Below are 55,687 nucleotides of genomic sequence, written 5' to 3' on the forward strand. Positions count from 1 at the left end.
ACATCCCGAGGTTGCCGCGCTGGTGCTCGGTTCGGCGGCGGAGGGCGGGCCCGGCCCGCTGGTGACGCATTTTTCGGCGCACGCAGGCTCGCTGCCCTGCCCTCTTTTCGTGATCCCCGGCGGCCTCAGCACCGAGGCGATCGACGCGCTCAGCTAGCGGTCGCGGGCTGCGCGGCGAGGCGTTTCCAGCCGCGCCATTCGAGCACCGCGAACAGCTCCACCGCAATCGCCTGGCCGACGATCGCGACGTGCCCGGTCGCCGTCAGCGAATCGAAGTGGATCAGCCATACGGCAAGGCTGGCGAGCACCCAGCCGACGTTGCCGACCGCGACCGCCAGCAGCAGCGGCCGGACCGGACGGATCGCCAGAAACGCCAGCAGGGCGGCGACGGGCAGGCATATCCAGCCGGCCGCTGCGACAATCGCCGCGGGAAGCCCCAGCAGCCCGGCGACAGCGGCGGTGGCGCCGACACAGAGGGCGAAGAACAGCGCGCAACTCGCCGCATCGAGCACGAGCGCCTTGGTAAGAGAGATAGTCCGCATGAGCCTTACTCCTTCGGTTGGTGGAACCGTGGTCGCAGCGCAAGCGAGGCAAGTCGATTACCCCGCAGGTAATGGTTTTCGTTTTTCGGCAGCGCTAGGCTCCGGTCCATGGAACAGCCCGAACTCGGCGCAATGCTGCGCGAATGGCGGACCCGGCGGAAAGTCAGCCAGCTCGAACTCGCGCTCGCGAGCGAGATCTCGCAGCGCCATCTCAGCTTCATCGAGACCGGGCGCAGCGCGCCCAGCGCGGCGGTGGTCGACCGGCTCGCGCAGGAACTGGCGATGCCCATGCGCGCCCACAACGCCCTGCGCATTGCCGCGGGCTACGCCCCTGCGCACCGGGAGCGTCCGCTGGACGATCCGCAAATGGGGGAGGCGCACGAGATCGTGCAGCGCCTGCTTGCCGGGCACGAGCCCTATCCGGCGGTCGCGGTCGACCGGGCCTGGAACCTCGTCGCGGCAAACGCAGCCCTGCCGGCGCTGCTGGCGGGGGCGGCCGCCGAACTGCTGGAGCCGCCGGTCAACGTCCTGCGCCTGGCGCTTCATCCGCAAGGGATCGCGCCCATGATCGCGAACTTCGCGGAATGGCGCGCGCATCTGCTCGCGCGGCTGGCGGCCCAGATCGAGGCCAGCGGCGATCCGGTTCTCGCCGCGCTTGAGGGGGAGCTGCGCGCCCTGCCCCATCCGCGCACGCCCGGTCCGCCGCCACAGGCAAACGGACAGGCGATTGCGGTCCCGCTGGTGCTGGACCTGCCGCAAGGGCGCCTCTCGCTGATATCGACCACCACCGTGTTCGGCAGCCCGGTCGACCTCACCCTGTCCGAACTGGCGATCGAGGCCTTCTTTCCCGCGGACGGGGAATCGCGCGCCATTCTCGCCGAGCTGGGCCAGTAGCGAAGCTCAGCGCTTCTGCTTGCCGCGCCCCTGGTGGCGGATATTGGCCGGCCGGCCGCGCTTGCCCTGCCCCGTGCGGCCCTGCCGGCTGCGCTTTTCCGGGCGTTCGCCGCGCGGTTCGATCCGGCCTTCCTTGTCGGGCAGCTCGAACTTGAGCGCGCCCGTCAGCGCGTTCGCTTCGCCCAGCCGCAGCTTCAGCCGGTCGCCGGGCGCATAGCGCGTTCCGCTGTCCGAACCGACCAGCGCCTGAGCGGCCTCGTCGTATCCGAAATATTCGTCTCCCAGAGTGGAGATCGGCACCAGCCCGTCACCCCCCAGCCCTTCGATCGTCGCGAAGAAACCGAACGGCTGCACCCCGGTGATGCGTGTATCGAACGTCTCGCCCACGCGGCCCGACAGCCAGGCGGCGACATAGCGGTCGATCGTGTCCCGCTCCGCTTCCATGGCGCGGCGCTCGGCCTGGCTGATGGCGTCGGACACTTTGGCCAGATCCTCCCGATCGCGGTCGGAGAGGCCGCTGCCGGGCGGCAGGTCGCCCGCCGGCCGGGGCTGTTCGAGGCCGAATGCGTCGACCAGCGCGCGATGGACGAGCAAGTCGGCATAGCGCCGGATCGGCGAGGTAAAGTGCGCGTAGGAGCCGAGCGCCAACCCGAAGTGCCCTGCATTCTGCGGGCCGTAATAGGCCTGCGTCTGCGTGCGCAGCACCGCCTCCATCACCTGGGCCTTCTCGCTCTCGTCGGTCACGTCCTTGAGCATGCGGTTGAACAGGCCGGGCGTGATGACCTGCCCCAGCGCCATCGAGCGGCCGAACGTGGCGAGATATTCCTTGAGCGCGACCAGCTTTTCGCGGCTCGGTGGTTCGTGGACGCGATAGACCACGGGGGCGGTCTTGCTTTCCAGCGCTTTGGCCGCCGCGACATTGGCGGCGATCATGAAATCCTCGACCACGCGATGGGCGTCCAGCCGTTCGCGCACCGCGATCTCGGCGATCTTGCCTTCGTCGTCGAGCCGCACCTGGCGCTCGGGCAATTCCAGCTCCAGCGGATCGCGCCGGTTGCGCGCGTCGAACAACAGTTTCCAGGCGCTCCAGAGGTGCTGCAGGTGTTCGGGGGCATCGCCGGCGTCGATCGCTGCCTGCGCGTCCTCGTAAGCGACATTGTGGGCGATACGCACGATCGCGCGGGTAAAGCGCCACTTCGTCACTTTGCCTTCGGACGAAATGCGCAAGTGGCAGGCCATGGCGGCGCGATCTTCGTCCTGCCGCAGCGAGCATACGTCCGCGCTGAGCACTTCGGGCAGCATCGGGACCACGCGGTCGGGGAAATAGACCGAGTTGCCCCGCTTGCGCGCCTCGCGGTCCAGCTCGCCGCCCGGGCGAACGTAGAAGCTGACGTCGGCAATCGCGACGAGCGCGCGATAGCCGCCCTCCCCGTCTGGCTCGGCCCAGATCGCGTCGTCGTGGTCGCGGGCGTCGGCCGGGTCGATCGCAACAATGGGCAGGTGGCGCAAGTCCTCGCGCTTGTCCTCGCTCAACGGCAGCTTGGCCGCGCGCTTCGCCTCCGCGATCGCACCGTCCGGGAAGACGTGCGGGATGCCGTGCTTGGCGATGGCGATCAGCGAGAAGCTTTTCGGCGCAAGCGGGTCGCCCAGAACTTCGACCACTTTCACACCGGCGCGGGGGCTGCGCCCGGCCGGCTCGGCCAGCACGAGCTGCCCCTCCTCCGCCCCGCCGAGATCGGAGATGGGGGAGGAGTTGCGCACCCGCTTGTCCACCGGCGCGAGCCAGCCCTTGCCGCTGCGGTCGATCTCGACCACGCCCATCAGCCCGTCGGTGCGGGCGGGCAGCTTCTTCATGACGTGGGCTTTCCACCCCCGGCCGGCCTCCTCGGTGCGAGCGAGGATGCGATCGCCGACCTTCAGCGCTGGATGGCGGCCCTTGCCCTTCTTGCCTTCGATCACCCGCAGCCGGGGCGGCGGGGTCGCATCGTCGGGCTGCCAGCTATCCGGAATGGCGAAGGGTTCGCCGTCCTCGATGTCCATCACCCGCAGCACGGTGACTTTCGGAACCCCGCCCATGCGGTGATAGGCGGTCTTCTTCCCGTCGATCAGGCCTTCTTCGGCCATGTCCTTGAGACGCTTCTTGAGCGCGATCTTCTCCTGCCCCTTGAGGCCGAAGGCCTTGGCGATCTCGCGCTTGCCGACGACCTTGTCGGACGTCTGGATGAATTCGAGGATCTGCTCGCGCGTGGGCAGGCCGTGTGTCTTGGGTTGCATCCCTGCCATATGGGGGCGCGACTAGTCGCTGTCATCCTCTGCGACAGGAATGGGGGCGAAAGCGCCGGCCGGAACGGCGCTGGCGACAGGGCTCATCGAACCGTCGGCGCCCCGCGCGCTGACCCCGAAGATCCAGTCGTCGCCGCGCACACCCTCCAGCCGGGCGCTGGTGGCCACGACGTTCGCGATCAGCGGCTCCTCCCGCCAATAGGGTTCGTCGGTGCGGCGATGCCATATCGTGTAACCGGTGGCACCGGGGACTTCGTCCCACGCAAGCGCGGTGAATGTCTGAACCGCCGCTTCCGCGCTCGGCGCGGGCGGCTGCGGCGCGCGCGCCAGCCTGTCGAGGGCGCGAACGTTCAGCTGGGTCACTCGGGCGAGGTAGGGGAAATCCATTTCGTCCACGGTATCGCCGTAGACCACGCCGTCTTCGGTGCGCAGATCCTGGTGCTGATGCTCGTAATCCTCGACCGCGACCGAGAAGCGGACCGCAGGATAACCTTTCTCGAGGAAAGGTATCTGGTCGCCGCCGCGCCCCATCCGGTCGGTCCGCCAGATCTGGCGGACATCGAGCCCTTCCGGCGTTTCCTCCGCCAGATTGTCGAGCCAGCGCGAAAGGTTGCGCCCCGGGCTGTCGTTCTCCCCACCGTTGCGACGCTGATCGGCGCGGATGGCGGGAGTGAGATCGGCACGCGGCCCTTCGGAGAAGACGCGGACGTGGCGGTCGTCGCAATATCCATCCGATCCGCAGCTGCCGCCGACGATATCGTTGTTGAGCACGGCCTTGACCGTCCACCCCTGTTCCTGTGCATAATCCGCCAGCAGCCGGCCGCCATAGAGGCCCTGCTCCTCGCCCGACAGCAGAGCATAGACGATGGTGGTGGGATAGCGGCGTTGCGAAAGCACGCGCGCCGCTTCGATGACGAGCGCGGTTCCCGAAGCATCGTCGTTCGCGCCCGGCGCATCGCTGGTGAAATCCATCACGTCGCTGACGCGGCTGTCGATATGCCCCTGAACGATCACGACTTCGTTCGGCCGCTCGGTGCCGCGCTGGATCGCCACCGCGTTGCGAAGGCGCGTCGGATGCGGAATCCGGTTCCCCTGCACCACGCGCTCCGGCGCGACCACGTTCAGACAGCCGCCGCACCGCGCCGAAATCCGCTCGAACTCGGCCAGCCCCCAGTCGACCGCGGCACCTATGCCGCGTTCGGGATCGTCCTGGGCCGACAGTGTGTGCCGTGTGCCGAAGCTCACCAGCTTTTCGACATCGGCGCGCAGGCGTTCTTCCGACACGTTGTCGGCGGGGTGGTCCTGCGCGCTCAGCGGCGCGGCGAGAAGGAGGATGGCGAACGGAAGGAGCTTTTGCATGGCACGCAATTTCGCGGCCAATCGGAATTATTGCAAGGGGAAGCGCGAGCGGCGCGGAGCGGTCTAGTAGGCCTTGCCGATCAGCACCCGCTCCACCGCGGGTTCGCCGGTAAAGATGCAGGCTCCTTCGGCTCCCGCAGCGCCGATCGGTACGTTGCGAACCGTCAGTTTGAGCGCCTTCAGATCCGCAACGACTTTGTCCAGGGCCGCACCGGTCGGTTTCGACCACTGGACCTCGACCCAGCCGGGATAGCGGCCGTTCGACGCGAAAAACGCCTTGAGCGCATCGAAAGTCTCCACGCCGCGCGCCACGTTCGCTTCGCGCCGCTCGCGCGCTTCGGCGAACAGCGCCTGCTGAATCTCCTCCAGCATGGCGGGGATCGCCCGCGCCGCCTCGTCGCGCGCCGGGGACTGGAAGGCGGGTTTGCCGTTCTCGCCCCATAGCCTGTCGCGGCGCAGCAGGCTGACGACGCCGCCCTCCATATCGCGCGCCCCGACCTCGACGATCACCGGCGCCCCCTTGCGCACCCAGTCCCAGCGCTTGGCCGCGGCCTTGCCCGGCTTGTCGTCGAGCAATACGCGCACGGGTTCGCCCAGCGCCGACTGCGAAGCGAGCGCGAATCGCAGTCCCTCGCAATATTCGATCAGCGCCGCATCGCCATCGTCGTCGCGCAGCATCGGCAGGATCACGACCTGCCAGGGTGCGATCCGGGGCGGAACGCGCAGCCCGTCGTCGTCGCCGTGAGTCATGATCACGCCGCCGACGAGCCGGGTCGATACGCCCCAGCTGGTCGTGTGGCACAGTTCCTGGGCGCCTTCGCGGTTCTGGTAACGGATACCGGCCGCTTGCGCGAAATTGGTGCCGAGATAGTGGCTCGTGCCCGCCTGCAGCGCCTTGCCGTCCTGCATCATCGCCTCGATCGACCATGTTTCGACCGCGCCCGGGAAGCGCTCGTGCTCGGGCTTTTCGCCCGCCACCACGGGCATGGCCAGATCGTCCTCGGCATGGGCGCGATAGACTTCGAGCATGCGCAGCGTATGTTCTTTCGCGTCGTCGGCGTTTTCGTGCGCGGTATGCCCTTCCTGCCAGAGGAACTCGCTCGTGCGCAGGAACATGCGCGTGCGCATTTCCCAGCGCACGACATTGGCCCACTGGTTCAGCTTCAGCGGAAGGTCGCGCCACGACTGCACCCATCGGGCCATTGCGTCGCCGATGATCGTTTCGGAGGTCGGCCGGACGACCAGCGGTTCTTCCAGCTTCGCCTCGGGGTCGGGAACCAGGCCGCCCTCGCCGTCCGCGATCAGGCGGTGATGGGTGACCACCGCCATTTCCTTGGCGAAGCCTTCAACGTGTTCGGCCTCCCGCTCGAAATTGGAAAGCGGGATGAAAATCGGGAAATAGCAGTTGTCGTGGCCGGTCGCCTTGATTCTCGCGTCGAGCAGCCGCTGGATGCGCTCCCATATGCCGTAGCCCCAAGGCTTGATCACCATGCACCCGCGCACGCCCGATTCCTCGGCCATGTCGGCGGCGGAGATCACTTCCTGATACCACTGTGCGAAATCGTCTGCGCGCCGGGTGTTCAGCGCATGGCGAATCTTGGACACGTCGTTTCCCGTTGTTTTCTGACTGGCAGGCAGAGCGGCCCGTTCGCGCTACTTGCCCAGCTCGTCCAGCTTTTTCTGCATCGCCGCCATCTGTTCGCGAAGGGCGGCGATCTCCGAATCCTGTTTGGGGGATGCGGGCGTATCGTCCGGCTCGGCGGTGCCGGGCATGAAAGCCTCCGTCGCCGCGCGCATCATGGCCATGTTGGTCTCCGCGATCTTGGCGAACGGGCTGTTGCCCATGCCATCGCGAAACGCCTCCTGCAGCTTGGCCTGGTTCTTGCGGAAATTCGCCATGCTGGCTTCGAGATAGCCCGGCATCATCGCCTGCATCGAATTGCCGTACATCGAAATCAGGTCGCGTAAAAAGCTGACCGGCAGCATCTGTTCGCCGCTCGATTCCTCTTCCATGATGATCTGGGTCAGGATCGAATGGGTGATGTCGTCCCCCGACTTCGCATCGACCACCTTGAACTGCACGTCTTCCCGCGTCATCCGCGCAAGATCGTCCAGCGTGATGTAGCTTGAGGTTCCGGTGTTGTAGAGGCGCCGGTTCGCGTACTTCTTGATGATGATCGGGTCGTCGGGATTGCCCTGGGATCTGGCCATGGAAAAGGTCCTGAAAATGCTGCGCCGATGCTGCATTAGCAGGTGCAGCATGTGCGGCGCAACATAGCCCTGTCTATCGGCGAAAGCGACGGCCGAGAGTGGTGAGCAACTCGTATTGCGACATCCCGCAGGAGCGGGCGATTTCGGGCAGGGAGAACGGCACGTCGAGCCAGTCCCCTTCCCCGACCTGCGGTGCGGCGGTGAGATCGACCACCACCATGTCCATCGAAACCTTGCCCAGAAGCGGCAGTGCCGCTTCGCCGAAGCGCAGCGCGCTCGCCGGGCCGCGGCAACGAAGAAAGCCGTCCGCATATCCCAGCGAAACGGTCGCGGCGCGCATTGCCCTCGGGGCGATGAACGTCGCGTTGTACCCGACGCTGTCGCCGGGCGAGAGGTCTCGCACCTGGATCACTGCGGCCTGAGGAAAGGCGACCTGCCGGATATCGTCTGTCAGTTCGTTTCGGGGAACGCCGCCATAGAGCGAGAGGCCGGGCCGCGTGAGTTGGAATGCGTAGTCCCGGCCGAGGGCGATTCCCGCGCTGTTCGCCAAGCTGCGACGCTGCGCCGGCACGACCGCACACACGTCGCGGAAACGCTCCAACTGCAAGGCGTTCAAGGGACTGTCCTCGTCCGCCGAGGCGAGATGCGACATCAGGATGTCCACTTCCAGCGCCGCGATCGCGCTGTCGCCGAGATCCTGCGGCGCGACGCCGAGACGGTTGATGCCCGTATCCACCATAAGGTCGCAGCGTCCCCCGCCGCCGTCGAGCCACCGCCGCGCCTGTTCGATGCTGTTGATCACCGGCTTGATGCCAAGCCCTCTTGCATAGTCCGCGTCTTCGGAGCGGATCGGCCCATGCAGGACCGAGATGCGCGCAGGATCGACATAGTGCACGATATCGGGTGCCTCGCTCCAGTGAGCGATAAAGAAGTCGCACGCACCCGCCTGCTGCAAGGTCTTCGCGACCGTGCCCGCCCCGAGGCCGTACCCGTCGGCCTTGACCGCGGCCCCCGCGCTCGCGTCGCCCGAAAGCGCGTCGAGCGCGCGCCAGTTCGCCGTGAGGGCAGCCCTATCGAGTTTCAGCCGCAAGCTGGGCGGCGGGAGATCAGGCATCGGCTTCGAAATCTTTCGGCGGTCCCCCGGGCAGGCCCCACCAGGCGACGACCACGCCGAACGCGACCACTGCCCAAGTGTACCACAGCCCTGCGTAGACATCGCCCGTTCGCGCGACGATTATCCCCGCGATCAGCGGCAGGAAACCGCCGAGATAGCCGGCCCCGATATGATAGGGGATCGACATCGAGGAATAGCGGATCTGCGGCGGAAACATCTCGGCCAGCAGCGCGGCCACCGAGCCGTATGTCAGCGCCGACAATCCGCCGAGCACGAGAAGGAGCGCAAGAATGCCGGCGATATTGACCAGCGGCGGGGATTGCCGCGCAAAATCGAAACCGTGCCGTTCCAGCGCAGCGATTATGCCGTCCCGCCGCGCGGCGCTGTCGTCGAACCATTCGGGCGCGATGGCAATCGGATCGCCCGCAACGGTCAGCGACAGCGTGGCCGCCGGCTCCACCGAATAACGCACGCCGCTGGCAGTCAACGTCTCCAGCACTTTGCCGCAGTCGGTCTGCTCGCGGTCGAACAGCTCGGCGAAGGGATCGGTCGTGCATTGCGGGCCAGAGACGACGACGGGGTTCTCCCGCGCAGCCTCCGCCAGGCCGGGGTTGGCAAGCTGGCCCATGCCCCAGAATGTCGGAAACAGCAGGACCAGGGCCAGCAGTGCACCGATCACGATCGGTTTCTTGCGCCCCACGCGGTCGGACCAGCGCCCGACAACGATATAGAACGACATCGCGATCAGCCCGGCTGCGAACAGGATCAGTTCGACCAGTTGCTCTTCCATCCGCATCGGTCCGCGCAGGAACGACAGGCCGGAGAAGAAGGCGGTGTACCAGATCGTCGTCAGAACGCCTGTGATCCCGAACAGCGCGACGAAAATCCGCTTCTTGTTGCCGGGATAGCTGAAGCTTTCGGCGAATGGATTCGCAGCGGTTCTTCCTTCGGCCTTCATCGCCTGAAACACCGGGCTTTCGTTCAGTTTCAGCCGCATCCAGAGCGAGATGCCGAGCAGGACGATCGAAAGCAGGAACGGCACGCGCCAGCCCCACTCGACAAAATCGTCTTCCGGAATGATGAAACGGCACGCAAGGACCACTGCAATCGACAGCACAAAGCCACCGACAACACTGGCCTGGATGAAACTGGTGTAGAAACCGCGCTTCTCGGGCGGGGCATGTTCGGCCACGTAGATCGCCGCGCCGCCATATTCTCCGCCCAGCGCAAGACCCTGAAGGATGCGGAAACCGATCACGATGATCGGTGCCGCGAGGCCGATGCTCGCCGCACTGGGAATCATCCCGACGCCTGCCGTCGCGATCCCCATCAGGGTCACGGTAATCAGGAACGTGTACTTGCGCCCCCAGCGATCGCCGAGAAAGCCGAACAGGATCGCGCCGAGCGGACGAAAACCGAAGCCGACCGCGAACCCGGCCCAGACCAGCAGGAGCTGGAGCGTCTCGTTCCCGCTCGGAAAGAACGCCGCGCCGATCAGCCCGGCAAGCGTTCCGTAGATGAAGAAATCGTACCATTCGAACACCGTGCCCGCCGACGATGCGGCGATGACCAGACGGATTTCTTTCTCGGTCGGCTCCCTGAGCGCCGGTGCTGCGCTTTCGATCATGTGGACGTCCCTCTCCCCAAAAGGCTGCCCCGCCTTATTCCGCCGCGCTCGCGTTGGAAAGTGCGGCGCGCGCCGCTCTCCACGGCAGCAGGATCGCTTCGTGCCGTCCGGGGTGTTCGCGCGCCGCGGCGATGGCATCGATTCCCGGCCAGTCCGCGTCCGGTCCGCCGGCGAGCCAGTCCGCAATCGCGTGCTCGGCGGCAACGACGTCCCCATGGTCCCGGCCCGCCGCACCGGCAGCGAAGACTGCGGCGGCGGCCTGACCGACGGCGCAGGCCGATACCTGCATCCCGATCCGTTCGATCGCACCATCGGCGTCGCACGCTAGACCCATAGCGAGCCTGCTGCCGCAAGTACGCGACACCGCCTCCCCCTGGCGCGGCAGGGTATCGTCCAGCGGGTAATTCGCCAGATCGACCGCGAGGTTCAGAAGCGCAGGCGTATAGAGCCGGCCGGCACCGTTTTCGCTCATTGCGATGTCGCGGCGCCGTTGCGCAGGGCCTGCCGCCGTTCGTGGACGATTTCGACCAGAGCGTCGCTACCCGCATTGACGAGGCGATATGTCCTGGCGCCGCTTATCCAGTCGGGGCGTCCCGCCGCGCCCCAGATCGTATCGTACCCCAGGACCAGCAGGGAAAAGGCCAGGACCACGATGATCGCGCCCTTGATCGCACCGAACCCGAACCCGAGCACGCGGTCTATCGGGCCGAGGAGCGAATTGCGCGAAACCCGGCCAGCACGGCCGGCGATCAGCTTCATCGCGGCATAGGGTATGAGCAGCAGGAGCGTGAACGCGAGGACCGCAGCGCCGGTCTCGCTGCCGACATAAGGCTCGATCGCCTGATAGAGCGGCGTGTGCAGCGCACGGATCGCGAAGAGCGCGAGGATCCACGCGGCAAGCGACAGGATTTCCTGCACGAAGCCGCGCATGAAACCGCCGACCGCGGCCACGCCGACGATGATCAGCACGATGATGTCGAAGACGGTCATGGAACGCGCAAAATTAGGTGTTCGCCACGATGCGGTCAACGAGATTGGCGAGCTGGCCGATTTCGCGATAGTCCAGCGATCCGCGTTGCCCGGCTTTCGCGGTGTCGTCGGCGGGTCCGAACCCGCGATCGAATCCCAGCTTGGCCGCTTCGCGCAGCCGCAACGAACAGTGCGCGACGGGCCGGATCTCGCCGGCCAGCGAGACTTCCCCGAACCATACGCTTTTGCCAGGCAGCGGCCGATCGGCAAGCGCCGAAACGAGCGCGGCGGCGACGGCCAGATCGGCCGCGGGATCGGTCAGGCGATAGCCGCCCGCCACATTGAGATAGACTTCGGCCGAGCTGAAGTTGAGCCCGCAGCGCGCCTCCAGCACGGCGAGGAGCATGGCGAGCCGGCCATTGTCCCAACCGACCACCGCACGTCGCGGCGTGGCGCCGCTTTGCAACCGCACGATCAGGGCCTGGACTTCGACCAGCACGGGTCGCGTGCCTTCCAGCGCGGGGAAAACCGCGCTGCCCGCGAGCGGCTCGTCCCGGCCGGAAAGGAACAGCATCGAGGGGTTGGAAACTTCCTCCAGCCCCCGCCCGGCCATCGCAAAAACCCCGATCTCGTCGACCGGGCCGAAGCGGTTCTTGAGGCTGCGCAGGATACGATACTGATGGCTCCGCTCCCCCTCGAAGCTCATCACCACGTCGACCATGTGTTCGAGCACGCGCGGACCGGCGATATTGCCGTCTTTCGTTACGTGGCCGACCAGGACAAGAGCGACGCCGTTTTCCTTGGCGTAGCGGATCAGCTCGAATGCGCAGCCGCGCACCTGGCTGACAGTGCCGGGCGCGCCTTCGATCGTGTCGGAATACATCGTCTGGATCGAATCGATCACCAGCAGGGTGGGCGGGGCCATGGTGTGCAGAGTGGTCAGAATATCGCGCACCGAAGTCGCAGCGGCGAGGCGTATCGGTGCATCAGCCAGACCCAGGCGCGCGGCGCGCAGCCGCACTTGCCCCGCGGCCTCTTCTCCGCTGACATAAACCGTGTCCCCTCCTCCGCCGGCGATTTTCGCTGCGGCCTGGAGCAGCAGGGTTGATTTGCCGATCCCGGGATCGCCGCCCATCAGGATTGCCGATCCGGGGACCAGCCCGCCGCCCAGCGCGCGGTCGAACTCGGCGAGGCCGGTCGAGCGTCGCGACAACACTTCGCCGGGGGTGTCGAGCGGTTCGAAGACCACGGCGCGGCCCCCGCTCGACAAGTCGTGCTTCTGCGAAAACACGGTGGCCGGCGCGTCTTCCGCGAGCGTGTTCCATTCCGCACAATCGGGGCACTGCCCCTGCCAGCGGTGCGACACCGACCCACAGGCCTGACAGACGTAGCGCTTCTTCGATTTTGCCATGCGAAGGCGATAAACGGAACATTTAAGGAACGCAATTGCCAAGCACGCAAATGCCCGGCACAAGGCGCGCGATGCGGCAGAAGGAACTGAGGATAGCCCTCGTCTGCTACGGCGGGGTAAGCCTCGCCGTTTACATGCACGGCGTGACCAAGGAGCTGTGGAAGCTCGCCAGCGCGAGCCGCGCCTTTCATGCCGGCGAAGCACCGGCCGAAGGCGTTCAGGGCGTCTATCGCGAGCTGCTGGAGACGATTGGCGAGGATCATGCGCTCAAGCTGCGCGTTCTGCCCGACATTCTCGCAGGCGCCAGCGCGGGCGGGATCAACGCGGTGTTCCTGGCCCAGGCGATCCATTCCGGCCGGTCGCTGGAGCCGCTGACCGAACTCTGGCTGTCGACCGCCGACGTCGAACGGCTGGTCGATCCCGATGCCGAGCCTGTCTGGCGCTTTGCCAAGTACTGGGCGCAGCCGATAGCCTGGTGGCTGCTCAAGCGTCCGGGGAACGCGGTGTCGGAAAGCGTCGCGCCCGAAACCCAGGCCGAAGTGCGGCGCAAGGTGTCGCAGTTCATTCGCGGCAGATGGTTCGAACCACCCTTTTCCGGCATCGGCTTTTCGCGCCTGCTGTTCGACGCCTTCGCGGCGATGGCGCAGGGGCCGTGCGGCAAGCCGTTGCTGCCGGCCAATCACCCGATCGACCTGATGGTCACCGCAACCGATTTTCGCGGACATCTGGAGCTGCTGCGGCTCAACAGCCCGCCGGTCGTGGAGGAAAGCGAACACCGCCTTCCCATCGCTTTCGCTGCGCCAACGCCGGCCCGTGGCGGGCACGACTTGGCCGATCCGCTCGAACTCACATTCGCAGCCCGCGCCACCGCGAGTTTCCCCGGTGCCTTCCCCCCGTTGCGGCTGGACGAGATCGATCGGCTGGCGCGCGAACGCGAAGTCGAATGGAGCGGGCGGCAGCGCTTTCTCGAACGAGTCATGCCGGTCAATACGCGGCAGGGCTCGGTCGAGGGCATTTCGCTGATCGACGGCTCGGTGCTGGTCAACAAGCCGTTCGAGGGCGCGATAGAGGCACTGCGCGGCCGCCCGGCCCAGCGCGAGGTCGACCGGCGGTTCGTCTACATCGACCCCCGCCCCGATCGCACGCAAGCCCTTCGCGACCGCGACGACGAACCGGTCGGGTTCTTCGGCGTCATCCTGGGTTCGCTTTCGACGATCCCGCGCGAACAGCCGATACGCGACAATCTGGAAATTCTGGAACGGCAATCGCACGAGGCGGAGCGGCGCCAGGCGATGATTGCCGCCCTGCGGCCCGATGTCGAGGCGGCGGTCGAAAAGCTGTTCGGCATGACGCTGTTTCTCGACCGGCCCACGCCGAAGCGGCTCCATGCCTGGCGGGCCAAGGCGCAGCAGGCGGCCGCCGAACGGGCCGGCTATGCGTTCCAGTCGTATGCCCAGGCCAAGTTCACCGGGATCGTGGAGGATCTGGCGGAACTCGTGTTCGACGCCGCACCGGAACTGGAGGTTCCCGATGCCCGGCCGATCGCGCTGCATCTGCGCAGCGCCCTCGCCACGCAGGGGCTCGATCGCCTCTCGTCGCCTTCGGGAGGCGCCAGTTCGGAGGCGATCGCTTTCTTCCGGGCTCACGACGTCGGCTTCCGCGTCCGCCGCCTGCGGCTGCTCGCCCGGCGACTATCGCGCGAGTGGGATGCGGATCCCGACATTCCCAGCGCGGCCGTGGAAGAAGCGCGCGAGGCGATCTACGCCATCCTCGCGCTCTATTTCGATCGGGAGAATGTCGGCAACCTCGGGCCGGACTTCGCGTCGATCGCGGCCAGGGTCATGACCGATCCCGTCGCTGTGATCGACGCACTTGCCGAACGGCGGTTGTTGCCGGAATTCGATGAAACCGCGGAACGGATGCTGGCCGAGGCGCTGGAACGGATGCCCAAGAACCTGCGGCGCCTGATGTTGCTGACTTACCTGGGCTTTCCGTTCTACGACGCGGCGACGCTGCCGCTCGTGCGCGAAGATGCGCTGATGGAATTCGACCCGATCAAAGTGGACCGGATCAGCCCCGACGATGCCCGCTCGATTCGCGAAGGCGGCACGCGCGCGACGCTCCGCGGGATCGAGTTCTACAATTTCGGCGCTTTCTTCAGCCGGGCCTACCGCGAAAACGATTACCTGTGGGGGCGCCTCCACGGGGCCGAGCGAATGATCGACCTGGTGTGCTCGACAATCGACGGCAGTTCGAAGCTCGATCCTGCGGCCTTCAAGCGCAGGATATTCCTCGCCATCCTGGACGAAGAGAGCGCGCGCCTGCGTGCGGACCCCGGCCTGCTGGAACGGATCAGGAGCGAAGTGCTGAGCAATTAGAGGCGTTTTCATCGGGCCGGTGCCGGCCGGTGCCGCTTCAGCCTTGCCAAGAAAAAGCGATTCTAGGCCCCGAAAGCACTTTTCAGCTTTTCGAAGAATCCGCGGCATTCCGGGCATTCGTCGCCGGTCTCGGTTTCGCGGAACTGCTCGAGGATCGCCTTCTGCTCCTTGCTGAGCCTGGTCGGCGTTTCGACCACGATTTCGACCACCAGATCGCCGCGGCCGCGGCCCTGGAGCACGGGCATCCCGGCACCGCGCACACGCAACTGCCGGCCCGATTGAATGCCGGCGGGGATATCGACCACGTTGGTCTTGCCGGCGAGATCGGGGATTTCGACCTTGCCGCCGAGAGCGGCGGTCGTGAAACTGACCGGCACCCGGCTGAGCAACGTGGTGCCTTCGCGCTGGAAGACGACGTGGGGGCGCACGTGAACGAAGATATACAGGTCGCCCGGCGGCGCGCCGCGCGGCCCGGCCTCCCCCTTGCCCGACAGCCGAATGCGCGTGCCGGTGTCGACGCCGGGGGGAATTTCCACGTCGATCGTCTGCGGACGGTCGATCCGCCCTTCGCCGCCGCAATCGCGGCACGGGCTGACCAGGACTTCGCCGCGGCCGTGGCAATTGGGACAGGGCCGTTCGACCACGAAGAAACCCTGCTTCGCGCGCACTTTGCCGTAACCGTTGCACAAGTTGCAGCCGCGTGTGCTGGTCCCCGGCGCGGCGCCGGTGCCGTGGCAGGTGTCGCAATTCTGCGACACCTCGATCTCGATCTGGCTCGTCTTGCCGTGAAACGCGTCTTCGAGCCCGATTTCCATGTCGTAACGCAGATCGGCGCCGCGGCGCGCCTGCTGCCGCCCGGCGGCACCGCCGAACGCGCTGCCGAAGATGGTTTCGAAAATGTCGCCGAGATCGGCGAAGTCCGCGCCCGGATGGCCGCCGCCGCTCATGCCCTGCTGGAAGGCCGCATGGCCATAGCGATCGTAGGCCGCCCGCTTCTGCGGGTCCTTGAGACAATCGTAGGCGGCGCTGATCGCCTTGAACTTGGCCTCGTTCTCCTTGCACCCGGCATTGCGGTCCGGGTGATACTTCATCGCCAGCTTGCGATAGGCGGACTTGATCGTCGCACTATCCGCGTCGCGGCTGACCCCGAGCAGTTCGTAGAAATCGATTTCGGTTGCCGACATGGTGTCCCCGTCCCGTGAATAACTAGGCGCCGCCGGGGCGGTGCGCTCCGGCGGCGGCCTGTTCGTTCATCGGACGTCTCAGCCCTTGTTGTCTTCGTCGACTTCGGAGAACTCGGCGTCGACGACATCTTCGTCGCCATCGCCGGTGGCGGAACCGTCCTCCGGTGTCTCGGTCGAGGCAGAAGCCTGTTCCTTGCTGTAGATTTCCTGACCCATCTTCATCGCAAGCTCGGTCAGGGTCTGCGCCTTGCTGCTGATCGCGTCGATGTCGTCGCCTTCCAGCGCAGTCTTGGTTTCGGCCAGCGCGGTTTCGACCTGACCTTTCAGGTCGGCGCCGATCTTGTCGCCGTGCTCGTCGAGCTGCTTCTGCGTCGTGTGGACCAGGCTGTCGGCCTGATTGCGAGTCTCGGCCCCTTCGCGGCGCTTCTTGTCCTCTTCGGCAAACTTCTCGGCATCCTGCACCATCTGCTCGATGTCGCTTTCGCTGAGACCGCCGGAGGCCTGGATGCGGATCTGCTGTTCCTTGCCGGTGCCCTTGTCTTTCGCGGAAACGTTGACGATGCCATTGGCGTCGATATCGAAGGTCACCTCGATCTGCGGCACTCCGCGTGGTGCCGGCGGAATGCCGACCAGATCGAACTGGCCGAGCAGCTTATTGTCCGCGGCCATCTCGCGTTCGCCCTGGAAGACGCGGATGGTTACGGCATTCTGGTTGTCTTCCGCAGTCGAATAGGTCTGCGTCTTCTTGGTCGGGATCGTCGTGTTGCGGTCGATCATCCGGGTGAACACGCCGCCCAGCGTCTCAATGCCGAGCGAAAGCGGGGTCACGTCGAGCAGCAGCACATCCTTGACGTCGCCCTGCAGCACGCCGGCCTGGATCGCCGCGCCCATCGCAACCACTTCGTCGGGATTGACGCCGGTGTGCGGTTTCTTGCCGAAGAATTCCTCGACCACTTCGCGCACCTTGGGCATGCGGGTCATGCCGCCGACCAGGATAACCTCGTCGACGCCGCCCTTCTCGACCCCGGCATCGGCCAGCGCCTTCTTGCAAGGATCGAGCGTGCGCTTGATCAGGTCGCCGACGAGCTGCTCCAGCTTGCTGCGAGTGATCGTTTCGACCAGGTGCAGCGGCGTGCTCGAGCCGCCTTCCATGCGCGCGGTGATGAAGGGCAGGTTCACTTCGGTCTGCTGGCTGGATGACAGCTCGATCTTGGCCTTTTCCGCGGCTTCCTTCAGCCGCTGAAGCGCAAGCTTGTCCTTGCGCAGGTCCATGTTTTCCTTCTTCTCGAACTGGTCGGCCAGATATTCGACAAGTGCGCTGTCGAAATCTTCGCCACCCAGAAAAGTGTCGCCGTTGGTCGACTTCACTTCGAACACGCCGTCGCCGATCTCGAGGATCGAGACGTCGAACGTGCCGCCGCCGAGGTCGTAGACGGCGATGGTCTTGCCATCCTCCTTGTCGAGACCATAGGCGAGCGCGGCCGCAGTCGGCTCGTTGATGATGCGCAGCACTTCAAGACCCGCGATCTGGCCGGCGTCCTTGGTCGCCTGGCGCTGCGCATCGTTGAAATAGGCGGGAACGGTGATCACCGCCTGCGAGACGGTTTCGCCGAGATAGCTTTCGGCGGTTTCCTTCATCTTCTGGAGGATGAAGGCGGAAACCTGGCTGGGCGAGTAGTTCTCGCCGCCGGCCTCGACCCAGGCGTCGCCGTTCTTACCCTTGACGATGTCGTAGGGGACGAGTTCCATGTCCTTCTTGGTCATCGGATCGTCGAACCGGCGGCCGATCAGTCGCTTGATCGCAAACAGCGTATTGTCGGGATTGGTGACCGCCTGACGCTTGGCCGGCTGGCCGATCAGCCGTTCGTTATCCTTGGTAAAGGCAACGATCGAAGGCGTCGTGCGCGCGCCTTCCGAATTCTCGATGACTTTGGGTTTGTCCCCGTCCATCACGGCAACGCAGCTGTTCGTCGTGCCGAGGTCGATACCGATTACTTTCGCCATGGTTTCCCTATTCCACTTTCTACGCGTTGGACGCCGCGCAATGCGCTTCCCGAAGTCCGGCAAAGCAACTCGGCGGCTCGATTACGAGGGCGATATAGGTGCGGTTTTGGTTGGCACAAGGGAGCGGCGCGGCTAGCTTCCCGATATGTTCCGAGGGGAGAAACTGCCGTGAAATCATCCGTTCTTGCCGCCGCGCTCCTGTCAGCCGCCACGCTGGGCCTCGCCGCTTGCGGCGACAGGGCGGCCGAACAACCCGCCGAAGCGCCCGAAGGCGTGCCGGGCCTGACGATCACGAATGCGCGCATGGTGCTGGCCCCGGTGGAGGGCAATCCCGCCGCGGTCTACTTCGATCTCGCTTACGACGGCGACCGCAACGTGGCGCTCAACCGCGCGCATGTGGAAGGCGCTGCAAGCGCTTCGCTTCACGAATACGGCGAGTGGAACCGCCAGGTTCAGATGCAGGAAATGCTGCCTCTCGTCCTGACCAAAGGCGACAGGGTATCGTTCGAGCCGGGCGGCAAGCATGTCATGGCGACCGACGTCTCGCCCGAACTCCAGCCGGGCGGCACGACCGAAGTGACGCTGACCGTGTCGGGCGGCGACAAGACCACGTTCGAAGCGGAAATCCGCGGCCCCGGGGAAGAGCGCTGAACGAAGCGAAGGCCGTTTCCGTTGCCGTTCCGGCGTGTCCGGCCGGCGGCGAACGGCCGCTGACCCCGGGCGAGATCGCCCTCGCCCGCAGCGTCTTCGGCGATGCGATCGATTACGATCGTGTGACGATCCGCCGCCGCAAATTCTTTCCCTTCCAACCGCGCCGGATAACCATGGCGCCGCGCGGGCACCTCCACTTTCACCCGAAGGGAGAGGCCTACTGCGACGATTTCTCGCAGGTCTCGGTTATCCGACAGGGGCTCTTCATTCACGAGATGGTGCATGTCTGGCAGGCCCAGACGCGGGGCAGCTGGTGGCTGGTGTTTCGCCGAATGCCCTGGGCGCGTTACGACTACAGCCTCAAGCCCGGATGGCCGCTCCACCGCTACGGGATCGAGCAACAGGCGGAGATCGTGAAACACGCCTTCTGGCTGCGCAACGGCGTGGCGGTTGCGGGGGTGTCGGACGCGGCTGCATACGATCTGCTGGTGCGCTTTCCGGGTGCCTCTTGAGAGAAACGGTTTCAACCGATACCATTTGACCCATGACCGGGCGGCCCAACCCGCGCCCGGCATGCAGGTTCAAACATGGAGCTAAAGGACTATGGGATGTCGCGCGAGCGCGGCTTCCTTTCGCATTACGAGATCGATTCGATCACCCTTCCCAGCCAGTTCGATCCCGTGGTCGAAGCCGCCGGAAAGCTTTCCGGCCTGCTGACCACCGGTCGTATCCGTCACTGGCTCGACGCGCTTCCCGATCCCGGACTGGAAGACTGGGCGAAAGAGGCTGCCGAGGAGGACGTACGCACCGCGATGGTGCATTATTCGTTCCTGGTGCAGGCCTATGTCTGGGGCGAACCGGAACCGCCCGCCGCCCTGCCGGCGAACCTTTCCCGCCCGATGGTCGCGATCGCCGACCGGCTGGGTCAGGCGCCGCTCCTGCCCTATTCCGCCTATGTCCTCGACAACTGGTACCGGATCGACAAGTCGGGGCCGGTCGACCTCGACAATATCGCCATGTACCAGAACTTCTACGGCGGGGCAGACGAGAACTGGTTCGTTCTGGTCCATGTCGCGATCGAGGCTGAAGCCGGCGTGCTGCTCGACAATGCGGCCAGGCTGGTCACCGTGTCGCAACAGCGCGACGAGGCCGAGGCGATCCGTCTTTTGGCCGAAATGGATGCCGCCTGGGAGCGGATATACGGCCATTTTAGCCGTATGCCCGAGCGCTGCGATCCCTATATCTATTTCCACCGCGTCCGGCCTTACATCCACGGCTGGGCCAACAATCCGGCGTTGAATGGCGGGCTCGTCTACCGCGGGATCGACAGGTTCGGCGACACGCCGCAGGCCTTCCGCGGCCAGACCGGCTCGCAGTCCAGCATCGTGCCGTCGATGGATGCGCTTTTCCAGGTCGGACACTCGGACGATCCGCTCAAGAGCTTTCTCGATGAGCTGCATCACTACCGCCCCGTCCCGCACCGCCGCTTCATCGAAGATCTGGCGGCGCAGTCGACGCTGCGCGATTTCGTGAGCGGGTCGGACAATCGGGCGTTGAAGGATGCGTTCAACGCCTGCCTCGAACAATCGGCGCGTTTCCGCACCCGCCATCTCGAATATGCGGCCAGCTACATCAACAAGCAGGCCGGCTCGATCGCGGGCAACGACCCCGATGTCGGCACCGGCGGGACGCCGTTCATGCGCTATCTGAAAAAGCACCGCGACGAGAACCGCGCGCAGACCGTCTGAGATCGGCGCGCGCTCTCAAGGCATTCCCGGCAATGCAAGGGGCCGCCCCGTGGAGGAGCGGCCCCATTTTTTGTTCAAGCGGGTCGCGGCGGATCAGCGAAAATAATCGCGATACCGGTCGTTATCGCGACAATCGTCGTCGAGATAGCGGCCGTTGCGTTCGTACCAGCCATCGCACCGGTTGTTCTTGTCCTTGAAATAGCCGGCAATGCCGCCGACGGCGGCACCGGCGATGGCATAGGTTTCGAGATCCTCTCCGGTAATCGCGGCGGCGGCGGCCCCTGCGGCCGCGCCCAGCCCGGCCCCTTCGACCGCATAGTTCTCTGCACAGCCGGCAAGGCCGAGCGAAGAGGCGAACAATGCCGGGGCGAGAAGAATTCTGGCTTTCATGGATAATCTCCGTTGCATCCCTGTCGGATTGCTACGGGCGCGCCCGTCCAAAGTTCCATCGGCGGGTCGGGGGATGCGACGAAGCGAGCGTTGCCGGAGCCGCTCAGTTGTAAGCGACCCCGGGCAGGCCCTGCCCGCCGTCGGCGATGAAGGCATCGATCCGCTCTTCGAGCACGGGCAGGGGAACCGACCCGAGCGACAGCACGACATCGTGAAACTTTCGGATGTCGAACCGGTTGCCCAGCGCCTCCTCGGCTTTCGCGCGCACCCGGCGCATGGTCATCTCGCCCAGCTTGTACGCCAGCGCCTGCCCCGGCCAGCTGATATAGCGATCGACTTCGGTTTCGACCTCGTGCTGCGAAAGCGCGGTGTGACGGGACAGATAGTCGATCGCCCGCTCGCGGCTCCAGCCATAGTGGTGAATGCCGGTGTCGATCACCAGCCTCGCGGCCCGCCACATCTCGTAACTCAACTTGCCGAAACGCTCGTAGGGCGTGCGGTAGATGCCCATTTCCTCGCCCAGGTACTCGACATAGAGGCCCCACCCTTCGCCGAAGCCGGAGAAATAGGTCTGCCGCCGGAAGCGCGGCGCGTCTTCCTGCTCCAGCGCCACGCCGGCCTGGAAGCTGTGGCCGGGGATGCATTCGTGCAGCGTCAACGCCGGAATGTTGTAAAGCGGGCGCGAGGGCAGGTCGTAAGTGTTCATCATGCAGGCATCGAGGCCGCCGCGCCCGGCGGTATAGAACGGCGCGATCGCATCCGGCACCGGGCGGATGGTGAAGCGATGACGCGGCAGAAAGCCGAAGTAGTCGGCGATCACCCCGTCGACGCGCTTCGCGACATAGGCCGATACCCCCATCAGTTCGTCGGGGGTGCGCGCGACGAACTGCGGGTCGCTTCGCAGGAAGGCGATGAACGCGTCCAACGAGCCTTCGAACCCGGCTTCGGCCCGGACTTTCTCCATTTCCGCAGTGATTCGGGCGACTTCGGCCAGGCCGATCTCGTGGATCTGCTCGGCCGTCAGGTCGAGCGTCGTATACTGCTCGATCTGCTGCTGATAATAAGCCGCTCCATCGGGCATTTCCCCGGCAGCGAGCGTTGTGCGCGTGCCGGGCAGATATTCCTCGCGGAAAAACGCAAGAAGCTCGGCATAGGCCGGAGCGACGGCTTCGGCGATTGCCGCGCGGCCTTCCGCCTTCAGTCGCTCGGCTTCGTCGCTCGGGATGCGCGCAGGCATTTCGGCAAAGGCGGTCCAGAACGGGCTTTCTTCGGGTTCGTCGACCACGCTCGACGCGATCGAGGCGTCGCGCCCCGCCAGCGTTACGCGCGGAACGCTGAAACCGCGCGCCAGGCCGGCACGGGCATTGGCGATATGCTCGCCGAAATAGCGGGGAATATCGCGCATCCGGGCGATATAGCGTTCGTACTCCTCGACCGTGGCGAACCCGCTGCGCGGGGCGAGATAGCTCCAGAAGCTGGAATCGCTGTCGAACGGCATTTCCCATTCGCGGAACCGGGCATCGCCGATTTCGTGTTCGAGCAAAGTGCGAAAGACGGCGGCGTCGATCTGCGACTGCGTGTCGAGGGCCGCCTTGTCCAGGCTCTCGAGCCGGGAAAGAAACTCCCGCGCTTTCGCCGCGCGCGCAAGATGCGCCTCGGGCGTAACCGACCACAGCCGGTCGCCGGGCGCGGTGCTGCCGTTGCCCTGTTCGATCTGCCGATATTCGGCCAGGCGATAGCTGTAATACTCGTCGGTCAGGGCAGCGAGGCGGTCGTCGGCGCTTTCCTGCGCCGCAACCGGTGCGGCGACCGCGCAGGCGACAACCGCTACTGCCTGAAACACCGTTCTCATTCGCCCCTCCCCGTCGATCTCGTGCCTATTTCGCGACGCTGACCATCGCCGGGCGCAGCAGGCGATCCTTGATCATGTAACCCGACTGCAGTTCCTGCACGATCGTGCCCGGTTCCTGCCCTTCCTCGGCCGGGACTTCCATCATGGCCTGGTGGACATTGGGGTCGAGCGGCATTCCCGTGGCGGCGATGCGGGTAATGCCGTGCTGCGCGAACACTTTCTCGATCTCGCGCATCGTCGCCTCGATCCCTTCGACGAACCGCTTGGCCTGTTCGTCCTCGCGCAGGGCGGCAGGCACGTGGTCGAGCGCGCGGGCGAGGTTGTCCGCGACCGACAGAATATCGCGCGCGAAACCGGTCGCGGCGTAGCTGCGCGCATCCTGCACGTCCTTTTCGAGACGGCGGCGCACGTTCTGCGTCTCCGCCCGGGCATAGAGGACATCCTGCTTCGCGGCGTCCAGATCGGCACGCAGCGCGGCGAGCGCATCGTTCAGGTCGCCCTCGCCTCCGCCCTCGGCGCCGCTGTTTTCGTCGCCACCGTTCTTGTTGCCGGCCTCGTCCAGAAATTCCTCGGGAACGCCTTCCAGTTCCTTGTCGACGGCTTCGTCGCGGGGCTGCTCGCTATCCTTGCGAGTATCGTTGTCGCTCATGATTTCTCGTATCTATCCGATGAGTTTGCCCAGGGATCGGGCGGTGAAGTCCACCATGGGGACGACTCGGGCGTAATTCAACCGAGTGGGGCCGATCACCCCCAGCACGCCGACGACCCTCCCCTCCCGGTCGCGATAGGGCGACGCGACGACGGACGAGCCGCTGAGAGCGAAGAGGCGGTTTTCGCTGCCTATGAAGATGCGCATGGCTTCCGCCTGGCGCGCGCTTTCAAGCAGTTCGGCAACCGACTGCTTGTTTTCCAGATCGTCGAGCAGCGATCGCACGCGCTCGAGATCGGACAGGGCGGCATCGTCGAGCAGGTTCGCCTGTCCCCGCACGATCAGCACGGGCCGTTGCGCGGCGTCTTCGCTCCACACGGCCAGCCCGCGTTCCACCAGGCTGCTGCTGGCCTCGTCGAGCTGCGAGCGGCCCGACGCGATTTCGGCGCGCATCGCGGCCACCGCCTCGGGCAGGGTTCGTCCGGCAAGGCGGGCGGTGATATAATTGCTCGCCTGCTCCAGCATTTGCGGGGAGACCCCCTCGCTCTGTTCGATCACCCTGTTTTCGATCGCGCCGTCTTCGCCGACCAGCACGGCCAGCACGCGCCCCTGGCCCAGGTTGACGAGGCTCAGTTGCGCCAGGCGCGGTTCGAGCCGCGGAACCATGACCATGCCGGCGGCGCCCGAAATGTCGGACAGGATGGCGCTCGTCTGTTCGAGCGCCTGCTCGATCGGGCCGGGTTCGGCCAGTCGCCGTTCGATCTCCTTGCGCTCGGCCCGGGTCGGTTCGGCGATCTGCATCATGCCGTCCACGAACAGGCGCAGGCCGGTTTCCGTGGGCATCCGGCCGGCGCTGGTATGCGGCGCGGCCAGCAGACCGAGCGCTTCGAGATCGGCCAGCACCGAGCGGATGGAGGCGGGCGAGAGATTGAGCCCGTGGTCGCCGGCCAGCGTCTTCGATCCGACCGGTTGCCCGCTGTCGAGGTACCCCTCCACCACCAGGCGGAAAATCGCCCGGGCGCGCTCGGACAGTTCGGTCACAGGTGGTGATGCCATTGCTTCGACTTAGCCACAATCGCGGAAGTTTCAATTTTCCTTCGGCTCTATCGTTCCGGCAAGGCCGGATAGCCTTGTCGAACCACCCGCGGGGCTTTAGCGCCGGGGGCAATCGGCTTTGCCGCCATTTTTTGGAGATTTTCATGCGACCTTCCGGCCGTGCGCCAGACGAAATGCGCGCCATTACCATCGAAACCGGATATACCCGCCATGCCGAAGGCTCGTGCCTCATCGGCTTCGGCGATACCCGGGTCCTGTGCACCGCGAGCATCGAAGAGCGGATTCCGCCATGGCTTCGGGGCAAGGGCGAAGGCTGGGTGACCGGCGAATACGCGATGCTGCCGCGCGCGACGCACACCCGCGGACAGCGCGAGGCGGCACGGGGCAAGCAGAGCGGCAGAACGCAGGAAATCCAGCGCCTCATCGGTCGCAGCCTGCGGGCCGTGGTCGATCTGAAGAAGCTCGGCGAACGGCAGATCACCCTCGATTGCGACGTGATCCAGGCCGATGGCGGAACGCGCACGGCCGCGATTTCGGGCGCCTGGGTGGCATTGCGAATTGCGATAGACGGCTTGATAGAAGGCGGAGAGCTCGCCGAAGATCCGATTGCGGCGCAAGTTGCCGCGGTCAGCTGCGGAATCCATCAGGGCACGCCGGTGCTCGACCTGGATTATGACGAAGACAGCACGGCCGACGCCGACGCGAACTTCGTGCTCATTTCGGGCGGAAAGATCGCGGAAGTCCAGGCAACCGCCGAAGGCGCGACTTACGACGAGGAAGGCCTGCTGCGCCTGCTGCGCCTCGCCCGGATGGGCTGCGACCGCATTTTTGCCGCACAGCTGGACGCGGTGAAAAAATGACCCGCCGCCTCGGTTCCGGCTCGCTCGTGATCGCGACCCACAATCCGGGCAAGTTGAAGGAGATCGGCGCCCTGCTGGAGCCTTACGGCCTGAAGTGCATCAGCGCCGGCTCGCTGGGGTTGCCGGAGCCCGCCGAAACCGGGTACTCGTTCGTCGAAAACGCGCTTATCAAGGCGCGCGCCGCGGCGGAAGCCTCGGGCATCGTCGCTCTCGCCGACGACAGCGGCCTTGCGGTCGACGCACTCGGCGGCAGGCCGGGCGTCTATACCGCCGATTGGGCCGAACGGCAGTGGTTCGAAGGCGATCCCGGGCGCGACTGGTACATGGCAATGGGCAAAGTCGAAGGCATGCTCGCCGCGCAAGGGCCGGAAACTTCGCGCGATGCCGCCTTTCATTGCGTGCTGGCGATCGCCTGGCCCGATGGCGAGCACGCGGTCTACGAAGGCAGCATCGCCGGCAGCCTGACCTGGCCGCCGCGCGGAACGCTGGGTTTCGGATACGACCCCGTTTTCATCCCCCAGGGACATCGGCAGACTTTCGCGGAGATCGACCCGGCCGTGAAATATCGGATCGGCCACCGGGCCGACGCCTTTGCCAAGCTGGTTGCCGATCAGTTCGGCTGATCCCGTCCCGCGCCTTCGCAGGCGAGCGGCGGCATGCTAGAGGAAAGACGTGGCACGCGCGCTCTACATCCACTGGCCATTCTGCCTGAAGAAGTGCCCCTATTGCGACTTCAACAGCCATGTGCGCGACGAAGTCGATCATGCCGCATGGCAGCGCGCGCTGATCGCCGACATGCGGCACGAAGCCGCGCTGGCGGGTGGGGAGCGGCTCGAATCGATTTTCTTCGGCGGCGGGACCCCGTCGCTGATGCCTCCCGCGCTGGTCGGCGACCTCCTGGCGGAAGCGGAGCGGCTGTGGGGTTTTTCCGGGACCGTGGAGATCACGCTGGAAGCCAACCCCTCCTCGGTCGAGGCAGCGGCGTTCGGCGATCTGGCAAGCGCAGGCGTCAATCGCGTTTCGCTCGGCCTGCAGGCGCTCGACGATTCCGCATTGCGGTTTCTCGGCCGGCTGCACGATGTTGCCGAAGGGCTCGATGCGCTCGCCATCGCGCAGCGACACTTCGCGCGCGTCAGCTTCGATCTGATCTATGCCCGCCCCGGCCAGGGGGCTGCCGAGTGGGAGTGCGAGCTGAGCCGCGCGCTGGGCTTCGGCACCGGGCATCTTTCGCTCTACCAGCTGACGATCGAACCCAACACCCGCTTCGCAACCGATGTCAGGCTGGGCCGTTTCGATCCGCTCGACGACGACCCGGCGGCGGAACTGTTCGAAACGACCCGCGCCCTTACCGCCGGAGCCGGCTTGCCGGCTTACGAGATCAGCAACCATGCGCGACCGGGCGAGCAGAGCCGGCACAATCTCGCTTACTGGCGTTATCGGGACTATTGCGGGATCGGGCCGGGCGCACATGGCCGGCGCGGCGGCCTGGCCACGATGCGGCACCGGAAGCCCGAAAACTGGCTCGCCGCCGTCGGTGAGCAGGGCCATGGATTGCGCGAGGAAACGCCGCTGTCCCCCGCCACCGCCGCTTCGGAAGCCCTGCTGATGGGGCTACGGCTGGCGGAAGGCGTATCGCTGCCGGAGATAGCCCGGCGTTTCGGGATCGAGCCCGCGCGTCTGATCGATCCTGACCGCCGCGAGATGCTCGCAAGGCTCGGTTTCGTGCACGAGGATGGCGGGCGGCTCGCAGTCACGCCGCGCGGAATGCCGGTGCTCGACGCGATACTGGGCGAACTGGTCCACCCGGAACTGGTGACCGCATGAGCGGCGCGGATCTGCTTGCCGAATGGCGCGATCATCTGGCGCGCGACCGCCGCCGATCGCCGCATACGGTGCGGGCCTATCTGGCCGCAGCGCAGCGGTTGATCGCCGCGACCGGCTGTAGCGACTGGCAGTCGGCCGCCGCGATCGACGCGCAGGGCCTGCGTGCCCAGCTCGCCGGCCGTCGTGCGGAGGGGATCGGAAACGCCTCTGCTGCGCGCGAGCTTTCCGCGCTGAAAGCGTTCGTCGCCTATGCGCGCGCGCGCGCCGGGCATGTGGATGCCGCGCCCCCTCGCGTGCGGGGGCCGCGGATTCGCAAGGGACTGCCCCGCCCGATCACGCCCGACGAAGTGGCCAATCTCGCCGATCTCGTCGCCGCCGACGCCGCGGAGCCGTGGATCGGCGCGCGCGACCGTGCGGTGCTGCTGCTGCTCTATGGTGCCGGGCTGCGCATTGCGGAGGCACTCTCGCTCACCGGCGGCGATGTCCCCCTGGGCGAGACGCTTGCGGTTACCGGCAAAGGCGGCAAGCAGCGAGTCGTGCCGATCCTGCCGGTCGTCGCTGCGGCGGTTGCCGACTATGTGCGGCAATGCCCCTGGCCCGTGGGCAAGAGAGATCCGATCTTCCGCGGTGCCAAGGGCGGCGTGCTGAACCAGGGCATGGTGCAAAAGGCGGTCGCCCGCGCGCGCGTGGCGCTCGGGTTGCCGGCGACGGCCACGCCCCACGCCTTGCGCCACTCGTTCGCCACGCATTTGCTCGGCGCCGGTGCCGATCTGCGTTCGCTGCAGGAGCTTCTCGGCCACGTCAGCCTGGGTTCGACGCAAATCTACACGAAAGTCGACGCGGTCACGCTGCTCGACACGTATCGCGCCGCCCATCCGCGCGAGCGGGTCGGGCCCGAGGCGGACTGAGCGCCCCCGATCAGTCCCCCTCACGCTCCGATCGCGGCGTCCAGGTCGACACTCGCCAGAGGTAGCCCGCCACGGTCAGGGCAACGATCCCGATCACGATCCAGCCGAAGGCGTGTTCGTATTCTTCGAGGTAGCGCGCCAGCGCCGCGCCCCCGAGCACGAGCAGCGCGTTCCAGAGGCCGGCACCGACGAACGTGAAGGCGAGGAAACGCCAGACGCTCATATGCGCGAGCCCGGCGGGGAGCGAGATCATCGTGCGGAAGACCGGGGTGCAGCGCAAAGCCAGGACCACCCATTGGCCGTGCCGGCGAAAGAACCGCGAAGCGCCTTCGATATGTTCCCAGTCCAGCGTCAGCCAGCGTCCCCAGCGGTCGATGAACGGACGCATGCGGCGATAGCCCCATCTGTTGCCGAGCCAGAACCAGGCATAGTTGCCCGCGGTCGAGCCGACCGTGCCGGCCAGCATAAGCGGCCAGAATGCCATGTCTCCGCGCGCGACCAGCACGCCGCCGACGCCCATGATCACTTCCGAGGGGATGGGCGGAAATACGTTCTCGATCGCCATCAGCACGGCAATGCCGAGATAGCCGCCCCGCGCGATCGCCTCGATGATGAAATCCTGCACGGTTTTGTCGGCCGGCGGCTTAGAGCGCGGCGTGGCGCGCTTCGATCGCGTCCCAGATGCGGGCGCCGCTGTCGCTGCCGTTGAACGCATCGATGGCGACGATCCCTGTGGGACTGGTCACGTTGATCTCGGTCAGCCACTTGCCCCCGATCACGTCGATCCCCACGAAAACGAAACCCCTGCGCTTAAGCTCCGGCCCCATGGCCGCGCAGATCTCCTCTTCGCGCGCGGTAAGGTCGGCCGCCTCGGCCCGGCCGCCTTGCGCGAGGTTGGAGCGGAATTCGCCTTCGCCGGGGAAGCGGTTGATGGCCCCGGCGAATTCGCCGTCGATCAGGACGATCCGCTTGTCGCCTTCGGCGACTTCGGGCAGAAACGGCTGAACCATGTGCGGCTCGGGCCAGGTCTGGTTGAACACTTCCGACAGGGCGGAAAGGTTCGTGCCATCCGCGTCGATCCGAAAGATCGCTTTGCCGCCGTTGCCATGCAGCGGCTTGACGACGACTGCCCCGTGCTTGCGGTGAAACGCGCGAATGTCCGCCAGTTGCCGGGCGATCAGAGTCGGCGGCATGAAGCGCGCATAATCGAGCACGAACATCTTTTCCGGCGCGTTCACGACCTCGCGCGGATCGTTGACGACCAGCGTCTCGCCCTTCAGCCGGTCGAGCAGCAGGGCGGCGCTGATATAGCCGAGGTGGAACGGTGGGTCCTGACGCATCAGCACAACGTCGATCTCGCTGCCGAGGTCGATCTTGCGCAAGTCGCCTTCCCAGCGGAAATGGTCGCCTTCGACACGCCGGACCGAAACCTCGCGCGCCCAGGCGGTGACCCGGTTTTCCTCCCACGCCAGGGTCGACACGTCGTAGTGCCACAGGCGGTGCCCGCGGGCCTGGGCCGAGAGCATCAGCGCGAACGAGGAATCGCCCGCGATCCTGACGGTTTCGATCGGGTCCATCTGAACGGCGACGCGTAGGGTCATGTCTTTCCTTCCGTTCGCCCCCGCGATGCCGAGGGACGGATTCTCGGGTGCCCGGGCGATGCCATCAGGGCTGCCAGGCGTTGACGATGTGGCGAGGGAAACTGCCCGGCGCAAGCAGGATCACATCGATGCGGATGTCTTCGCCATCGTTCGCATATTCGTGCGCCACCGCTTCTGCCGCCGCGGCGACCCGGCCCAGTCGATATTCGTCGATCGCATGGTCCAGCTCCGCCGAGGACTTGCGCCACTTCACCTCGACGAAAGCGATCACGTTCCCTCGCCGGCAGATCAGATCGATTTCTCCCAGAGATGTCCTGCGCCGGCGATCGAGAACGCGCCAACCCTGCATCTGCAGCCATAGTGCAGCGCGCCCTTCCCCCGCCCGGCCCTGCCGTTCGGCGCGTTGCCGCTTCATACCCCGCGAAGTTCCAGTGCGCGGGCATAGAGCGCCCTGCGATCGCGCCCCGTGGCCTTCGCGACTTGTGCCGCGGCCTGCGAAGGCTTGGCCGATCGGAGGGCGTCCGCCAGGAGCGCGTCGATGTCTTGATCCCCCACCGGGGCGGCCGCCCCCGGGCCGATCATCAGCACGATTTCCCCCTTCGCCGGACAGGCCGAATAATGCGCGGCAAGATCTTCGGCACGGCCGGTGCGGCACTCTTCGTGCAGCTTGGTCAGCTCGCGGGCGACCGAGACCTCGCGGTCGGGCAGCATCTCGGCTATCGTTTCGAGCGACTTCACCAGACGCGGCGCGGTCTCGTAGAATATCGCGGTCGCGCTCATCTGGGCAGCGTCGTTCAGCGCTTCCCGGCGGGCCTTGTCCTTGTTCGGCAGGAATCCGGCAAAAAGGAACCGGTCGTTCGGCAGGCCCGAAAGGGTCAGGCCCGCGATCGCCGCGCAAGCGCCGGGCAGCGCGGTGATCGCAAGGCCCGCGGTCCGCGCATCCCGCACGAGGCGGTATCCCGGGTCGGACACGAGCGGCGTGCCCGCATCGCTGGCGAGCGCAACGGCCTTTTCCTGCATCGCGGCGAGAATGCGGGCGCGGTCGGCCTCGCTCGCATGATCGTCATAGCGCCACAGCGGCTTCGACAGGCCCAGGTGCTTCATCAGCTTGCCGGTAACCCGCGTATCCTCGCACGCCACCGCATCGCAACGTGCCAGCGTCTCGGCTGCCCGCAAGGTTATGTCGCCGAGATTGCCAATCGGAGTTGCGACTATATAGAGACCGGGTCGGAGGGGTTCGTGGGCCACTTCCGCACCATTGAACACGACGACGGGGAGCCGCAAGCATGAAGCGTTGGAAACTGGATCGGCGGATGCTGGTTGTCGCGGGGGCGAGCGCCTTCCTGGCGGGATGTCAGATCATCCCCAAGGGCCCGACCACGGCCCCGCCGCCCGAACCGGTGCCGACCCCCGATCCCGGGCCGTCCGGCCTTCCCACCGACGATACGCGCCATCGCGTGGCTCTGCTCGTTCCCATGTCGGGCGACAACGGCGCGGTCGGGCAATCGATCGCCAATGCCACCACAATGGCTCTGCTCGACACGAATGCCGACAACCTGCGGATCACGACCTACGACACTTCGTCGGGCGCGCGCAACGCGGCGCGGCGGGCCATCGCCGATGGCAACCGCCTGATCCTCGGCCCGCTGCTGGGCGACAACGTCCCGCAGGTCCTGGCCGAGGCGCGGCCTGCCGACGTGCCCCTGATTTCCTTCTCCAACGACATATCCGTCGCCGGGCCGGACGCGTTCATCATGGGACATATCCCGGACCAGTCGATCGCGCGCAGCGTCGGCTTTGCGCGCGAGCGGGGCTCTTCCCGGTTTGCAGCGATCGTGCCCGACGGCGAATATGGCCGGCGCGCCGAACTCGCGTTTTCCAATGCCGTGCGCGGCGCGGGCGGCCAACTCGTCGCGACGGAGCGCTATACCCGCGGCAACACCTCGATCGTCAGCGCGGCCCAGCGGCTGAAGCAGGCGGGCGGATACGATACCGTGCTGATCGCCGACGGCGCACGTCTCGCCACCCAAGCCGCCGGCGAACTGCGCCCGCGCGGCGCCGGCGACACGCAGATTATCGGCACCGAACTCTGGAGCGGCGAAAGCGCGGTCACCCGCGCCTCGGCATTGCGCGGCGCGCTGTTCTCCGCCGTTTCGGACGCCCGATTCAAGCGATTTTCCGACAGCTACCGCAACCGTTTCGGATCGCAGCCCTATCGCATTTCCACGCTGGGTTACGACGGCGTCCTGCTCGCGCTTCGGGTGGCGCAGGACTGGCGGGTCGGCCGCCCGTTCCCGGTCTCGCAGCTGCGCGACGATAGCGGCTTTCTCGGCCTCGACGGGCCGTTCCGGTTTCGGCGCAACGGCGTGATCGAACGGGCGATGGAAGTGCGCGAAGTGCGCGACGGGCAGGTGGTCATCGTCTCGCCCGCACCGCGCGGATTCTGACCCCGTGGGCCTGATGCGACCCGATCGCCGGCCAGAGATGGTCGGATAACCGCGCGTCGCCACTTGAGCGCAGCCCGGCCTGTCGCCAATAGGCGTATTATGTCCGAAGATCTGTTTGCCAATACGCCCACCTCCAGCGGCGATTACGACGCTTCCTCGATCGAGGTTCTCGAAGGGCTGGAGCCCGTGCGCCGCCGCCCGGGCATGTATATCGGCGGGACCGACGATCGCGCGCTGCATCACCTCGCTGCCGAAGTGCTCGACAATGCGATGGACGAAGCCGTTGCCGGCCACGCCTCGCGGATCGAGGTTTCGCTGGAGGAAGGCAACCGGCTGACGATCGCCGACAACGGCCGCGGCATTCCGGTCGCCGAACACCCCAAATTCCCCGGCAAGTCCACGCTCGAGGTGATCCTCTCCACCCTGCATTCGGGCGGCAAGTTTTCGGGCAAGGCCTATGCCACCAGCGGCGGCCTTCACGGCGTGGGCGTGTCGGTGGTCAATGCGCTGTCCAGCCACACCCGGGTGGAGGTCGCACGGGATCGGCAGCTCTACGCCCAGGAGTTTGCGCGCGGCGCGGCGCTGGGCGAGTTGCAGGAACTCGGCCCCACCCCCAACCGCCGCGGCACGACCGTCGCGTTCACCCCCGACAGCGAGATTTTCGGCGAACGGCAGTTCAGCCCGAAGCGGCTGTTCAAGCTGGCCCGATCGAAGGCGTACTTGTTCGCCGGGGTGGAGATCCGCTGGAAGTGCGCTGCTGCGCTGACCAGCGAGGACGTGCCGGCCGAAGCGGTCTTCAAGTTCCCCGGCGGCCTTGCCGACCACCTGACCGAACAAGTGGGCGATCGCGAGTGCGTCACCAGTCAGCCATTCGCCGGAACGCAGGATTTTCCCGATGGCCAGGGCCGCGTCGAATGGGCGATCGCCTGGCCGCTGTGGTCGGACGGCTCGACCAGCTGGTACTGCAATACCGTTCCGACACCCGACGGGGGCACGCACGAACAGGGTCTGCGGGCGGCACTGACGAAGGGCTTGCGCGCGTTCGGCGAACTGGTGGGGCAGAAGAAGGCGAAAGATATCTCTGCCGACGATGTGATGACCGGCGCGGAGACCATGCTCAGCGTCTTCATCCGCGATCCCCAGTTCCAGAGCCAGACCAAGGACCGCCTGACTTCGCCCGAAGCCGCACGACTGGTCGAAAACGCGGTGCGCGATCATTTTGACCACTTCCTGTCTGACAACATGGAGCGCGGCAAGGCGCTGCTCGGCGCGGTGATGGAACGCATGGACGAACGGCTCCGGCGCAAGCAGGAACGCGAGGTCAAGCGCAAGACGGCGACCAATGCGAAGAAGCTGCGCCTGCCGGGCAAGCTGACCGATTGCAGCGGGGAGACGGGCGGCGAGACCGAGCTTTTCATCGTGGAGGGCGACAGCGCCGGCGGCAGCGCCAAGCAGGCGCGCGACCGCAAGACCCAGGCGATTCTCCCGATCCGTGGCAAGATCCTCAACGTCGCTTCCGCCAGCGCGGACAAGATCCGCGCGAACAGCGAAATCGCCGATCTCGCCCTCGCCCTCGGCTGCGGCACGCGCAAGGATTGCGACGTGGAGAGCCTGCGTTACGACCGCATCGTGATCATGACCGACGCCGATGTCGACGGCGCGCATATTGCGACCTTGTTGATGACGTTCTTCTTCCAGGAAATGCCCGAGGTCGTGCGCCGCGGGCACCTGTTTCTAGCCCAGCCCCCGCTCTATCGCCTGACCGCCGGCAAGGAGAGCGCCTATGCCCGCGACGACGCCCATCGCGCGGAGCTGGAAGCCACGCTGTTCAAGGGGAAGAAGGTGGAAGTCGGTCGGTTCAAGGGGCTCGGCGAAATGAACCCTCAGCAGTTGCGCGAAACGACGATGAACCCCGAAACGCGCAGCCTGATCCGTATTACCCTGCCGGCCGAGCACGAGCAGCGCCACGCGGTGAAGGAGCTGGTCGACCAGCTGATGGGGCGGAACCCGGAACACCGGTTCAACTTCATCCAGAACCGCGCCGGCGAATTCGATCGCGAAATGATCGACGCCTGAGCGCCCGCCGGCGGGCCTATTCGACGCGGCGGGTGTGGATGTGCAGATGCCCCGTCAACGTGCGATGGACAGGGCACTTGTCGGCAATGTCCATGATCCTGGTGCGTTGTTCGTCGGTCAGCTCGCCGTCGAGTTCTATCCGGCGGTTGAGCGCCTGGATCCGGCCCTCCTCCCCCTCGACAACATGTGCGCAGTCTTCCTGATGATTGCGATCGTGCGTCAGGTGGATCGTGGCCCCCTCCAGCGGCCATTCGCGCCGTTCGGCATACATTCGCATGGTCATCGCGGTGCATGTGCCGAGAGCCGCCAGCAGGAGGTCGTAAGGCGTCGGTCCGCTGTCGTCCCCGCCATAGCTCGCCGGTTCGTCGGCAACGAAGCGGTGGCTCGCGGTGTGAACCTCCGTGCCGAATTTCCCATGCCCGGTTTTCACCACGATGCCATCGTCGGGCATCGGCCAGTCGTCCCGAATCGGGAGATAGCGGCTGCTCCAGCCCGCGATGACCGTTGCCGCGAAATTCGCATCGCGTTCGTCGAGCAGGAGATGGTCGGCCCCCTCGAGGCTCACGAAACTCTTGGGATGGCGCGCGGCCTGGAACAGGACGCCTGCATTCTCGATGCCCACCAGGTCGTCGGTCGGCGAATGCAGCAGCAGCAGCGGCACGCGCAATTTTCCGACTTCTGCGACCAGGTCGATGTTCTCCACCCGCTCCAGAAATTCGCGGCTCAGTTCGAAGGAACGGCCTCCGATCGAGACCGAGCCGGAACCGCGTTCGCGAATCGCGGACAGGTCGCCTTCGATGCGTTCCAGCACGTGCGGCACGTTCGAAGGCGCGCCGATGGTCGCAATTGCCGCAACCCGGTCGAAACCGAGGCCGCCGGCTGCGGCCAGCACCGCCGCCCCGCCCAGGCTGTGCCCGACCAGCAATATCCTGTTGCCGAAACGGTCGGCCAGATAGCGGGCGGCCGCGATCAAATCGGCAACGTCGGTGGCGAAGCCGGCGCGCCCGAACTCCCCGCCGCTGCCGCCGAGACCGGTGAAATCGAAACGCAGGCACGCGATTCCCTCCCGCGCCAATGCCCGGGCGGTCGCGACCGCCGCCTTGCTCTGGCGCGTGCACGTAAAGCAGTGCGCGAATAGGGCGGCACCGCGCACAAGGCCCGTCGGCAGTTCGAGAGATCCGGCCAGTTCGTGTCCGGCTTCGGTCGCGACGCTGATATTTTCGGTGGGCATCGATGCTCCCCAGGTTGACGCGTGAATCGTTTCGCGCCCGGCTTACCCGCTGCCGCGCCGGATACGAAATTTCGGCGACGGGGAGAAAACGAAACCGGACGATGTGCCCGACCCCCTATCAGGGAATCGGTTCGTTTCAGCGACAGCGCTCTCGACGCGCTTGCCCGAAGCGTCCACGATTGCAGCGCAACAAGGGGAACCACGCCATGATCCGACCGATCGCCGCTTCGCTTGCCCTGGGCCTTGCCGTTCCGTCCGCTCCGCTTGCCGCGCAGGTGCCGCCAGCAGAAAGCGCGGTGCCCGCGCCGCTCGAGGCGGCTGCCGAAGGCGTGGTGGCCGTCCTCCGCGAGGAGCGACCGGCGCGCGAGGTGTTCGCTCCGTCGTTTCTCGCGGCAGTGTCCGAAACGCAACTGAGGGCCATGATGCAGCAGATGACCCGGCAGTTCGGCGCGCTTCACGGATTGGAGAACGTCGCGAGTACCGGCACCGGCGCCGGCGTGATCGCGCTCCGATTCGACCGGGCGATCGCGCGCGGGCCCGTGCGGCTCGACCCGGACGGGCGAGTCACGGGGTTGTTGCTGAACCAGTTCGATCCGATCGACGACGGAGCGGACAAGATCGTGGCCGATCTCGCCGCGCTGCCTGGCAGGATCAGCGTCTATTACGCCCTGCTGGACGACCAGGTCGATCCGATCCTGGCGATCGACGCCGATGCGCAATATGCGATCGGATCGACCTTCAAGCTCTATGTCCTGTCGGCCCTGGCTCGCCAGGTGGTCAGGGGCGAGCGTTCGTGGGACGAAGTCGTGCGCCTCGACAGACGCTCCTTGCCGAGCGGAATATCGCAGGACTGGCCCGAGGGGTCCCCCGTGACGCTGCAGACGCTCGCCACCCTCATGATATCTCTCAGCGATAACACGGCGACAGATCAGCTTATCGCAGTCGTCGGCCGCGACGCCATTGCCGAGGAACTGCGAGCCAGCGGCCACTCGGCGCCCGACATTACCCTGCCGTTTCTTACCACGCTCGAACTGTTCGGCCTCAAAGGCGATCTTCAGCACGGGCTTGCCTATGCCGCGGCGGGCGAGGACGAGCAGGCCCGGCTGATCGATGCATTCTCGACCGAAATCGCCGGCGATCCCGAACGGATAATCAAGCCGACATTCACCCGGCCGACGGCGATCGACACACTCGAATGGTTTGCCAGCGGGCGCGATCTGGCTTCGCTCATGCGGCGCATTGTCGCGCTCGACGATCCCACCGCGCGCCGAATCATGGCGATCGATCCGGCCTTGCCCGAAGGGCGCCGTCAAGACTGGCGCTACGTCGGGTACAAGGGCGGGTCGGAGCCGGGTGTCCTCAACCTGACCTGGCTTCTGCAGGATCAAGAGGGCGAATGGCGTATCCTGACCTTGAGCTGGAACAATCCCGATGCCCCGCTCGACGCGGGCGCGCTGGAACCGATCGCCCAGCGCATACTCGCTTTACCTTAGGGCCAGAGCGACCCCAGAGAGATCAAGATATATAGAACTCTTTATATCTTTCTTGACAATACGAGCGATCGGGGCTTTGTAGGGCCGGTCGAGGTTCCTCGTGCAGGGCGATGCGATTCGCACTTTCGCGAGGCTAAGACGGGAAGCCGGTGACGTCCCGCGGGGATGAAGTCCGGCGCTGCCCCCGCAACTGTAGGCGGAGAGCGGTGCCCCAATTCGACCACTGGTTCCGCCGGGCGGAACCGGGAAGGTTCGGGGCCATCGCGACGACCCGCGAGCCAGGAGACCTGCCTGCGACGCGATAACGTTCTTCGGACGGGGGTTCTTCCGGCGGACGCGCGATAGAAAGGTGCCCTGTATCGGGCCTCCACCTTGCCGCGCGCACGCCCGACCGATCTCCGCCCGCGATGCGAGGTGATACGATCGATGCCGAATATGCCCCATCCGGCCTTCGTTTGCCGCCCGATCCGAATGTGCATGCGCGCCGGGTCTGTCTGACGCGGCGCGCTGCCCCTCACCGCAAACCGACTGATCGAAGAACCAGCAACGGCCGGGCGAAAGCGCGCGGCCGGAGGAGACGACTCATGCCCGTTACCACCGCCAATCTCGGCTTCCCCCGCATCGGTCCGCGCCGCGAACTGAAGAAGGCGCTCGAAGCCTTTTGGGCCGGAAGCATCGACGAAAGCGCGCTGCGCGAAACCGCACGCTCGCTGCGCGCCGCCAACTGGGCGCGGCAGAGCGCGGCCGGAATCGCCGTGCTGCCGAGCAACGATTTCTCGCTCTACGACCAGGTGCTCGACACCAGCGTGATGCTCGGTGCCATTCCGCAGGCCTACCGCGACCTGGGAGCGCCCGATTCGCTCGAGGTCTATTTCGCAATGGCGCGCGGAACGCGATCGGACGCCGAGCGCGAAGACGATGCGGCCTGTAGCCACCGGCAGGAAAGCGACGGCCTGCCGGCGCAGGAAATGACCAAGTGGTTCGACACCAACTATCACTACATGGTCCCCGAGGTAGAGCCGGGCCAGGCGTTCTCGCTCTGCGCGGCCAAGCCGCTGGGCGAATTTGCGGAAGCACTGGCGCTTGGCCATCGCTCGCGCCCCGTGGTGATCGGCCCGGTGACCTGGCTGTTGCTGGCAAAATCGCGCACACCCGGGTTTGCTCCGCTCACGCTGCTCCCCGCCCTGCTGCCGGTCTATCGCGAACTGCTGGCACAGCTGCGCGCCGCCGGCGCCGAATGGGTGCAGATCGACGAGCCGGCACTGGTGACGGATCTGGACGAGACCGCGCGCGAGGCGTTTCGTACCGCCTATGCCGACCTGGGCAGTGCAGCAGGTCCGCAGATCATGCTCACGACCTATTTCGGCGGTCTGGAGGAAAATCTCGACCTTGCCCTGTCGCTTCCCGTCGCCGGTCTGCACCTCGACCTGGTCCGCGCGCCCGATCAGCTGGAGCCTGCCTTGACGCACGCGAGAGAGGATCTCGTGCTTTCCCTGGGCGTGATTGACGGGCGCAACGTGTGGAAGGCCGATCTCGGCGCTCTGATCGATCGGCTCGCCCCCGTTGTGAAGGCCCGCCGCGCAATCCAGATCGCTCCATCCTGCTCGCTGCTTCACGCGCCGATCGATCTCGCGCTCGAAACCGAACTCGACCCGCAGATCGCCGACTGGCTCGCATTCGGCGTGCAGAAGCTGGAGGAACTGGCGCTGCTGGGCCTCGGGCTGGAACGCGGGCGCTACGTCGTTGCCGACGAGCTGTCGGCCAATGCCGATGCGATCGCGGCCCGGCGCGGCTCCCCGCTGACCAACGATCGCGCGGTGCGCGAGCGGGTCGCGGGGATCACGCCCGCGTCGGCGCGCCGCGATATGCCCTTCGCGCGGCGGATCGAACGCCAGCGCGAACATCTCCGCCTTCCGCCGTTGCCGACCACCACCATCGGATCGTTTCCCCAGACCGGCGCCGTGCGTAAAGCCCGTGCCGATCATCGCAAGGGCACGCTCGACCGTGCGGGCTACGAAGCGTTCCTGCGCGAAGAAACCGGGCGGGCGATCCGCTGGCAGGAGGATATCGGCCTCGACGTGCTCGTCCACGGAGAGTTCGAGCGCAACGACATGGTCCAGTATTTCGGCGAACAGCTATCCGGCTTCGCGTTCACCCGCGCCGGATGGGTGCAGAGCTACGGCTCGCGCTGCGTGCGTCCACCGATCCTCTATGGCGATGTCTCGCGCCCGCGCGCGATGACGGTGGACTGGTGGCGCCATGCCCAGAGCCTGACCGAACGCCCCGTGAAAGGGATGCTGACCGGCCCGATCACGATCCTGCAATGGTCGTTCGTGCGCGACGATCAGCCGCGTGCCGAAACCTGCCGCCAGATCGCGCTGGCGATCCGCGACGAAGCGAACGACCTCGAAGCCGCGGGCGCGCGGATCATCCAGATCGACGAAGCTGCCCTGCGCGAAGGGCTGCCGCTCCGCCGCGCGGGCTGGGACGAGTATCTGGACTGGGCGGTCGAATGCTTCCGCCTGGCGGCATCCGGCGTCGCGCCGGAAACGCAGATCCATACCCACATGTGCTATTCGGAATTCAACGATATCATCGCCGCGATCGGGGCGATGGATGCCGATGTCATCTCGATCGAAACCGCCCGGTCGAAGATGGAATTGCTCGATGCCTTCGCCAGCTACCGCTATCCGGCGGAGATCGGACCGGGGGTCTACGATATCCATTCGCCCCGTGTTCCGCCGGCAGACGAGATAGAGGCCCTGCTGCGCAAGGCCTCTGCCGCAATCGATCCGCGGCAGCTGTGGGTCAATCCCGATTGCGGCCTGAAAACCCGCAAGTGGGAAGACGTGCGCCCTGCCCTGACCAACATGGTCGCGGCGGCCCGGTCGGTTCGCGGCACGCTCGCCTGACCGGCCTGGCGTGGCGGCCGGGGCGAGCGCCTTTGCCCCGGCCGCGCCCGTCGTTGCCGTTCGTCCTGCGAGCGGGCGGGTCTCAACCGACGCCCGTCACCAGGTGCCGCATCATGCGCCGCGCAGCCGCCCAGACGGCATTGCGACCACCTTCCCCGATCATGTCGCGGACGAACGCGTCGAACCGGGCGCGTTCGCCGCGCGCCGCCGCAGTCGCCAGATCGACCAGCAGCATTTCGTCGTAGCTGAAGGCGGGCTGGCACGGGGGGTTGAGAACGATCTTCTCCGGCCATGCCCGCCCCGCCTCGTCCATGAATACATGGAAGCTCTGCACCGCGCACAGCGTGCCGAGATGCCGGGCAAGCCCGCGGTGCGAATAGTCGTTCACATTTCGCGCCAGGTGGGTGTAGCGCATCGCGCAGACCAGCCGCGCCTGGACCGGCGGCACGGTCCGCAGGTCCGGCGTGCTGGTGAGCTGGGCAAGATCAAAAGCCACGAAACGCCTCCTTCGATGAAACGCGCTCGAACGGGCACCGGGCCGCCACGCCCGGGGCCGCGCCCGGCAAGGCGGTGCCTTCCTCGATCGCGAAGGCGCGGCGCACGACCATCGCCGCCCAGCAGATCGCACCGGGAAGGCCGTGCGGCACCTGAACGACGGCGACAGCAGGCCGCAGCGCGGGCGCGATCGAGACCACCCCCAGCAGCGCGCGCTCGTCGGGCGAGAGGCGCTGGCTGCAACAACGTTCCGCGTGCAGCGGCCGCCCCAGGTGCGCTTCGATCAATTCGAACAGGCTGGCGCAGGCCGGCACGGCCTCGTCGGGCAGATCGAGCGGCGCGACGATTTCCTGCATTCGGGCGAAGTCGCCCGCGCCCGCTCCCGCTGCACGGCAGGCCGACCAGGCCCTGAACAATCGCACCAATATGCCTTGCGCAAATTTCTCTCTTCCCGTTGCCATGTTTCCTCTCCCCGGCGAATGCGACGACTGCGAAAGGGCGGCGCTAGCCGACGAAAGCACGCTCGATAACGAACTGGCCCGGCCGCGAATTGCTGCCTTCGACGAAGCCGCGCGCTTCCAGGTCGACCGCATGATCCCTGATCATGGCCATGCTGCCGCACAGCATGATGCGATCGCCCTGCGGGTCGAAGCACCGGGGGCCGCTCACGCGTTCGAACAGCGTCCCCCGTTCGATCAGGCGCGCGATCCGGCCCTGCGTTCCGAAAGGCTCGCGCGTGACGGTGGGCAGGTAATGGAACTGCAGCAGCGCCTCGTCCTGGACGAGGGGATCGCCCGCCAGCTGCCCTTCCAGCAGGTCGCGCCAAGCAAGGTCGGCGACCTGGCGCACGCAATGGACCAGCACGATCTCGGCAAAGCGGGCGTAAACCTCGGGATCCCTGACCAGGCTCATGAACGGCGCGATCCCGGTTCCGGTCGACAGCAGGAACAGGCGGCGGCCGGGCAGGAGCGCGTCGGTCACCAGCGTGCCGGTTGCCTTCCTGCCCAGATAGACCGGGTCGCCCGCGCGGATATGGCGCAGGCGCGAGGTCAGCGGCCCATCCTCGATTTTGACCGACAGGAATTCCAGCTCGTCGGCATAGGCCGGGCTGGCGATCGAATAGGCGCGCAGCAAGGGCCGTCCATCGCCGGGCAGGCCGACCATCGCGAATTCTCCCGATCGGAAGCGGAAGCCCGGCGGCCGGGTAATGGCGAAGCAGAACAGCCGATCGGTCAGATGGCGAACGCGCGTCACCGTTTCCACCGCAAGCGCTGCCGAAGGACTGAAGGCTGCGCGATCTATGGCCTGATGTGTCAAGAACAGGTTCCCGTGATGGAGAGTCGTTAATTGCGAGTGATTGTCATTAGCGACTCTGGAGCAGAAACGTCAACAGCGGACCGACATTGCCCGGCCCCGTTTCTCCCCAGCCCGTTTCTGCGCGGTGCCGAAACGCGTGGACAAGTTTGCCCCGCCCCCGGACGCAGCGCGTCTCGGGATCGGCAGGGACCGGCAGATGGGCGGTTCGGTCAGGCCAGCTTCGGGGGCAGCGCAAAAAGACCCGCATACTGCAGCGCAAGCGCATGATCGCCCTCGATCACAAGGCCCGCATCGCGCTCCAGATCGTCCCAGGGTATATCGGCGTAGAGTCCGCCGGCCACGACCGAGGCCGTGGGCGCGCGGAATACCGTATCGGCGTCGGCCGGGTCGGCACGGCGAATTGGCAGCGCGCCCTCCGCCGGTTCTGCGACGAACCCTTCTTCTCCGATGACAAACCCGATCCTGCCCCGGATCGCCCCGACCCGTTCCTTGTCCACCATCGTGCGCATGGAAAGCATCAGGGAGACGGGTGAAAGCGGCAGAGTGGGATCGTGCGCGCTCGATTGCGCCGCCCATCGCCCCGCTTCCTGGATCAGCGGCTCGGCGGCATAGCCCCATGGGGTCAGTTCATAGACCTGCATCTTTCCCGGAGGGGGAAGCTGCCGCTTGGTCAGAACACCCGCTTCCTCCAGCGAAGCGAGCCGTTCGGTCAGAACTTTGGCGCTGATCCCGGGCAAGCTCGCGCGGATGTCGGAGAAACGAAGCGCGCCCAGCATGAGTTCGCGCACGATCAGCAGCGACCAGCGCTCCCCCACCAGCTCCATGGCAAAGGCCGTTCCGCAAGCGTCGCGATACCATTTGCCGTGGAGGGATAGATCCATTTTGATTTCTTTTTGTAACTTCATGGTTGCCTTTTGTAACTGAGTCGTTCAGAAAATGCAAGGTCGATTCGCTGCGAACAGAGGAGAGCGCCCGATGCCACGAATGATCTTTGTGAACCTGCCCGTTGCCGACCTCGACCGGTCGAAGGCATTCTACGAAGCCGTGGGATTCACCAACAATCCGCAATTCTCCGACGAGAATGCGGCGTGCATGGTCTGGTCCGAGGCGATCCATGTCATGCTGCTGAAACACGATTTCTGGAAAACCTTCACCAGCAAGGCGATCCCCGATGCAAAGGCCAGCGCGCAGGTCATGCTCGCGCTCAGCCATGACAGCGTGGCCGATGTCGATGCCATAGTGGAACGTGCGGGCGAAGCGGGCGGCTCGCTCGACCCGACACCAAGGCAGGACCTCGGGTTCATGTACGGGCGCAGCTTCGAAGACCCCGACGGTCATATCTGGGAGAACGCCTTTATGGACATGTCCGCGGTCCCCGACGGCGAAACGCCCGCTCCCGACAGTGGCGACAACGGCGCCCTCCAGAGAACCTGATCGATGACCGGCAGCCCTTCCCTGCCCTCCCACCTTCGGGTCCGCTTGATTGAGGGTCGAGGTGCTCGGCTCCGTCTTGTCAACTGATGCGGCAAAGGATTGATTATCATGCCCCTCGATAAACACGCTTCGATTACCATCACGGCTTACGACTGGGTGCCGGACTTCGCACGCGGCCTGGTCCGCGACCTGCGGGTGCGCTGGGCGCTGGAGGAGGTCGGACTGGACTACCGCGTCGAATACCTGCCGCAGGGAACGCAGAAGATGCCGCCGCATCGCCGGCGCCAGCCGTTCGGCCAGGTTCCGACATACGAAGAAGGCGATCTGACACTGTTCGAATCCGGTGCGATCGTGCTTCATATCGCCGATCGCGCACCGGGCCTGTTGCCCGGCGGGCCCGACGCCCGGGCGAGAGCCACGCAGTGGGTGATCGCGGCGCTCAACACCATCGAACCGCATCTGAGCGACTGGGCCTTGGCGACGATTTTCGAAGCCGGAGAACCGTGGTCCCTGCCCCGCAAGCCGGCGATCCGCGAGCGGATCGACGAACGCCTGGGCGAGCTGTCGGCGCGCCTGGGAACGAACGATTGGCTGGAAGGCGATTTCTGCGTCGGCGATCTGGTGATGGTCGCGACGCTCCAACAGGTCGACGACGAACTCGCCGACCTGTTCGACCGCTATCCCAATCTCGCCGACTATCGCGCGCGCGGCGAGGCGCGCCCTGCCTATCGCCGCGCGCTTCAGGATCATCTCGCAGGATTTACGGGCAGCCCTCCTCCGGGCTGGGCCGAGGATCAGGAAAAGGAAGCTCTATCATGACCTATATCGAAGGATTCGTGGCCGCCGTCCCGACCGCCAACGAAGCTACCTATACCGAGCACGCCCGCGAGGCGTCGGGCCTGTTCAAGGAGTTCGGCGTTGCCCGGATGGTGGAAACCTGGGGCGACGACGTCCCGCACGGCGAAGTCACGGACTTCTACCGGGCAGTCGAGGCGAAAGACGACGAGACGGTCGTGTTCTCGTGGTTCGAATATCCCGACAAGGCCGCCCGCGATGCCGCCAACGAGAAAATCGTCAACGACGACCGGATGAAGGCGTTCGGCGAAACGATGCCCTTCGACGGCAAGCGCATGATTTTCGCCGGATTCGACACCATCGTGGACGAAGGCGATCGCGGAACGCCGGGCTATGTCGACGGGATCGTCCTGCCGGTTCATCCCGACAAGAAGGACGCCTATCGCGAAATGGCGCAGACCATGGCGCACAAGTTCGTCGAAGCAGGTGCCGTGCGCGTGATGGAAGCCTGGGGCGACGATGTGCCAGCCGGGGAAACGACCGATTTCCGCCGCGCCGCAAAGGCGCAGGATGGGGAGACCGTGGTATTCTCCTACATCGGATGGCCCGACAAGCCGACCCGCGACAAGGCCTGGGAAAAGATCATGGAAGATCCCGAAATGCACCCCGATGGCGACATGCCTTTCGATGGAAAGCGCATGTTCTGGGGCGGTTTCCGTCCGATCCTCGACCTCTGAGGCCCGAACGGCTCCGGCCATCTGCTCCATAATTTCGGAGAGAGAACAATGTACGTGAACGGATTCATCCTGGCGGTGCCTGCCGACAAGAAGGACGCCTACAGGGACGTCGCCGAGAAATTCTGGGAAGTCGTCAAGGACTATGGCGCGAAATCGCAGGTCGAATGCTGGGAGGTCGATGTGCCCGATGGCGAGACCACCGATTTCCGCCGGGCGGTCAAGTGCGAGGAAGGCGAGAAAGTCGTCTTCTCCTGGGTGACCTGGGAGGACAAGGAAACCGCCGATGCCAGCCACGACAAGATGATGGCGGACGAGCGGATGAAGACTCTCTTCGGCAACCCCGACGGCAGCGACATGCCCTTCGACGGCAAGCGCATGGTCTATGGCGGGTTCGAACCGCTCGTGTGGAAGGAGGCCTGAGCATGACGGAAGATCGCGGAGCCTTCGTCTGGTACGAATTGATGACCACCGATCGCGCAGCGGCGGCGGCCTTCTACCGATCGGTGATCGGATGGACATTCGGCGATACGAGTTCCTCGCCGCCCGGCGGGCCCGACTATCGTATGATCCAGCGCACCGACGGCGGCCTCACGGGCGGCGTCCTGACACTGACCGACGCCATGTGCGAAGGCGGCGCCAGGCCCGGCTGGCTGGGCTACATCCATCACCCCGATGTCGACGGCGCCGTGGCACGGATCGTCGACGCGGGCGGTGCCGCGCATATCGCGCCCCACGACATGGAAGGCGTGGGCCGGATTGCGCTGGTCGAGGACCCTCAGGGGGCGCCGATCTATATCATGAATCCCACCCCTCCCCCGGATCGACCGGACGCGAAAAGCGATGCGTTCGACCACGAGAAGGCGCAGCACGTTCGCTGGAACGAACTGCAGACGACGGACTGCGATGCCGCAATCGCGCTCTACACCGAACTGTTCGGGTGGGAGCAGAAGGACAGCATGCCGATGGGCGAACTGGGCGAGTATCGCTTCATCCATCGCGGCGAAACGATGATCGGTGCGATCATGCCCAAAACGCCAGCAGTGCCGCAATCCGTCTGGTCCTATTACGTCGGCGTGGACGACATCGACCGGGCGGCACGGGCCGTGATCGACGGCGGCGGCCGTCTTCTCGACGAGATTATGGAGATCCCCGGCGGCGAATTCGCTGTCCAGTGCATGGACCCGCAGGGCGCCACCATCGGGCTGGTCGGCCCGCGCAGGAATTGAGGAGCAAGGCAATGAACAAGAACACGATCTGTCTCTGGTTCGACCGGGATGCGGAGGAAGCGGCGCGCTTCTATGCCGCGACCTTCCCCGACAGCGAAGTGACGGCGGTGCGCACCGCGCCCACCGATTTCCCGGGCGGGAAGAAAGGCGACGCGCTGACGGTGGAATTCACCGTCTGCGGCATTCCCTGCCTCGGCCTCAACGGCGGCCCGTCATTCCCGCAGACCGAGGCTTTCTCGTTCCAGATCGCGACCGACGACCAGGAGGAAACCGACCGGTACTGGAATGCGATCGTCGGCAATGGGGGCGAGGAATCGGCCTGTGGCTGGTGCCGCGACAAGTGGGGCCTCAACTGGCAGATCACGCCGCGCACCCTGACCGAAGCGATGGCCGCCGGTGGCGACGAAGCCGCACGGGCCTTCGAGGCCATGATGCAGATGCGCAAGATCGACGTTGCCGCGATCGACGCCGCCCGGCGCGGAGGCTGACCATGGGCCGCAGAATAATCGGCGGCGCGTTCATCTCGCTCGACGGCGTGATACAGGCGCCGGGCGGGCCGGAGGAGGATACCACCGGCGGCTTCGCATACGGGGGCTGGCTGGCCAATCTGTTCGAAGAGGCTGTCGCCAACCAGGTCGATACCCTGCTGTCGATGCCGTTCGACCTGTTGCTGGGCCGGCGTACCTACGACATTTTCGCGGGACACTGGCCTCACCAGCCGCAGGACGACCCGATCGCGGCCATGTTCGCCCAGGCGCGGAAGTACGTGCTTACCGGATCGGATCGGCAGCTCGAATGGCAGGGCAGCCATCGCCTGGTCGACCTCGACGCGCTCGCCGCGCTGAAGCGCCAGGAAGGGCCCGATCTCGTCATCCAGGGCAGTTCGACGCTCTATCCGCAACTGCTCGAACGCAAGCTGCTCGACCGGCTGGTGCTGATGACTGCGCCGGTGACGCTGGGCGCAGGCAAGCGGCTGTTCGGCGATGGGACGCCTGCCCGCACGTTCCGGCTGATCGAGCAACGCATTGGCGCGAACGGCAGCGTCCTGTCGACGTACGAACCCAACGGCGCTCTCGAAACCGGGACGTTCGCCAGCCAGGAGCCGAGCGAGCCGGAGATGGAGCGGCGGCGCAAGATGCAGGAAGGGACCTGGTGATGCTTGCACTCTACGGCCATCCGTTCTCGGCTTACACCTGGAAAGCGCTGATCCCGCTCTACGCCAACGGGACGCCGTTCGAACTCAGGGAAGTCGGCCCCGATCATCCCGCGCATGCCGAATTCGTGCAGGCCGCGCATCCCGGCGGGAAGTTTCCCGTGCTGATCGATGGCGACACCACGGTGATCGAAGCGACCGCGATCGTCGAGCATCTGGCGCTGCATCATCCCGGCCCCGCGCCGCTGATCCCTGCCGATCCCGCGCAGGCCACGGTCGTTCGCATGCTCGACCGGGTGTTCGACAATTACGTGATGGGCAGCCTGATGCGGGCCGTAAACGCCTATCTCGCCGACCGCGACAATCCCGATCCCGACGACGTGCGCCTGGGCAAGTCCGGGCTACGGCGAGCCTACGAATGGCTGGAAGCCTGGCTGGGTGCGAACAGTCTGCCCGCCCATGTCTCGCTGGTGACCTGTGCCGCGGCGCCGTCGCTATTCTATGCCGACTGGGTGGAGCCGATTCCCGCCGAGTGCCCGCGCCTCGCCGCCTTCCGGGCGGAGCTTCTCGCCCTGCCGCCCGTCGTGCGGTGCGTCGACGATGCACGCCCCTATCGGCACTTGTTTCCGCCGGGCGCGCCGGACCGGGATTGAGTTGACGGACCGCCTTCGTTCACTTAATGTTCCATCGAACATTCGGGGAGATTCGCGGTGGCCGAGTATACGTTCTTCTTCAATCCGATGAGCCGGGCCCAGATTGCGCGATGGGCACTGCACGAGGCGGCTGTCGATTACGAACCCGTGTTGGTTTCGTTCGACGACAAGCCGGCTGCATTGCTCGAAGCCAATCCGCTGGGCAAATTGCCCACGATCGTCCATCACCATGAAGGGCGTGATCATATCGTGACCGAGGCAGCGGCGATCTGCCACTACCTGGCCGAGATGTCGGCGCCCGAACTGCTGCCCCAGCCGCATGAGAAGGCCGATTATTTTCGTTGGCTGTTCTATGCCGCGGGGCCACTGGAACAGGCGGTGACGGCGCATATGCTCGGCTGGGAAGTGCCCCCCGAAAGGGAGATAAGCGCCGGGTTCGGCAATTACGAACGCGCGCTCGATGCAATCGAAGGATGGCTGGCCAGGCACGATTATGTGTGTGGCGAGCGCTTCACGATGGCCGATGTCTATGTGGGCAGCGCGATCGACTGGGGCCTCCAGTTCGGGTTCATCCCGCAGCGCGAGGCGTTCGAAACCTACGCGGCCCGCTTCCGCAAGCGGCCAGCCTATCAGGAAGGCAAGGCGATCGACGGCAAGCTGATGGCGGAAATGCAGGCGGAAGGCGGTGACGCATGAGCTATGCCAGCACATGCCATTGCGGCGCGATCGGGGCGACGATTTCCGGCGACTTGCCGGCAGAGGCGATGACCTGCAATTGCTCGATCTGCCGGCGCAAGGGCACCGTTCTGCACTTCGTCCCGGCAGGCGAAGCGACGCTCGAGGCGCCGGCCGACAAGCTGGGCGACTACACTTTCAACAAGAACGCCATTCATCACCATTTCTGCCTGGTCTGCGGCTGCACGCCCTTCACCACCGGGACCGACCCGCAAGGGAACGAGATGGTCGCGGTCAATCTGCGCTGTGTGCCCGAATGCGATCTCGACCGATTGAAACTCACGGCCATAGACGGCGCCTCGTTCTAACCGAAAACCGCGCTCTTCCGCAGCAACTGGTAGGCTTCGACCACCCGACCGAGGCGCGCCTCGTGCCGGCGATCCCCGCCATTGCGGTCGGGGTGGTAACGGCGCACCAGTTCCGAATAGCGCCGGCGCAGGCGCCGCAGATCCGTGTCGAGGCCCAGCCCCATCGTTTCCAGCGCCCTGGCCTCCTCCGCGCTGAAGCGGCTGTCCATCGCCATGCGCGCCTCGCGCTCGGCGCGGCTTCGGATACCGCTTGCGCGCGCGGAAATGGCATCGAGCGGATCGTCGAAGTCCGCCCAGCGCGGCATTCCGTCGACTCCGCCGGGCGGCCGGAAAGCATGGCTTTCGGTCCGCCAGCCGGCACCGGGCGCCTGTACGGCGAGGATCTCTTCCGCGCTCATCCCCTCGAACCAGTCGTACCCCGCGTTGAACTCGCGCACGTGGTCGAGGCAGAACCAGCGCCACTCCCCAGGCCCGTCGAACGAATTGCCGCGCGTGCCGGGCGCGCGAAATTCGCCCCGCTCGCTGCATCCCGGCCTTTCGCACGCGCGCCCGCTGCCCTCGCACCGCCCATGGAACTTCGTCTGCTTCACGCCATTAGGATGGGCATGGACAAGCGCAATGGGAACCCCCAAACCGGGCAGATGACCACTCCGTTGCAAACCGAGATCGAATCGCGCCTCGCCGAGGCATTCTCCCCCGTCCGGCTGGAGGTCATCAACGACAGCGCCAGTCACCGCGGCCATGCGGGCGACGACGGCAGCGGCGAATCGCATTTCACGCTGGTGATCGAAAGCGCCGCTTTCGCCGGGAAGAGCCGGCTTGAACGCCAGCGGATGGTGAACCGGGCGCTGGGCGACATCCCGGGCGACCGGGTCCACGCCCTCGCCATTCGCGCCTTCGCGCCGGGCGACAACTGATGGCCTACGACCTCTGGTACTGGCCGAATATCCCCGGACGCGGGGAATTCGTGCGGCTGGCGTTGGAGGCGGCGGATATCGCCTATCGCGACAGGGCGCGCGAGGAAGGGGCCGACGCGCTCGTCGCCGACTTGCAGGCGCGCCGCGGTCTGCGCCCGTTCGCGCCGCCCTATCTCGTCGATGGCGATTTCGCGATCGCGCATGTTGCGCATATTCTGGCCTGGCTGGCCGACAGGCACGGTTTCGGTGCCGGCGACCTGCCCCGCGATCTCGAGTTGATCACGCTCCAGCTCACGATCAGCGACATGGTCGCGGAAGTCCACGCCGTTCACCATCCGATCGGCGCAGGTCTCTACTACGAAGACCAGAAGGAGGCTGCGGCGCGCGCCGCCGCGCAGTTTCGCGAGGAGCGCATTCCCAAGTTCCTCCACTATTTCGAAGATGCGCTGGCGCCCAACGGCGGACCGTTCGTGCTCGGCAGCGGCTGGAGCCATGTCGACACCTCTCTCCTCCAGCTGGTCGAGGGTTTGCGGTACATGTTCCCGCAACGGATGGAGACGCTGGGCGAGCGCTATCCGCGCCTGCAAGCCTGCTGCGAGGCCGTGGCCGGGCTGGCGCGCGTGGCGGCCTATCGCGCGTCCGACCGCTGCATCGCCTTCAATGAAGAAGGTATTTTCCGCCACTACCCGGAGCTAGACAGCCGATGATCGAACAGACGATAACCCCGGTAACCCACGACCTCGGCCAGTTCGAAGTCCGCCGCGCGATCCCCTCGCGGGAGCGGTCCATGGTCGGCCCGTTCATCTTCGTCGACCAGTTCGGCCCGGCAGAGCTGGACATCGGCGCTGGCATGGACGTGCGGCCGCATCCGCACATCAACCTGGCCACCGTCACCTGGCTGTTCGAAGGCGCGATCGACCATCGTGACAGCCTGGGCACTTTCGCCACGATCCGTCCCGGCCAGGTCAACCTGATGACCGCGGGCAGCGGCATCGTTCATTCGGAACGCAGCCCGCAGGGCGAGCGCGATCAGGGCGCGCGGCTCTATGGCATGCAGACCTGGCTCGCGTTGCCCGACGGGCAGGAGGAAATCGCGCCGGCGTTCGAGGCGCAGACCGATCTGCCGGTGGTGGAGGACCGATGCGCCCGCGCCATCGTGATTATGGGCGAGCTGTGGGGCCGCCGCGCGCCGACCACGACCCATGCCGGGACGATCTATGCCGAAATCGCGCTCGCCCCCGGCGGCACGATCCCGGTCGAAGCCGAGGCGGACGAACGCGCCGTGATGCTGGTCGAAGGTGCGGCCACGATCGGCGGACAGCCTCTGACATTGTTTGCGCTGACCGTCCTCGCGCCCGGCCAGGCGATGACCCTGGCGAGCGAAAGCGGCGGCCGGGTCATGCTGCTGGGCGGCGAGGCGTTCGCCAGCAAGCGCCATGTGTGGTGGAACTTCGTCAGCTCCGACCGCGAACGGATCAACCAGGCTAAGCGCGATTGGCGAGACGGGCGCTTTCCGATCGTCCCGGGTGACGAAGACGAATTTATTCCCCTTCCCGAAAAGGCAACGACAGTGAGCTATCCATGAGCTTCGACGGACAGGTCGCCTGGATCACCGGCGCATCGTCGGGCATCGGCGCGGCACTGGCGCGCGAACTGGCGGCGCGCGGCGCGCGGATCGTGCTGTCGGGCCGGGACGAAGCGCGCCTTTCGGCGGTTGCGGCGGAGCTGGACACGGACACGCTGTGCCTGCCCTTCGACGTGCGCGACGACGCGGCAATGGCCGCCGCGACGCGCGCGGCGATCGACTGGCAGGGCGGTGTCGATATCGCGATTGCCAATGCCGGCGTTTCACAACGCGGAACCGCGCGCGAGACCGACATGCAGGTCTATCGCGACATCATCGCGATCGACCTGACCCAGCAGATTGCCTTTGCCCAGGGGCTGGTGCCTCATATGGCCGATCGGGGCAGCGGCCGGCTGGTATTCGTCTCCTCGGTCGCGGGCAAAGTCGGCGTTCCGATGCGCACCGCCTACTGCGCCGCGAAATTCGGACTGATCGGCTATGCCGACGCGCTGCGTGCCGAGCTGTCGCAATCGGGGGTGGAAGTTCACGTGATCGCACCGGGTTCGGTCGCCACCGATGTCAGCCGCAATGCGCTGACCGCCGACGGATCGAAACGCGGCAAGAGCGACCCGGCCATCGACAACGGCATCCCGCCAGACGAGGCCGCGCGCGAAATGGTCGATGCAATCGCGCTGAACCAGCGCGAGATCGTCGTCGCGCGCGGAATGGAAGAGGCGCTGGGCAAGCTGCGCCAGACGCCCGACCAGGTGTTCGATCAGGTCGCGGCCATGGTTGCGAGCGGATATATCGAGAAAATGAAAGCGGAGGGATAAGGCATGGAACAGACGCGCGTGACACTGGCAAACGGGATCGAACTCGACACCGTCGATATCGGCCCCAGGGATGCCCCCGCGCTGATTTTCCTTCACGGTTTTCCCGAAAGCCACCGGACCTGGCGCCATCAGCTGGCCCACCTTTCGGACCGTTTCCGCTGTATCGCGCCCGATCAGCGCGGCTATCGCGGATCGTCCAAGCCGCAGGAGGTAGAGGCCTACACTCCCGACAAGCTGATCGGCGACATCTTCCTGCTGGCCGATGCGCTGGGAATCGATCGGTTCACCGTCATCGGGCACGACTGGGGCGGCGCGATCGCCTGGGGAACCGCCCTTGCCGGGCAGGCGAACGGCCGGGTCACCCGCGCTGTCGTGGCCAATGCGCCGCATCCGGCCATTTTCCAGAAACTGCTCTACACCAACGAGAACCAGCGCAAATCCAGCCAATATATCCGCGGGTTCCGCGACCCCGCCAACGATGCGCTGGTGCGCGAACACGGGCTGGCCGCGCTCCTGATGCAAGAGGTCAAGTGGGACCGGCCGAGCGAGATGGAACCCGCCGAGCGCGAGGCTCTGCTACGCGACTGGCAGGATCGCGACGCCGCCTTCGGAATGCTCAACTGGTATCGCGCAAGCCCGGTCGACGTGCCGCCGCTCGACGCGCCCTACGAGCTGCCCGAAGGCTGGACCCCGCCGCGCCTGCCCAGGCTGACTATTCCGACGCTGGTGATCTGGGCGATGGACGATCGCGCGCTGCCCCCGGAAAACCTCGCGGGGATGGACGATCTGATCGAAGATCTGACCCTTGTCGAAGTGCCCGACTGCGGCCACTTCGTCCCCTGGGAAGCGCCTGCGAAGGTCAATGCGGCGCTGGACGCATTCCTGGCGGACACGAACTGAGCTTCCGGCCGCACGGCACCTGCCACCGACAGCGAACGCTGGCTCCCCTCCCTCTGCCGAGCAAGGGGAGCTGTGGCGTCGCCTGTGCCAGGAAGATCAGAACGCGACGCGCACGCCGCCGAAGAACTCACGCCCTTCGAGATCGTTCAGAACCGAGGTGAGGTTCTGGCTTCCACCGGAATTGAGGCCATCCGGCATGAACGGCCCGAGATCGTCGAACACATTGTTGACGCCGGCGTAGATCGAAAATCTCGGGTTATCTCGGAAAGAATACCGCATGTAAAAGTTATGGTAGTCCTGGCTACCGACTTTGAAATAGGCATTGTCGGTAGGCAGGACGTCGTTGTCGTCGACACCCCCGCTCTGATAGAGCGTAGTCCAGGTTGCCCGGAAACCGCCGACCGAATAGCCCACTTTGGCGCGGAATTCGTCTTTCGGATGTCCGATCTCGCCCAGATCGACGCCGGTCTGCGGGCCGGCGATCGACAGGAACGTGAACTCATCCTCGAAATAATGCGCATACCGGACGTCGAAATCGACGGAGCCGGGCAGAAAGCCCAGTTCTGTACGATAGTTCGCGGTGACATCGACACCGGACACCTTCACACTGTTCAGGTTCTCTTCCTGATTGACGATCTGCGTGACGCGACCGCTGCTGGCATCGCGGGTGATGACGCTGCAGAACCGATTGTCGGGGAAATTGGCGTCGCCATAGCAAAGATCGGCGGTTAGCTGAGAGGAAATCGTGCCGATCGCGCCCTTCACCTTGATATTGTAGTAATCGACGATCAACGAGAAATTCGGTAAGAACGACGGCGCGATCACGGCGCCGATCGTGAAGGTATCGGCCGTTTCTTCCTTCAGATTCTGATTGCCCGCATTCGGCCCGCTGATCGAACCGTCGAATTCGAACGCATTGCCGGCATTCTCGGGATCGTTGAAAAACGCCTGGATGCCGGGTTCGGCAAGGCAGTTTGCGGCGATGGTTGCGGCAGACGCCGTGCTCCCGGGTGCAGGAGTGATCCCGCTGCCATCGGGCATCAGACCGTGGCACGGATCCCTGAGATCGTCGGCATCGCCGCGAGGCGCGGAAAAGAATTCGGTGATCGTCGGCGCGCGTTGGGATCGCGAATACTGCCCGCGAAAGCGCAAGCCGTCGACGGGCGTGAAGCTGCCCCCCGCGTTGTAGCTCAAGATGGTTCCGACCGTCGAATAATTCGCAACGCGGCCGGCCAGCTGCAGCGACAGCATATCCCGAATGATCGGGATATCCGCTTCCGCAAACCCTTCGATGACGTCGAACTGGGCCCGGATATCGGGGATTACGGAAGCGGAAGTCAGTTCGAATTCGTTGTCGGCATCGCCGTCCGTATCCTGCTTTTCCTTGCGATACTCGAATCCGGCGGCGAACTTCACAGGGCCTGCGGGAATTTCGAACAGATCGCCGTTGATCGACCCGCCGGCGGTATACTGTTGCCGGATCTGCTTCAGGAACGAGGTATAGCGAATATAATCGGCCGCAGCGGGCGAGATCGAGTTCGTCCCGAAGATGTTCAGCGGAACGCACCCATCCGCGCGCGCTGCCGCGTCGACGCAGCGATATCCGCCGGAGCCGTCCGCTTCGATGTCGAGCGCATTGCGGATGTTAAGGTAATTGACCTCGTTCAGCGTGGTCTGCCGCTGTTCGAAACGACCGTAAGTGCCATACACTTCCCAGTTGAGCGGCCCGAAGAACCCTTCGGCGCCGGTAATCAGACGCAATGTATCGCGCTTGTTGATCTTTTCGCGCTTCCCGAGTTCGTTGAACCTGCGCGACCAGCTCACACTGCCCGACCGCGTTTCTTCCACTTCGGGCGGAATGAACGGATGAGACGCCGGCATCGAACCGATGTCGCCCAACTCGTTGAGTACGCCGACGTCCGTCGTGTTGCTGGCCGTACGCGGAGACGTTTTCGTCCTGGTGTCGACAGCGGAATAGAACGCGTTGGCGAAGACCGTAACGTTCGGCGTGATATCGAAGGTCCCGCGAAAGGCGCCGTTGACGGATTCGAACTGCGGCGACAGCGTGCGTCCCGGGCGGAAGTTGTAACCGTCGACATCGGTCACGAAATCCTCCCCATCGGGGCGACCGTCCTGCGGCTGGAGCGACTCGTCGTTGAACCAGACGCCATCGACGTTCCAGGCATCGCCGGCCTCGAAGCGGCCGCCGGGCAGGATCGAACTCAGGCCGGGCGCAAAACAGTACCGGCCGCTGTCGTCGCAGCCGGGAAGATCGGTTTCGTCGTTCCAGCCCCCGACCGTCGGCGCGCGCCATTCCAGGCCGAGGAGCGAACCGGGCCGGGTTTCGTCGGCAATAATCGCGGTTTCCCGATCGTACGTGGCGCCGATCAGAATATAGCCGCGATCGTCGGCAAATTTCTTGCCCAGCGTCAGGTCGATCGTCGTTTCCCGTTCGCCGGACCGATCCGCCTTCCCATACCGGACATTGCCCCGGAATCCGTCGAGGTCGTCTTCGAGCAGAATGTTGGCAACGCCGGCAATGGCATCCGAACCATAGATGGCGGATGCACCGCCGGTGGTGACTTCGATCGATTTGACGAAACCGGCCGGGATCGTGTCGAGGCTGACGCGTTCGCCGTTGCCGGAATTGGATACCACGCGGCGGCCGTCGATAAGCACCAGGGTCCGGTCGCTCCCCAGACGACGCAGGTTGATCGTGCTCAAACCGGCATTCTGGGTGCTCAGCGCCGAATTGTCCGGCGTGATGTCGGCGCTCACGCCCGGAAGCTGCAGGATGATTTCGGCCGTATCGACGGTGCCGACTTCGTCTATATCGCTCCGACCCAGTATTTGCACCGGGATGGCCGCCGTTTCGTTCGACCGGCGGATGCGCGACCCCGTTACGACGATGGTGTTGTCACGCCCGGCAGCGGCCGAACTCTCCGC

56 protein-coding genes and 1 riboswitch (2 of these 57 cut by a window edge) are annotated in these 55,687 nt (G+C 65.7%); of the genes, 29 read left to right on the top strand and 27 right to left on the bottom strand.

What is annotated here, in order from left to right; all coding sequences use genetic code 11:
- Window positions 1-157 carry the 3' end of a universal stress protein gene (locus tag V5F89_RS13280; protein WP_338446109.1) on the top strand. Its footprint begins 296 nt before the window's first position, so 157 of the gene's 453 nt are visible here — the last part of the coding sequence; its start codon lies off the left edge, out of view; the stop codon is at window positions 155-157.
- Here V5F89_RS13280 and V5F89_RS13285 read toward each other — a convergent pair.
- Complete coding sequence (locus V5F89_RS13285; RefSeq protein ID WP_338446110.1) at window positions 150-542, bottom strand: hypothetical protein; 393 nt, start codon at window positions 540-542, stop codon at window positions 150-152. The genes V5F89_RS13280 and V5F89_RS13285 overlap by 8 nt on opposite strands.
- Window positions 543-650: 108 nt before the next feature.
- On the opposite strand from V5F89_RS13285, the gene V5F89_RS13290 reads away from it, so the two are divergent.
- A complete protein-coding gene (locus V5F89_RS13290; RefSeq protein WP_338446111.1) occupies window positions 651-1,436 on the top strand; it encodes a helix-turn-helix transcriptional regulator in 786 nt (261 codons plus the stop codon).
- A gap of 6 nt (window positions 1,437-1,442) precedes the next feature.
- Here the strand turns inward: V5F89_RS13290 and rnr are convergent, their stop codons facing one another.
- From rnr to radA, 9 genes are all read right to left on the bottom strand, one after another.
- On the bottom strand, window positions 1,443-3,719 hold the full coding sequence (gene rnr, locus V5F89_RS13295; protein ID WP_425334358.1) for a ribonuclease R: 2,277 nt from the start codon (window positions 3,717-3,719) through the stop codon (window positions 1,443-1,445).
- Window positions 3,720-3,731: 12 nt separating this feature from the next.
- On the bottom strand, window positions 3,732-5,078 hold the full coding sequence (locus V5F89_RS13300; protein WP_338446113.1) for a M28 family peptidase: 1,347 nt from the start codon (window positions 5,076-5,078) through the stop codon (window positions 3,732-3,734).
- A 63-nt stretch (window positions 5,079-5,141) separates the two neighbouring features.
- Window positions 5,142-6,683 carry a proline--tRNA ligase gene (gene proS, locus V5F89_RS13305; protein WP_338446114.1) on the bottom strand — a complete coding sequence of 514 codons (1,542 nt, stop codon included), beginning with the start codon at window positions 6,681-6,683 and terminating at the stop codon, window positions 5,142-5,144.
- 48 nt (window positions 6,684-6,731) lie between these two features.
- Window positions 6,732-7,289 carry a polyhydroxyalkanoate synthesis repressor PhaR gene (phaR, locus tag V5F89_RS13310; RefSeq protein WP_338446115.1) on the bottom strand — a complete coding sequence of 186 codons (558 nt, stop codon included), beginning with the start codon at window positions 7,287-7,289 and terminating at the stop codon, window positions 6,732-6,734.
- Window positions 7,290-7,362: 73 nt separating this feature from the next.
- Complete coding sequence (alr, locus tag V5F89_RS13315; RefSeq protein ID WP_338446116.1) at window positions 7,363-8,403, bottom strand: alanine racemase; 1,041 nt, start codon at window positions 8,401-8,403, stop codon at window positions 7,363-7,365.
- Window positions 8,396-10,030 (bottom strand): MFS transporter, encoded by a 1,635-nt coding sequence (locus V5F89_RS13320; RefSeq protein WP_338446117.1) that lies wholly within the window; start codon window positions 10,028-10,030, stop codon window positions 8,396-8,398. The genes alr and V5F89_RS13320 overlap by 8 nt, the downstream gene beginning before the upstream one ends.
- Before the next feature lie 34 nt (window positions 10,031-10,064).
- Entirely contained in the window at window positions 10,065-10,502 is a 438-nt protein-coding gene (locus V5F89_RS13325; protein WP_338446118.1) for an iron-sulfur cluster assembly scaffold protein, read from the bottom strand.
- The gene (locus V5F89_RS13330; protein ID WP_338446119.1) at window positions 10,499-11,020 is read right to left on the bottom strand and encodes a CvpA family protein; all 522 of its coding nucleotides are present in this window, start codon (window positions 11,018-11,020) and stop codon (window positions 10,499-10,501) included. The genes V5F89_RS13325 and V5F89_RS13330 overlap by 4 nt, the downstream gene beginning before the upstream one ends.
- A 13-nt stretch (window positions 11,021-11,033) precedes the next feature.
- On the bottom strand, window positions 11,034-12,410 hold the full coding sequence (gene radA / locus V5F89_RS13335) for a DNA repair protein RadA (protein ID WP_338446120.1): 1,377 nt from the start codon (window positions 12,408-12,410) through the stop codon (window positions 11,034-11,036).
- Window positions 12,411-12,481: 71 nt separating this feature from the next.
- Between radA and V5F89_RS13340 the strand changes: the two genes are divergently transcribed.
- A complete protein-coding gene (locus V5F89_RS13340; protein ID WP_338447580.1) occupies window positions 12,482-14,788 on the top strand; it encodes a patatin-like protein in 2,307 nt (768 codons plus the stop codon).
- Window positions 14,789-14,850: 62 nt separating this feature from the next.
- Here the strand turns inward: V5F89_RS13340 and dnaJ are convergent, their stop codons facing one another.
- Together dnaJ and dnaK are read right to left on the bottom strand one after the other, a co-directional pair.
- Window positions 14,851-15,972, bottom strand: a complete 1,122-nt coding sequence (gene dnaJ / locus V5F89_RS13345; protein ID WP_338446121.1) for a molecular chaperone DnaJ — start codon at window positions 15,970-15,972, stop codon at window positions 14,851-14,853.
- Window positions 15,973-16,050: 78 nt separating this feature from the next.
- Window positions 16,051-17,976 carry a molecular chaperone DnaK gene (gene dnaK, locus V5F89_RS13350; RefSeq protein ID WP_338446122.1) on the bottom strand — a complete coding sequence of 642 codons (1,926 nt, stop codon included), beginning with the start codon at window positions 17,974-17,976 and terminating at the stop codon, window positions 16,051-16,053.
- A 168-nt stretch (window positions 17,977-18,144) separates the two neighbouring features.
- On the opposite strand from dnaK, the gene V5F89_RS13355 reads away from it, so the two are divergent.
- From V5F89_RS13355 to V5F89_RS13365, 3 genes are all read left to right on the top strand, one after another.
- Window positions 18,145-18,627 (top strand): copper chaperone PCu(A)C, encoded by a 483-nt coding sequence (locus V5F89_RS13355; protein ID WP_338446123.1) that lies wholly within the window; start codon window positions 18,145-18,147, stop codon window positions 18,625-18,627.
- Window positions 18,628-18,686: 59 nt separating this feature from the next.
- Window positions 18,687-19,139: a vgr related protein gene (locus V5F89_RS13360; RefSeq protein ID WP_338447581.1), complete on the top strand. Its 453-nt coding sequence runs from the start codon at window positions 18,687-18,689 to the stop codon at window positions 19,137-19,139.
- Window positions 19,140-19,214: 75 nt separating this feature from the next.
- Complete coding sequence (locus tag V5F89_RS13365) at window positions 19,215-20,375, top strand: indoleamine 2,3-dioxygenase (RefSeq protein ID WP_338446124.1); 1,161 nt, start codon at window positions 19,215-19,217, stop codon at window positions 20,373-20,375.
- A 93-nt stretch (window positions 20,376-20,468) separates the two neighbouring features.
- Here V5F89_RS13365 and V5F89_RS13370 read toward each other — a convergent pair whose 3' ends face one another.
- The 4 genes from V5F89_RS13370 to hrcA all read right to left on the bottom strand — a co-directional run bounded on the left by V5F89_RS13370 (window position 20,469) and on the right by hrcA (window position 24,322).
- Window positions 20,469-20,765, bottom strand: a complete 297-nt coding sequence (locus tag V5F89_RS13370) for a glycine zipper domain-containing protein (RefSeq protein WP_338446125.1) — start codon at window positions 20,763-20,765, stop codon at window positions 20,469-20,471.
- A 103-nt stretch (window positions 20,766-20,868) separates the two neighbouring features.
- Window positions 20,869-22,617, bottom strand: a complete 1,749-nt coding sequence (locus V5F89_RS13375) for a DUF885 domain-containing protein (RefSeq protein ID WP_338446126.1) — start codon at window positions 22,615-22,617, stop codon at window positions 20,869-20,871.
- A gap of 25 nt (window positions 22,618-22,642) precedes the next feature.
- A complete protein-coding gene (gene grpE / locus V5F89_RS13380) occupies window positions 22,643-23,266 on the bottom strand; it encodes a nucleotide exchange factor GrpE (protein ID WP_338446127.1) in 624 nt (207 codons plus the stop codon).
- Window positions 23,267-23,278: 12 nt separating this feature from the next.
- The gene (gene hrcA, locus V5F89_RS13385; protein WP_338446128.1) at window positions 23,279-24,322 is read right to left on the bottom strand and encodes a heat-inducible transcriptional repressor HrcA; all 1,044 of its coding nucleotides are present in this window, start codon (window positions 24,320-24,322) and stop codon (window positions 23,279-23,281) included.
- Window positions 24,323-24,465: 143 nt separating this feature from the next.
- On the opposite strand from hrcA, the gene rph reads away from it, so the two are divergent.
- Genes rph through V5F89_RS13405 form a run of 4 tightly spaced genes read left to right on the top strand, consistent with a single transcriptional unit; the run spans window position 24,466 to window position 27,914 of the window.
- On the top strand, window positions 24,466-25,182 hold the full coding sequence (rph, locus tag V5F89_RS13390; RefSeq protein WP_338446129.1) for a ribonuclease PH: 717 nt from the start codon (window positions 24,466-24,468) through the stop codon (window positions 25,180-25,182).
- Window positions 25,179-25,805, top strand: a complete 627-nt coding sequence (rdgB, locus tag V5F89_RS13395) for an RdgB/HAM1 family non-canonical purine NTP pyrophosphatase (protein ID WP_338446130.1) — start codon at window positions 25,179-25,181, stop codon at window positions 25,803-25,805. Before rph ends, rdgB begins: the two co-directional genes overlap by 4 nt.
- Before the next feature lie 49 nt (window positions 25,806-25,854).
- Window positions 25,855-27,006 (top strand): radical SAM family heme chaperone HemW, encoded by a 1,152-nt coding sequence (gene hemW, locus V5F89_RS13400; protein ID WP_338446131.1) that lies wholly within the window; start codon window positions 25,855-25,857, stop codon window positions 27,004-27,006.
- Window positions 27,003-27,914 (top strand): tyrosine recombinase XerC, encoded by a 912-nt coding sequence (locus V5F89_RS13405; protein ID WP_338446132.1) that lies wholly within the window; start codon window positions 27,003-27,005, stop codon window positions 27,912-27,914. The genes hemW and V5F89_RS13405 overlap by 4 nt, the downstream gene beginning before the upstream one ends.
- Window positions 27,915-27,924: 10 nt before the next feature.
- Here V5F89_RS13405 and V5F89_RS13410 read toward each other — a convergent pair whose 3' ends face one another.
- The 4 genes from V5F89_RS13410 to rsmI form a co-directional block, all read right to left on the bottom strand.
- Entirely contained in the window at window positions 27,925-28,539 is a 615-nt protein-coding gene (locus V5F89_RS13410; protein WP_338446133.1) for a DedA family protein, read from the bottom strand.
- Window positions 28,540-28,558: 19 nt separating this feature from the next.
- Window positions 28,559-29,515 (bottom strand): glutathione synthase, encoded by a 957-nt coding sequence (gene gshB, locus V5F89_RS13415; RefSeq protein WP_338446134.1) that lies wholly within the window; start codon window positions 29,513-29,515, stop codon window positions 28,559-28,561.
- Window positions 29,516-29,579: 64 nt separating this feature from the next.
- The gene (locus V5F89_RS13420; protein WP_338446135.1) at window positions 29,580-29,930 is read right to left on the bottom strand and encodes a YraN family protein; all 351 of its coding nucleotides are present in this window, start codon (window positions 29,928-29,930) and stop codon (window positions 29,580-29,582) included.
- Entirely contained in the window at window positions 29,927-30,763 is an 837-nt protein-coding gene (gene rsmI / locus V5F89_RS13425; protein WP_338446136.1) for a 16S rRNA (cytidine(1402)-2'-O)-methyltransferase, read from the bottom strand. The genes V5F89_RS13420 and rsmI overlap by 4 nt, the downstream gene beginning before the upstream one ends.
- 38 nt (window positions 30,764-30,801) lie before the next feature.
- On the opposite strand from rsmI, the gene V5F89_RS13430 reads away from it, so the two are divergent.
- Together V5F89_RS13430 and parE are read left to right on the top strand one after the other, a co-directional pair.
- Window positions 30,802-31,962, top strand: coding sequence for a penicillin-binding protein activator (locus V5F89_RS13430; protein ID WP_338446137.1), 1,161 nt, complete (start codon window positions 30,802-30,804; stop codon window positions 31,960-31,962).
- 99 nt (window positions 31,963-32,061) lie between these two features.
- Window positions 32,062-34,038, top strand: coding sequence for a DNA topoisomerase IV subunit B (gene parE, locus V5F89_RS13435; RefSeq protein ID WP_338446138.1), 1,977 nt, complete (start codon window positions 32,062-32,064; stop codon window positions 34,036-34,038).
- A gap of 16 nt (window positions 34,039-34,054) precedes the next feature.
- On the opposite strand, the gene V5F89_RS13440 is transcribed toward parE, so the two are convergent.
- Complete coding sequence (locus V5F89_RS13440) at window positions 34,055-35,269, bottom strand: bifunctional alpha/beta hydrolase/OsmC family protein (RefSeq protein WP_338446139.1); 1,215 nt, start codon at window positions 35,267-35,269, stop codon at window positions 34,055-34,057.
- 206 nt (window positions 35,270-35,475) lie between these two features.
- Here V5F89_RS13440 and V5F89_RS13445 point away from each other — a divergent pair, with 206 nt between their 5' ends.
- Together V5F89_RS13445 and metE are read left to right on the top strand one after the other, a co-directional pair.
- A complete protein-coding gene (locus V5F89_RS13445) occupies window positions 35,476-36,762 on the top strand; it encodes a serine hydrolase (protein ID WP_338446140.1) in 1,287 nt (428 codons plus the stop codon).
- Between the two features lie 74 nt (window positions 36,763-36,836).
- A riboswitch (cobalamin riboswitch) is annotated at window positions 36,837-37,072 on the top strand.
- A 274-nt stretch (window positions 37,073-37,346) separates the two neighbouring features.
- A complete protein-coding gene (metE, locus tag V5F89_RS13450; protein ID WP_338446141.1) occupies window positions 37,347-39,674 on the top strand; it encodes a 5-methyltetrahydropteroyltriglutamate--homocysteine S-methyltransferase in 2,328 nt (775 codons plus the stop codon).
- An 82-nt stretch (window positions 39,675-39,756) separates the two neighbouring features.
- Here the strand turns inward: metE and V5F89_RS13455 are convergent, their stop codons facing one another.
- From V5F89_RS13455 to V5F89_RS13470, 4 genes are all read right to left on the bottom strand, one after another.
- Window positions 39,757-40,170: a hypothetical protein gene (locus tag V5F89_RS13455; RefSeq protein ID WP_338446142.1), complete on the bottom strand. Its 414-nt coding sequence runs from the start codon at window positions 40,168-40,170 to the stop codon at window positions 39,757-39,759.
- Entirely contained in the window at window positions 40,160-40,591 is a 432-nt protein-coding gene (locus tag V5F89_RS13460; protein WP_338446143.1) for a hypothetical protein, read from the bottom strand. Before V5F89_RS13460 ends, V5F89_RS13455 begins: the two co-directional genes overlap by 11 nt.
- A gap of 82 nt (window positions 40,592-40,673) precedes the next feature.
- Window positions 40,674-41,486, bottom strand: coding sequence for a ferredoxin--NADP reductase (locus V5F89_RS13465; RefSeq protein ID WP_338446144.1), 813 nt, complete (start codon window positions 41,484-41,486; stop codon window positions 40,674-40,676).
- A 209-nt stretch (window positions 41,487-41,695) separates the two neighbouring features.
- The gene (locus V5F89_RS13470) at window positions 41,696-42,367 is read right to left on the bottom strand and encodes a helix-turn-helix domain-containing protein (protein ID WP_338446145.1); all 672 of its coding nucleotides are present in this window, start codon (window positions 42,365-42,367) and stop codon (window positions 41,696-41,698) included.
- A gap of 94 nt (window positions 42,368-42,461) precedes the next feature.
- Here V5F89_RS13470 and V5F89_RS13475 point away from each other — a divergent pair, with 94 nt between their 5' ends.
- The 10 genes from V5F89_RS13475 to V5F89_RS13525 all read left to right on the top strand — a co-directional run bounded on the left by V5F89_RS13475 (window position 42,462) and on the right by V5F89_RS13525 (window position 48,527).
- Window positions 42,462-42,920, top strand: coding sequence for a VOC family protein (locus tag V5F89_RS13475; protein ID WP_338446146.1), 459 nt, complete (start codon window positions 42,462-42,464; stop codon window positions 42,918-42,920).
- 108 nt (window positions 42,921-43,028) lie between these two features.
- Window positions 43,029-43,739 (top strand): glutathione S-transferase family protein, encoded by a 711-nt coding sequence (locus V5F89_RS13480; protein WP_338446147.1) that lies wholly within the window; start codon window positions 43,029-43,031, stop codon window positions 43,737-43,739.
- The gene (locus tag V5F89_RS13930) at window positions 43,736-44,452 is read left to right on the top strand and encodes a DUF1428 domain-containing protein (RefSeq protein WP_425334359.1); all 717 of its coding nucleotides are present in this window, start codon (window positions 43,736-43,738) and stop codon (window positions 44,450-44,452) included. Before V5F89_RS13480 ends, V5F89_RS13930 begins: the two co-directional genes overlap by 4 nt.
- Before the next feature lie 48 nt (window positions 44,453-44,500).
- On the top strand, window positions 44,501-44,872 hold the full coding sequence (locus V5F89_RS13495; protein ID WP_338446148.1) for a DUF1428 domain-containing protein: 372 nt from the start codon (window positions 44,501-44,503) through the stop codon (window positions 44,870-44,872).
- Window positions 44,873-44,874: 2 nt separating this feature from the next.
- Window positions 44,875-45,678, top strand: a complete 804-nt coding sequence (locus V5F89_RS13500) for a VOC family protein (protein WP_338446149.1) — start codon at window positions 44,875-44,877, stop codon at window positions 45,676-45,678.
- Window positions 45,679-45,689: 11 nt separating this feature from the next.
- Window positions 45,690-46,166: a VOC family protein gene (locus tag V5F89_RS13505; protein WP_338446150.1), complete on the top strand. Its 477-nt coding sequence runs from the start codon at window positions 45,690-45,692 to the stop codon at window positions 46,164-46,166.
- A gap of 2 nt (window positions 46,167-46,168) precedes the next feature.
- The gene (locus tag V5F89_RS13510) at window positions 46,169-46,834 is read left to right on the top strand and encodes a dihydrofolate reductase family protein (RefSeq protein WP_338446151.1); all 666 of its coding nucleotides are present in this window, start codon (window positions 46,169-46,171) and stop codon (window positions 46,832-46,834) included.
- Entirely contained in the window at window positions 46,834-47,484 is a 651-nt protein-coding gene (locus V5F89_RS13515) for a glutathione S-transferase family protein (protein ID WP_338447583.1), read from the top strand. Before V5F89_RS13510 ends, V5F89_RS13515 begins: the two co-directional genes overlap by 1 nt.
- 57 nt (window positions 47,485-47,541) lie before the next feature.
- Window positions 47,542-48,180: a glutathione S-transferase family protein gene (locus V5F89_RS13520; protein ID WP_338446152.1), complete on the top strand. Its 639-nt coding sequence runs from the start codon at window positions 47,542-47,544 to the stop codon at window positions 48,178-48,180.
- Window positions 48,177-48,527, top strand: a complete 351-nt coding sequence (locus V5F89_RS13525; RefSeq protein ID WP_338446153.1) for a GFA family protein — start codon at window positions 48,177-48,179, stop codon at window positions 48,525-48,527. The genes V5F89_RS13520 and V5F89_RS13525 overlap by 4 nt, the downstream gene beginning before the upstream one ends.
- Here the strand turns inward: V5F89_RS13525 and V5F89_RS13530 are convergent.
- A complete protein-coding gene (locus tag V5F89_RS13530) occupies window positions 48,524-49,117 on the bottom strand; it encodes a DnaJ domain-containing protein (RefSeq protein WP_338446154.1) in 594 nt (197 codons plus the stop codon). The two genes, V5F89_RS13525 and V5F89_RS13530, sit on opposite strands and share 4 nt — an antisense overlap.
- A 51-nt stretch (window positions 49,118-49,168) precedes the next feature.
- Here V5F89_RS13530 and V5F89_RS13535 point away from each other — a divergent pair, with 51 nt between their 5' ends.
- From V5F89_RS13535 to V5F89_RS13555, 5 genes are read left to right on the top strand one after another with little or no spacing between them, the layout of a single operon-like run.
- Window positions 49,169-49,444: a BolA family protein gene (locus V5F89_RS13535; RefSeq protein WP_338447584.1), complete on the top strand. Its 276-nt coding sequence runs from the start codon at window positions 49,169-49,171 to the stop codon at window positions 49,442-49,444.
- Window positions 49,444-50,151, top strand: coding sequence for a glutathione S-transferase (locus V5F89_RS13540; RefSeq protein WP_338446155.1), 708 nt, complete (start codon window positions 49,444-49,446; stop codon window positions 50,149-50,151). The genes V5F89_RS13535 and V5F89_RS13540 overlap by 1 nt, the downstream gene beginning before the upstream one ends.
- Complete coding sequence (locus tag V5F89_RS13545; protein ID WP_338446156.1) at window positions 50,148-51,029, top strand: pirin family protein; 882 nt, start codon at window positions 50,148-50,150, stop codon at window positions 51,027-51,029. The genes V5F89_RS13540 and V5F89_RS13545 overlap by 4 nt, the downstream gene beginning before the upstream one ends.
- Window positions 51,026-51,841, top strand: coding sequence for an SDR family NAD(P)-dependent oxidoreductase (locus V5F89_RS13550; RefSeq protein ID WP_338446157.1), 816 nt, complete (start codon window positions 51,026-51,028; stop codon window positions 51,839-51,841). Before V5F89_RS13545 ends, V5F89_RS13550 begins: the two co-directional genes overlap by 4 nt.
- Before the next feature lie 3 nt (window positions 51,842-51,844).
- A complete protein-coding gene (locus V5F89_RS13555; protein WP_338446158.1) occupies window positions 51,845-52,741 on the top strand; it encodes an alpha/beta hydrolase in 897 nt (298 codons plus the stop codon).
- 96 nt (window positions 52,742-52,837) lie between these two features.
- On the opposite strand, the gene V5F89_RS13560 is transcribed toward V5F89_RS13555, so the two are convergent.
- A protein-coding gene (locus V5F89_RS13560; RefSeq protein WP_338446159.1) for a TonB-dependent receptor plug domain-containing protein crosses the window boundary here: on the bottom strand, window positions 52,838-55,687 show its 3' portion. Its footprint extends 93 nt past the window's final position; 2,850 of the gene's 2,943 nt are visible here — the last part of the coding sequence; its start codon lies beyond the right edge, outside the window — the gene reads right to left on this strand; its stop codon occupies window positions 52,838-52,840.

The sequence above is a fragment of the Pelagerythrobacter marensis genome, assembly GCF_036700095.1.
Lineage (GTDB): Bacteria > Pseudomonadota > Alphaproteobacteria > Sphingomonadales > Sphingomonadaceae > Pelagerythrobacter > Pelagerythrobacter marensis_A.

What these genes read in the sequence shown, in the direction of transcription:
- V5F89_RS13480 (WP_338446147.1), top strand. Translation starts at nt 43,029, where the DNA reads ATGCCCCTCGATAAACACGCTTCGATTACCATCACGGCTTACGACTGG.
- V5F89_RS13475 (WP_338446146.1), top strand. Translation starts at nt 42,462, where the DNA reads ATGCCACGAATGATCTTTGTGAACCTGCCCGTTGCCGACCTCGACCGG.
- V5F89_RS13505 (WP_338446150.1), top strand. Translation starts at nt 45,690, where the DNA reads ATGAACAAGAACACGATCTGTCTCTGGTTCGACCGGGATGCGGAGGAA.
- V5F89_RS13365 (WP_338446124.1), top strand. Translation starts at nt 19,215, where the DNA reads ATGGAGCTAAAGGACTATGGGATGTCGCGCGAGCGCGGCTTCCTTTCG.
- V5F89_RS13500 (WP_338446149.1), top strand. Translation starts at nt 44,875, where the DNA reads ATGACGGAAGATCGCGGAGCCTTCGTCTGGTACGAATTGATGACCACC.
- dnaJ (WP_338446121.1), bottom strand. Translation starts at nt 15,972, where the DNA reads ATGTCGGCAACCGAAATCGATTTCTACGAACTGCTCGGGGTCAGCCGC.
- V5F89_RS13535 (WP_338447584.1), top strand. Translation starts at nt 49,169, where the DNA reads ATGACCACTCCGTTGCAAACCGAGATCGAATCGCGCCTCGCCGAGGCA.
- radA (WP_338446120.1), bottom strand. Translation starts at nt 12,410, where the DNA reads ATGGCAAAATCGAAGAAGCGCTACGTCTGTCAGGCCTGTGGGTCGGTG.
- V5F89_RS13285 (WP_338446110.1), bottom strand. Translation starts at nt 542, where the DNA reads ATGCGGACTATCTCTCTTACCAAGGCGCTCGTGCTCGATGCGGCGAGT.
- rdgB (WP_338446130.1), top strand. Translation starts at nt 25,179, where the DNA reads ATGACCCGCCGCCTCGGTTCCGGCTCGCTCGTGATCGCGACCCACAAT.
- V5F89_RS13445 (WP_338446140.1), top strand. Translation starts at nt 35,476, where the DNA reads ATGATCCGACCGATCGCCGCTTCGCTTGCCCTGGGCCTTGCCGTTCCG.
- V5F89_RS13930 (WP_425334359.1), top strand. Translation starts at nt 43,736, where the DNA reads ATGACCTATATCGAAGGATTCGTGGCCGCCGTCCCGACCGCCAACGAA.
- parE (WP_338446138.1), top strand. Translation starts at nt 32,062, where the DNA reads ATGTCCGAAGATCTGTTTGCCAATACGCCCACCTCCAGCGGCGATTAC.
- grpE (WP_338446127.1), bottom strand. Translation starts at nt 23,266, where the DNA reads ATGAGCGACAACGATACTCGCAAGGATAGCGAGCAGCCCCGCGACGAA.
- V5F89_RS13555 (WP_338446158.1), top strand. Translation starts at nt 51,845, where the DNA reads ATGGAACAGACGCGCGTGACACTGGCAAACGGGATCGAACTCGACACC.
- V5F89_RS13550 (WP_338446157.1), top strand. Translation starts at nt 51,026, where the DNA reads ATGAGCTTCGACGGACAGGTCGCCTGGATCACCGGCGCATCGTCGGGC.
- dnaK (WP_338446122.1), bottom strand. Translation starts at nt 17,976, where the DNA reads ATGGCGAAAGTAATCGGTATCGACCTCGGCACGACGAACAGCTGCGTT.
- V5F89_RS13325 (WP_338446118.1), bottom strand. Translation starts at nt 10,502, where the DNA reads ATGAGCGAAAACGGTGCCGGCCGGCTCTATACGCCTGCGCTTCTGAAC.
- alr (WP_338446116.1), bottom strand. Translation starts at nt 8,403, where the DNA reads ATGCCTGATCTCCCGCCGCCCAGCTTGCGGCTGAAACTCGATAGGGCT.
- V5F89_RS13340 (WP_338447580.1), top strand. Translation starts at nt 12,482, where the DNA reads ATGCGGCAGAAGGAACTGAGGATAGCCCTCGTCTGCTACGGCGGGGTA.
- hrcA (WP_338446128.1), bottom strand. Translation starts at nt 24,322, where the DNA reads ATGGCATCACCACCTGTGACCGAACTGTCCGAGCGCGCCCGGGCGATT.
- V5F89_RS13320 (WP_338446117.1), bottom strand. Translation starts at nt 10,030, where the DNA reads ATGATCGAAAGCGCAGCACCGGCGCTCAGGGAGCCGACCGAGAAAGAA.
- V5F89_RS13370 (WP_338446125.1), bottom strand. Translation starts at nt 20,765, where the DNA reads ATGAAAGCCAGAATTCTTCTCGCCCCGGCATTGTTCGCCTCTTCGCTC.
- V5F89_RS13545 (WP_338446156.1), top strand. Translation starts at nt 50,148, where the DNA reads ATGATCGAACAGACGATAACCCCGGTAACCCACGACCTCGGCCAGTTC.
- V5F89_RS13300 (WP_338446113.1), bottom strand. Translation starts at nt 5,078, where the DNA reads ATGCAAAAGCTCCTTCCGTTCGCCATCCTCCTTCTCGCCGCGCCGCTG.
- V5F89_RS13525 (WP_338446153.1), top strand. Translation starts at nt 48,177, where the DNA reads ATGAGCTATGCCAGCACATGCCATTGCGGCGCGATCGGGGCGACGATT.
- V5F89_RS13405 (WP_338446132.1), top strand. Translation starts at nt 27,003, where the DNA reads ATGAGCGGCGCGGATCTGCTTGCCGAATGGCGCGATCATCTGGCGCGC.
- V5F89_RS13430 (WP_338446137.1), top strand. Translation starts at nt 30,802, where the DNA reads ATGAAGCGTTGGAAACTGGATCGGCGGATGCTGGTTGTCGCGGGGGCG.
- V5F89_RS13515 (WP_338447583.1), top strand. Translation starts at nt 46,834, where the DNA reads ATGCTTGCACTCTACGGCCATCCGTTCTCGGCTTACACCTGGAAAGCG.
- phaR (WP_338446115.1), bottom strand. Translation starts at nt 7,289, where the DNA reads ATGGCCAGATCCCAGGGCAATCCCGACGACCCGATCATCATCAAGAAG.
- V5F89_RS13440 (WP_338446139.1), bottom strand. Translation starts at nt 35,269, where the DNA reads ATGCCCACCGAAAATATCAGCGTCGCGACCGAAGCCGGACACGAACTG.
- V5F89_RS13540 (WP_338446155.1), top strand. Translation starts at nt 49,444, where the DNA reads ATGGCCTACGACCTCTGGTACTGGCCGAATATCCCCGGACGCGGGGAA.
- V5F89_RS13420 (WP_338446135.1), bottom strand. Translation starts at nt 29,930, where the DNA reads ATGAAGCGGCAACGCGCCGAACGGCAGGGCCGGGCGGGGGAAGGGCGC.
- V5F89_RS13495 (WP_338446148.1), top strand. Translation starts at nt 44,501, where the DNA reads ATGTACGTGAACGGATTCATCCTGGCGGTGCCTGCCGACAAGAAGGAC.
- V5F89_RS13510 (WP_338446151.1), top strand. Translation starts at nt 46,169, where the DNA reads ATGGGCCGCAGAATAATCGGCGGCGCGTTCATCTCGCTCGACGGCGTG.
- rnr (WP_425334358.1), bottom strand. Translation starts at nt 3,719, where the DNA reads ATGGCAGGGATGCAACCCAAGACACACGGCCTGCCCACGCGCGAGCAG.
- V5F89_RS13330 (WP_338446119.1), bottom strand. Translation starts at nt 11,020, where the DNA reads ATGACCGTCTTCGACATCATCGTGCTGATCATCGTCGGCGTGGCCGCG.
- V5F89_RS13290 (WP_338446111.1), top strand. Translation starts at nt 651, where the DNA reads ATGGAACAGCCCGAACTCGGCGCAATGCTGCGCGAATGGCGGACCCGG.
- gshB (WP_338446134.1), bottom strand. Translation starts at nt 29,515, where the DNA reads ATGACCCTACGCGTCGCCGTTCAGATGGACCCGATCGAAACCGTCAGG.
- V5F89_RS13375 (WP_338446126.1), bottom strand. Translation starts at nt 22,617, where the DNA reads ATGAGAACGGTGTTTCAGGCAGTAGCGGTTGTCGCCTGCGCGGTCGCC.
- metE (WP_338446141.1), top strand. Translation starts at nt 37,347, where the DNA reads ATGCCCGTTACCACCGCCAATCTCGGCTTCCCCCGCATCGGTCCGCGC.
- rph (WP_338446129.1), top strand. Translation starts at nt 24,466, where the DNA reads ATGCGACCTTCCGGCCGTGCGCCAGACGAAATGCGCGCCATTACCATC.
- V5F89_RS13470 (WP_338446145.1), bottom strand. Translation starts at nt 42,367, where the DNA reads ATGGATCTATCCCTCCACGGCAAATGGTATCGCGACGCTTGCGGAACG.